Origin of the sequence: Pseudomonas sp. MWU13-3659 (genome assembly GCF_023757525.1) — a bacterium.
Lineage (GTDB): Bacteria > Pseudomonadota > Gammaproteobacteria > Pseudomonadales > Pseudomonadaceae > Aquipseudomonas > Aquipseudomonas entomophila_E.
Map to the genome: position 1 here is coordinate 57055 of NZ_JAMSHW010000017.1, position 57671 is coordinate 114725.

Genomic DNA, 57671 nt, shown 5'->3' on the forward strand with positions numbered 1-57671 from the left:
TCGGCGAGATCAGGTTCAGCTCCAGGGCCTGCGGATTGCTGTTGCCGGTCAGGCGCACCTCGACTTCGCCGGTCAGTTCGTCCAGGTGCACGCTGGCCTTGAGGTTGAGGGTCTGGGCCAGCAGCTCGCGATCCAGCGAGCGGTTGATGCCCTTGCCGGCCTCGTAGTAGTTGTCGTTGACCAGGTTGTCCGGGTTGCGCACGGCGATGCTGACCATGGTCAGGCTCAGGCACACCGAGGTGGCCAGGATCCCGATGATAATCCAGGGCCAGAGGTGCTTGTACCAGGGGCTGGCGGCGGTGGCGGCAGGCATTGTTCGTCTTCTCTCTCAGCGGATCTGTGGGCCGATGAAACGGCTCTTGGCTTCAACCTGGCTGGCGCTGTCGTCGGCGTCCTTGAGGATGAAGGTGATTTCGTTGGTGGTCGAGGGCAGTTTTTCCGGGGCGACCGACAACTGCACCGGCAGGTTGACGATGTCGCCGGCGGCGACGCGGATCTCGCGATGGCCTTCGAGCTGCAGGTCGGGCAGGCCAGCGGCGTCAAGCACGTAGACGTGGTCGCGCTGGTCCTTGTTCATCACTTTCAGGCTGTAGACGTTCTCGATCCGCCCCTGGGCGTTCTCGCGGTACAGCACGCGGTCCTTGGCCACGTCGAAGCCCACCAGCGAACGGGTGGCGAAGGCGGTTGCCAGGGCGCCGATCATCACCAGCAGCACCAGGGCGTAGCCGATCAGGCGCGGGCGCAGCATGTGGGTCTTCTGCCCGGACAGGTTGTGCTCGGTGGTATAGCTGATCAGCCCTTTGGGGTAGTTCATCTTGTCCATGATGCTGTCGCAGGCGTCGATGCAGGCGGCGCAGCCGATGCACTCGATCTGCAGGCCGTCGCGGATGTCGATGCCGGTGGGGCAGACCTGCACGCACATGGTGCAGTCGATGCAGTCGCCCAGGCCCTTGGCCTTGTAGTCGATGTCTTTCTTGCGCGGGCCGCGGGCTTCGCCACGGCGCGGGTCGTAAGAGACGATCAGGGTATCCTTGTCGAACATCACGCTCTGGAAGCGCGCATACGGGCACATGTAGATGCACACCTGCTCGCGCAGCCAGCCGGCATTGCCGTAGGTGGCGAGGGTGAAGAAACCGACCCAGAAGTAGGCCCAGCCGTCGGCCTGGCCTGTGAAGAACTCGATGGCCAGCTCGCGGATCGGCGAGAAATAACCGACGAAGGTCATGCCGGTGACGAAGCCGATCAGCAGCCACAGGCTGTGCTTGGCCAGCTTGCGCAGGAACTTGTTCGCGCTCATGGGCGCCTTGTCCAGCTTCATGCGTTGGTTGCGGTCACCCTCGGTGACTTTCTCGCACCACATGAACACCCAGGTCCACACGCTCTGCGGGCAGGTGTAGCCGCACCAGACCCGGCCGGCGTACACGGTGATGAAGAACAGGCCGAAGGCGGCGACGATCAGGATGCCCGAAAGCAGGATGAAGTCCTGAGGCCAGATGGTGGCGCCGAAGATGTAGAACTTGCGCTCGGGCAGGTTCCACCAGACGGCCTGGTGGCCGCCCCAGTTCAGCCAGACGGTGCCGAAGTACAGCAGGAACAGCACCGCCCCGCCGACCATCCGCAACCTGCGGAAGATGCCGGTGAAGGCGCGGGTGTAGATTTTTTCACGCGAGGCGTAGAGGTCGACGGAATCCTTTCCCTTGTTGGCAGGCGGGGTGACGTCATGTACCGGAATTTGCTTGCTCATCATCAAGTCCCACGGCAGTGGAAAAACGCCGTAGCCAGTGCGTGCCGGCTGCGGTCTCGCGCATGCTGCTAGCGCTCTGCGGCCCATGATACGCCTGTCGCGGCGCGCCGGGGTCGCACTGCGACCTTTAGTCGCGTTGGGTTCGTGGTGTGAATCGTGATATGGCGGGTGTCAATTGATTCAGGTCAGCTTGTGCTGAGTTTGCTGGCCTCATCGCGGATGAATCCGCTCCTACAGGTTCAGCGCGATACCTGTAGGAGCGGATTCATCCGCGAGAGGCCTGGCCTGCCTTACTCGGCCTTGGCCGGCTCCGCCTGATGCGACAGGCTGTACACATAAGCGGCCAGCAAGTGCACCTTGTCGTTGCCCTGCATCTGCGCCTGGGCCGGCATCTGCCCCTGGCGGCCGTAGCGGATGGTCTGTTGCAGCTGGGCGAAGCTCGAGCCGTAGATGAACGCCTGCGGGTGCGTGAGGTTAGGCGCGCCCATGGCTGGGGTGCCCTTGCCTTCAGGCCCGTGGCAGGCCACGCAGTTGGTGGCGAAGATCTGCTGGCCCTTGACCGGGTCGGCCTTGGCGTCCTCGGGCAGCTTGCGGCCGTCGAGGTTGGTCAGCACGAAGGCCGCCACGTCCGCCACGCCCTGCTCGCCGATCACCGTGGCCCAGCCCGGCATCACGCCGTGGCGACCGTTCATGATGGTGGTCTTGATGGTCTCCGGCTCGCCGCCCCAGCGCCAGTCGTTGTCGGTCAGGTTGGGGAAGCCGTAGGCACCGCGGGCGTCGGAGCCGTGGCACACCGAGCAGTTGGAGGCGAACAGGCGCGCGCCCATCTTCAGTGCCTGCGGGTCCTTGGCCACCTCCTCGACGGGCATGGCGGCGAACTTGGCGAAGATCGGTCCGAAGCGGGCATCGGCCTTGGCCATTTCCTTCTCCCACTCATGCACGCCGGTCCAGCCGGCCTGGCCGTTGGAAAACTCGGTCTTCTTGTCGTTGTCCACGTACGCGTAACCGGGGAGCACGCCTTTCCAGTTGCCCAGGCCCGGGTACAGCACCAGGTAGCCGAGGGCGAAGACGACGGTGCCGACGAACAACCAGAACCACCACTTCGGTAGTGGGTTGTCGTATTCCTCGATGCCGTCGAAGGCGTGGCCGACGACTTCGTCGGTGATCTCTTCGCGCTGGCCCTTGCGGGTCGACAGCAGCAGCCAGGTCAAGGCGAAGATGGTGCCCAGGGTCAGGACGGTGACGTACAGACTCCAGAAGGTTGTCATTGTTGTTTGCTCCTAGACGCTTGTGCTTGCTCGACGTGTCGGGTGGCCTCGGGGTCGTCGGCGAACGGCAACTGCGTCGCCTCGTCGAATTCCTGCTTGCGCCGCGGGCTGAACACCCACAGCGCCAGGCCCACGAAGGCCACCAGCACCACGACGGTGCCCAGGCCGCGAATCGTGCCGATATCCATCAGGGTCACCGTTTGCTCTTGATGAGGGTGCCAAGGCCTTGCAGGTACGCGACGAGGGCGTCCATCTCGGTCTTGCCCTTGACCGCGTCGCGGGCGCCGGCGATGTCTTCGTCGGTGTACGGCGTGCCCAGGGTGCGCAGGACTTCCATCTTCTTGGCGGTGTCCTTGCCGTCGAGCTTGTTCTCGACCAGCCACGGGTAGGACGGCATCTTCGACTCGGGCACCACGTTGCGCGGGTTGTACAGGTGCGCGCGGTGCCAGTCATCGGAGTAGCGACCGCCGACGCGGGCCAGGTCCGGACCGGTACGCTTGGAGCCCCACAGGAACGGGTGGTCCCACACGCTCTCGCCGGCCACCGAGTAGTGGCCGTAGCGTTCGGTTTCGGCGCGGAACGGGCGGATCATCTGCGAGTGGCAACCCACGCAGCCTTCGCGGATGTAGATGTCGCGCCCTTCGAGCTCCAGCGCGGTGCGCGGCTTCATGCCCTCGACCGGCTTGTTGGTGACGTCCTGGAAGAACAGCGGGACGATCTGCGTGAGGCCACCGACGCTGACGGCGATGACCATGAAGAAGGCCATCAGGCCGATATTCTTCTCGACTGCTTCATGCTTCATCAGTGGGCTCCCACGACGACGATCTTGGCGGCTTCCTCAGCCTGTACCGGGTTGGCGGCACGCACGGTGCGGAACACGTTGTAGGCCATCAGCAGCATGCCGGAGGCGAAGAACGCACCGCCCAAAGCGCGGACGATGAAGCCCGGGTGGCTGGCCTGCAGCGCTTCGACGAAGGAGTAGGTGAGGGTGCCGTCGTCGTTGATGGCGCGCCACATCAGGCCCTGGGTGATGCCGTTGACCCACATCGAGGCGATGTACAGCACGGTGCCGATGGTGGCCAGCCAGAAGTGCGCGTTGATCAGCCCGACGCTGTGCATCTGCTCGCGGCCGTAGAGCTTCGGGATCATGTGGTACACCGCGCCGATGGAGATCATCGCCACCCAGCCCAGGGCGCCGGCGTGGACGTGGCCGATGGTCCAGTCGGTGTAGTGCGACAGCGAGTTGACCGTCTTGATGGCCATCATCGGGCCTTCGAAGGTGGACATGCCGTAGAACGCCAGCGACACCACCAGGAAGCGCAGGATCGGGTCGGTGCGCAGCTTATGCCAGGCGCCCGACAGGGTCATCATGCCGTTGATCATGCCGCCCCAGCTCGGGGCCAGGAGGATGATCGACATCACCATGCCCAGCGACTGCGCCCAGTCCGGCAGGGCGGTGTAGTGCAGGTGGTGCGGGCCGGCCCAGATGTACAGGGTGATCAGCGCCCAGAAGTGCACGATCGACAGGCGATACGAGTAGATCGGGCGTTCGGCCTGCTTGGGTACGAAGTAGTACATCATCCCCAGGAAGCCGGTGGTGAGGAAAAAGCCCACGGCGTTGTGGCCGTACCACCACTGGATCATCGCGTCGGTGGCGCCGGCGTAGGCCGAGTACGACTTGAACAGGCTGACCGGCAGCGAGATGTGGTTGACGATGTGCAGCATCGCGGTGACCACGATGAACGCACCGTAGAACCAGTTGCCGACGTAGATGTGCTTGGTCTTGCGCTTGACGATGGTGCCGAAGAACACCAGGGCGTAGGTGACCCAGACGATGGCCAGCAGGATCGCCAGCGGCCACTCGAGCTCGGCGTACTCCTTGGTGGTGGTGAAGCCCATCGGTAGCGTCACCAGCGCGCCGACGATCACCGCCTGCCAGCCCCAGAAGGTGAAGGCGGCCATGCTGTCGGAGATCAGGCGGGTCTGGCAGGTGCGCTGCACCACGTAGTAGCTGGTGCCGAACAGGGCGCAGCCACCGAAGGCGAAGATCACCAGGTTGGTGTGCAGCGGGCGCAGGCGGCCAAAGCTCGTCCATGGCAGGTCCAGGTTGAGCTGGGGCCAGACCAGTTGCGAGGCGATGAAGACGCCGAGCCCCATGCCAAGGATCCCCCAGACCACCGTCATGATGGCGAACTGGCGGACGACCTTATAGTTATAAGCAGTCGGACTGATTGCAGTGCTCATTCTAAGGTTCCACGGTTTGGGTGTTCTTGTTGGTTGGTAAATCGGCGCCAGTATCGATAACCACCAGGGTTATGGCAACGCAAGGAAACTTGCGCCGACCCGTGTCCAGGCCCTTTCCACCACCGTCCCGTGGCGTGGGGGTTGAACGATTGTACACAAATAAATATTTGTAATGTGTACCATTTTCCATATTTTTCTGATCGATCGGTCAAGCTTTTTAATCGAGGGACGGGCACGCAAGGCGTCATCCCAAAGCCGCAGGCTCGTGAGCGTGGAGTCGATGCGTGATGTCAGGCTGTGCACCACGTCTGTTCCGGTCGCTGCGAGCGGAGCCACTGTGGCAACAAGCTTAGTTGCGTTCGGAGGGGGTGCAAGGAAGGGGGGAGAGTGGGCTGCTTTGCAGCCCTTTCGCCGGCAAGCCGGCTCCTACCTGAACGGCGCTGGGCCTGTAGGAGCCGGCTTGCCGGCGAAGAGGGTGGTTACTTGGCGGTCAGGCCTTCACTTTCGACGGGTACATCCTGCGACAGGCTATACACATAGGCCGCCAGCAGGTGGACCTTGTCGTTGCCCTGGATGTCATGCTGCGCAGGCATCTGGCCCTGACGGCCATAACGGATGGTCTGCTGCAACTGGGCGAAGCTCGAACCGTAGATGAACGCCTGCGGGTGGGTCAGGTTAGGCGCGCCCATGGCCGGGGTGCCCTTGCCTTCAGGCCCGTGGCAAGCCACGCAGTTGGTGGCGAACAGTTCCTTGCCCTTGGCCGGGTCGGCCTTGGCGTCAGCCGGCAGGGTGCGGCCGTCGAGGTTGGTCAGCACGAATGCCGCCACATCGGCTACGCCCTGCTCGCCGATCACCGTGGCCCAGCCCGGCATGATGCCGTGGCGGCCGTTCATGATCGACGCCTTGATGGTCTCCGGCTCGCCGCCCCAGCGCCAGTCCTTGTCGGTCAGGTTGGGGAAGCCGTAGGAGCCTTTGGCGTCCGAGCCATGGCATACCGAGCAGTTGGAGGCGAACAGGCGGCTGCCCATCTTCAGGGCCTGCGGATCCTTGGCCACGTCCTCCACCGGCATGGCGGCGTACTTGGCGAAGATCGGCCCGAACTTGGCATCGGCCTTGTCCATCTCTTTCTGCCACTCGTCCACCTGGGTCCAGCCATTCTCGTAGCCGGGCAGGATGCCTTTCCAGTTGCCCAGGCCCGGGTAGAGGATCAGGTAGCCCACCGAGAACACCAGGGTGCCGACGAACAGCCAGAACCACCATTTCGGCAGCGGGTTGTCGTATTCCTCGATGCCATCGAAGCTGTGGCCCATGGTCTGGTCGGTGGTATCGCTGCTCTGGCCCTTGCGGGTGGCGAGCAGCAGCCAGGTCAGGCCGATCAGGCTGCCGAGGGTCAGTACGCTGATATACGTACTCCAGAAGGTGGTCATTGCCGGGTACTCCTCATGGCAGCAGGTTCCTGCCCGGCAGGGGGCAGGCGGTCGTCGACGAAGGGCAGCAGGCGCGCTTCGGCGAAATCACGGTCGCGGCGACGGTTGAACACCCAGAGCGAGAGGCCGATGAAGGCGATCATCACCACCAGGGTGCCCAGGCCGCGGATCATGCCGATGTCGATGTCCATCGCACTCACCTCTTGTTCTTGATCGCGGTGCCGAGCACCTGCAGGTAGGCAACCAGCGCGTCCATCTCGGTCTTGCCTTTGACCGCGTCCTTGGCACCGGCGATGTCGTCGTCGGTGTAGGGCACGCCCAGGGTGCGCAGGGCGCGCATCTTGACGTCGGTGTGGCTGTTGTCGACCTGGCTGGCCACCAGCCACGGGTAGGACGGCATCTTCGACTCGGGCACCACGTTGCGCGGGTTGTACAGGTGCGCGCGGTGCCAGTCGTCCGAGTAGCGGCCACCGACACGGGCCAGGTCCGGTCCGGTGCGCTTGGAGCCCCACAGGAACGGGTGGTCCCACACGCTCTCGCCCGCTACCGAGTAGTGGCCGTAGCGTTCGGTCTCGGCGCGGAACGGCCGGACCATCTGCGAGTGGCAACCCACGCAACCTTCGCGGATGTAGATGTCGCGGCCTTCGAGTTGCAGGGCGGTGTAGGGCTTCATGCCTTCGACCGGCTTGTTGGTGACGTCCTGGAAGAACAGCGGGACAATCTGCGTCAGGCCGCCGATGCTGACGGCGAACACCATCAGCAGGGCCATCAGGCCTATGTTTTTCTCAACGACTTCATGGTTCATCAGGCTCTACTCCTCAAGCCAGCTGGGCGTTGGCGGTGGCTTGCTCGGCGGCGGGGGCACGCACGGTGCGCCAGGTGTTCCAGGCCATCAGGAACATGCCGCTGAGGAAGATCGCGCCGCCGACGAAGCGCACGACGAAGCCGGGGTGGCTGGCCACCAGGGTTTCGACGAACGAGTAGGTCAGCGTGCCGTCGCTGTTGACCGCGCGCCACATCAGGCCCTGGGCGATGCCGTTGACCCACATCGAGGCGATGTAGAGCACGGTGCCGATGGTGGCCAGCCAGAAGTGCGCGTTGATCAGCCCGAGGCTGTACATGCGCTCCTTGCCGAACACTTTCGGGATGGTGTGGTACAGCGCGCCGATCGAGATCATCGCCACCCAGCCGAGGGCGCCGGCGTGGACGTGGCCGATGGTCCAGTCGGTGTAGTGGGACAGGGCATTGACGGTCTTGATGGCCATCATCGGGCCTTCGAAGGTGGACATGCCGTAGAACGCCAGCGACACCACCAGGAAGCGCAGGATCGGGTCGCTGCGCAGTTTGTGCCACGCACCCGACAGGGTCATCATGCCGTTGATCATGCCGCCCCAGCTCGGGGCCAGCAGCACCAGCGACATGATCATGCCCAGCGACTGCGCCCAGTCCGGCAGGGCGGTGTAGTGCAGGTGGTGAGGGCCGGCCCAAATGTACAGGGTGATCAGCGCCCAGAAGTGCACGATCGACAGGCGATACGAATACACCGGGCGTTCGGCCTGTTTCGGTACGTAGTAGTACATCATCCCCAGGAAGCCGGCGGTGAGGAAGAAGCCCACGGCGTTATGCCCGTACCACCACTGCACCATGGCGTCGGTGGCGCCGGCGTAGATCGAGTAGGACTTGGTCAGGCTGACCGGTATCTCCAGGTTGTTGACGATATGCAGGATCGCCACGGTCAGGATGAAGGCGCCAAAGAACCAGTTGCCCACGTAGATGTGCTTGGTGTTGCGCTTCATCAGCGTACCGAAGAACACCACGGCATAGGCGACCCAGACGATGGTGATCAGGATGTCGATCGGCCATTCCAGTTCGGCGTATTCCTTGGTGCTGGTGTAGCCCAGCGGCAGGCTGATCGCCGCCAGCAGGATCACCAGTTGCCAGCCCCAGAAGGTGAACGCGGCCAGGCGTGGCGCGAACAGGGTGGTCTGGCAGGTACGTTGCACCGAATAATACGAGGTGGCGAACAGGGCACAGCCGCCGAAGGCGAAGATCACCGCGTTGGTGTGCAAGGGTCGCAGGCGGCCGAAGCTGGTCCACGGCAGGTCGAGGTTGAGGGCGGGCCAGGCGAGCTGGGCGGCAATGAAGACGCCGAGCCCCATCCCGACGATGCCCCACACCACCGTCATGATGGCGAATTGGCGGACCACCTGGTAGTTGTAGGCGGTACTGCTGGTTGTGTTCATGTATGGGTTCCCATCCACGGTTATAGGCAGGCTAAACAGCGAGGCAAGCATGAGTAATGGGCAAAGTGCCGGTATTGACGGGGATCAATGGGCGAAGATCGGAAATGTCCCAGGCTTGCGCTGCGATCCTCCACGAATCTCGGCCGATCGCAGTTATCGCGGTTGCCTGATCCTGGCCCATGGCGCGGGTGCGCCGATGGACAGCGGGTTCATGGAGGACATGGCGCAAAGGCTGGCGGGGCAAGGGGTAGGGGTGGTGCGCTTCGAGTTTCCGTACATGGCCCAGCGCCGTGTCGACGGCGGCAAGCGGCCGCCCAATCCGCAGAAGGTGTTGCTGGAATGCTGGCGTAATGTATACGACCAGGTGCGACCATTAGCCGCAGGGCCTGTGGCCGTTGGCGGCAAGTCCATGGGCGGGCGCATGGCCAGTCTTCTGGCCGATGAGCTGGAGGCAGACGCACTGGTATGCCTGGGGTATCCGTTCTATGCGGCGGGCAAACCGGAGAAGCCGCGGGTCGAGCACCTGGCGGGGTTGCGCACGCGCACGCTGATCGTCCAGGGGGAGCGCGATGCCCTGGGCAACCGTGAAGCGGTGGAGGGGTATGTGTTATCGCCGGCGATCGAGGTGAGCTGGCTGGCGGCGGGGGATCATGACCTGAAGCCGCTGAAGGTTTCCGGGTTCAGCCATGAGCAGCATTTGCAGGCGGCGGCTGAGCGGGTGGCGGGATTTCTCTCATGAAGAGCACCGTACTGGCGCCCCCCCTGTAGGAGCGGCTTCAGCCGCGATCACCCGCATAGCGGGTGCCAGGCATCGTGTTGCCTGCTTCGCGGCTAAAGCCGCTCCTACCCGGAAAGGGCGTAGGCGCCGGCGTGCTTAGTCGCGGTACTCGCACAGGTAGGCGGTGTCTACAGCCACCTTCAGCTGGAACTTGCTGTCGGCCGGCACGTTGAACTGGCTGCCTGCCGCGAACTTCTCCCAGTTGTCGCTGCCCGGCAGCTTGACGGTCAGGGCGCCGGAGACCACGTGCATGATCTCGCGCTTGGCGGTGCCGAACTCGTATTCCCCCGGGGCCATCACGCCCACGGTGGCCGGACCTTCCTGGCCTTCGAAGGCGATCGACTTGACGGTGCCATCGAAGTATTCATTGACCTTGAACATGGGGCGACTCCTGGAAAAGGGCTGAAAAAAAGGGCTGGCCAGTATGCCCAAGGCCTGCCCTTGCGTCATCTGTTTCAGGCGCCGCCAACCGGCAGGCTCAGCGGCAGCAGGCGTGCCGTGTTGCGGGCATCCTCCAGGGCCCGATGCTGCTGCCCGGAGAACTGCAAGCCGGCCAGTTGCAGGGCGCTGTTCAGCCCCGCCGGGCGCTGCAGGTGGCGGGCCTTGGCGAAGCGCTGCTTGAGGTTGATGTGTGGCAGTTGCAGCAACAGGCTGTCGACATGATGCAACTGCCACTCCTGCAGCAGCTGCTTGCGATCGTAGTCGCCCCAGCTCACCCAGGCCTGCAGTTGCGCCTGGTGGTTCACCAGCCAGCGTTCGAACTGCCCCCAGACCTCGCTGAACGGCGCGGCGTTGTCGACATCGGCCTGGCTGATATGGGTCAGCTCGCGGCAGAACGGCGTCAACTGCGGCCGCCGCCGGGGCCGCACGAAGCGCTGGAAGTGGTCGACCTCGCGGCCTTCGCGGGTGGCCAGGCTTGCGCCGATTTCTATGATTTCCATCTCCGTGACCGGCCAGCCGCCGTCATCGGTGGTTGCTTCCAGGTCGATCACCAACCAGTGGCCCATGCCAGGCTCCCTCTCAATGCACAGTAGCCTGCGGCGTCTCCCAAGGACCCTTCACGCAGGCCCGTAGAGCGTAGCCAAAGTCGCGGCGAACGGCATCCCCTGGCACTTTGGCATATCCGGCGGTTGTGCCCGCCCGGGAAAACGCCTAGCTTAGGTGGATTAAGGCCTTAACCCGTGATGAGTGTCTCGACTTGATCCCACTGCCCCGCCTCAAGGTGTCGTCCTCCCTGCTGCTGTTCGCCGCATTGTTGCTCAGTGCCGTGGCCCGGGCCGACGAGGCGGTCGAGGTGAAGATCGGCGCGGCGCATTTCCCACCCTATACCGTACGCCCGGAGCAGGGCGCCGACACGGGTCTGCTGCCGCAACTGGTCGAGGCACTGAACAAGCTGCAACCTGGGTACCGTTTCGTGCTGGTGCCGACGTCAATTCCGCGGCGCTTCGGTGACTTCCAGCAAGGACGCACCGACATGGCGATCTTCGAGAACCCGCAGTGGGGGTGGCAGGGGATCGCGCACAAGGCGGTGGACATGGGGCTCGAAGACGCCGAGATCTTTGTCGCCCGGCCGCAGGCAGGTCGCGACCAGCACTATTTCGAAGACCTGGAAGGCAAGCGCCTGGCGCTGTTCAACGGCTACCACTATGCCTTCGCCGACTTCAACGCCGACCCCGCGTATCTGAAGGAGCGCTACCGGGCGGCACTGACCTATTCCCACGACAGCAACCTGTCGATGGTCGAGCGTGGGCGTGCCGACATCGCCCTGGTCACCCGTTCATACCTGAGCGATTTCCTCAAGCGCAACCCGCAGAGCGCCGGCCAACTGATGGCGTCGCAGCGTGTCGACCAGGTCTACCATCACTACGCCTTGCTGCGCCCCGACGCGCCGATCAGTCCCGAAGCATTTGCCGCGCTGATGCGTCGTCTGCGCGAGAACGGTGAGTTGCTGCGCATCTTCCAGCCTTACCAGATCACCGTGGAAAAGCCCCACGACTAAATTCCACGGGTGTGGCCACGTATTCACGGGTGAGCCTTTATTTCATTCCCGTGAGCCATGACCATGCCGTTCGATGCCGCTTCGCAGCCTTCTTGTGCACCCCGCTGGCACAGCCTGCAGGCCGACGAGGGCGATTGCCGCCTGAGCCTGACCCTTGAAGGCCGCCCGTTGATCCAGGTGCGCCTGGTGGCGGCAGCCCGCCTTGAAGTCCATCTCGAGCAGCTCTGCCCGGAACGCCCGGAGCAGGCGTTGTGGGCGGCCTGCTACTGGTTGCTGTCCCGTGACCCGGCGTGCCAGCGACTGGCCTGGCTACTGCCGCAACCGATACCGCAGGCGCTGGCCAGCGGCCTGTTGGTGGTCGGTGAGCGGCCGGGCGAGTACTTCTGTGAGCGCACCCTGTTCTGGCAATTGCCGCAGCCTTGGCTGGGAGCCTCCGTTGCCGGGGCTTATCCCCAGCAGATGCAGCTCAGCAACGGCAAGCGTCACCCTCGACGCGGGCCCAAGCCACGGGGTGAGGTGTACCGGCGTTTCGATGCACGCCTTGGGGTCTGGGTGTCACTGCGCACCTTGGAAATCGACCAGGACCTCGAACGTTTCAACCGCTGGCAGAACAACCCGCGGGTCGTGCACTTCTGGCAGGAAGGCGGCTCGCTGGCACAGCACCGCGAGTACCTGGCCAAGCTGGAAACCGATCCGCATACCCTGACCCTGATCGGCTGCTTCGATGACGAGCCCTTTGCCTACTTCGAGGCCTACTGGGCCAAGGAGGACCGCATCGCGCCGTTCTATCCGGCCGACGATTACGACCGTGGCATCCACATGCTGGTGGGGGAGGAGGTGCACCGCGGCCCGCACAAGGTGGCCAGCTGGTTGTCGGCGCTGGTTCACTACCTGTTCCTCGACGATCCGCGTACCCAGCGCGTGGTGGCCGAGCCGCGGGCCGACAACGGCAAGATGATCGGCTACATGCACGACCAGTGCTTCCACTGCGAGAAGGAGTTCGATTTCCCGCACAAGCGGGCGGCGCTGATGATTTTGGGGCGGGAGCGGTTCTTCGAACGCTGCAAGCTGGTGTGATGCAGCAGGGGCCGCTTCGCGCCCCATCGCGGCTCAAGGCCGCTCCTACAGAACAACGCGATCCCTGTAGGAGCGGCCTTGAGCCGCGATGGGGCGCGAAGCGGCCCCTTGGGGTTTCAGCCCAGGCGACTGCTCTTGCGGCAATGGATCAGTGCATCACGGATCATGAAGTTGACCAGCGTCGGTGACACCCCCAGCTCCTTGGCGATGTCCTTCTGCGGCACCCCGTGCAGGCGATACATCTCGAAGGCGTAGCGGGTGCGCTGGGGCAGTTCGTTGAGGGCGTCGGCGATGTGTTCGAGGGTGGCGAGGTTGATGTGGGTGGCTTCGGGCGAGGCGTTCTGGATGACCACGTTAAGCCCTTCCTCTTCGCTGCCCGAATATTTCAGCTCCATGGCCTGCTTGCGGTAGTGATCGATGGCCAGGTTGCGCACGATCTGGAACAGGTAGCTGAGCTGGGCCTTGAACGACGAGGTGATTTGCGGGGCGGCACTGAGCCGGAAGAAGGCGTCCTGCACCACGTCCTCGGCGCGGGAGCGGCAACCGGTGATGCGCGCGGCGATCTTGACCAGGATACTGCGGTTGTCGACGAACGCCTGGAGCAGTGGTGAATCGCACTTACTTGTGGATAGTTGTTCCGCCATGGAAATCACCTTGTCTCTGTGGAAAAAGGGAGCACACCAAGCTAGGAGGCTTCCTACGACGTGCGACAAGCTATTCAGAATGATAATGATTGTCAAATACGAAAGTTAATGATTTTGCATTGCGTTTGGTTCTAAGCCACGGGCTGTGACGGCCTTCAACTTTTCCCGCCGGCCGCGTCCTGGCCTTCGGGCCGGCCAAGCTAATTTCTTCCCCTGTCCATCCGTTCCCCTGTGTACATCCGGCTGCCGAGCGCCGCCTGCCCTGATGGGCGGGGCGCCGCTTTGGCACGACTTACCCAGACACTGGCAGGAACATTCCATGACGGACGCCTTCGAACTCCCGCACTCGCTGGTCCAGGCCCTGGCGCAACGCGCCGCCCAGACCCCGGACCGGATCGCCTTGCGCTTCCTGGCCGACGCGCCCGGCGAGCAGGCCGTGCTCAGCTACCGGGACCTCGACCAACGCGCCCGTGCCATCGCGGCCGCGTTGCAGGCCAGGGTCGGTTTCGGCGACCGTGCGGTGCTGCTGTTCCCCAGTGGGCCGGACTATGTCGCGGCGTTCTTCGGCTGCCTCTACGCCGGGGTCATCGCCGTGCCGGCCTATCCGCCGGAGTCCTCGCGCCAGTACCATCAGGAGCGGCTGCTGTCGATCATCGCCGACGCCGAACCGCGCCTGCTGCTGACGGTAGAAGCGCTGTGTGACAGTTTGCAGGGCCTGGAAGCGCTCGCCGGCAGCCAAGCCCCAGGTCTGCTGGCGGTGGACCGGCTGGACCCGGTGCTCGCCGACCAATGGCGCGAACCGGCGCTGGCCGGGCACGACATCGCCTTCCTGCAGTACACCTCCGGCTCCACCGCATTGCCCAAGGGCGTGCAGGTCAGCCACGGCAACCTGGTGGCCAACGAGCAGTTGATCCGCCACGGTTTCGGCATCGATGTGAACCCCGACGACGTGATCGTCAGCTGGTTGCCGCTGTACCACGACATGGGCCTGATCGGCGGCCTGCTGCAGCCGATCTTCAGCGGCGTGCCGTGTGTATTGATGTCGCCGGGCTACTTCCTCGCCCGGCCGCTGCGCTGGTTGCAGGCGATCAGCGAGTACGGCGGCACTATCAGTGGCGGCCCGGACTTCGCCTATCGCTTGTGCAGCGAACGGGTCAGCGAGGCCGCGCTGGCCGAGCTCGACCTGAGCCGCTGGCGCGTGGCCTATTCCGGCTCCGAGCCGATCCGCCAGGACAGCCTCGATACCTTCGCCGAGAAATTCGCCGCCTGTGGCTTCGCCGCCAGCAGCTTCTTCGCCAGCTACGGCCTGGCCGAGGCGACCCTGTTCGTCAGCGGCAGCCGCCGTGGCCAGGGCATCGGTGCACTGGAACTGGACGCCGAGGCGTTCGCCGCCAATCGTGCCGAGCCGGGCCAGGGCAGTGTGCTGATGAGTTGCGGCTACCCGCAGCCGGGGCACGCAGTGCGCATCGTCGAGCCCCAGCACCTGGAGGTGCTGGGCGACAACCGCGTCGGCGAGATCTGGGCCGGCGGCCCGAGCATCGCCCTTGGCTACTGGCGCAATCCCGAAGCCAGCGCCCGTACCTTCGTCGAGGTGGACGGCCAGACCTGGCTGCGCACCGGCGACCTGGGCTTCATGCGTGATGGTGAAGTGTTCGTTACCGGGCGCTTGAAGGACATGCTTATCGTCCGTGGCCAGAACCTCTACCCGCAGGACCTGGAAAAGACCCTGGAGTGTGAGGTCGAGGTGCTGCGCAAGGGCCGTGTCGCGGTGTTCGCCGTCGACGACCAGGGCGAGGAGGGCATCGGCGTGGCGGTGGAGATCAGCCGCAACGTGCAGAAGTCGACACCGCCCGAGACATTGATCAACACCCTGCGCCGGGTCATCGCCGATGCCTGCCGCCAGGCGCCGGCGGTGGTGCTGCTGCTCAACCCGGGCGCGTTGCCCAAGACCTCCAGCGGCAAGCTGCAGCGTTCGGCCTGCCGCCTGCGCATGAACGACGGCAGCCTGGATTGCTACGCGCGCTTCCCGGCGCAATCCCAGGCATCGGCCGGTGAAGTCGGTGGTGACGACCTGCAGGCACGCATCGCCGAAGTGTGGCGTGACCTGCTCAAGGTCGAGGCCGTGGCGGCGGACGATCACTTCCTGCTGCTGGGCGGCAACTCCATCGCCGCGACCCAGGTGACCGCGCGCCTGGCCGACGAGTTGGGCGTGGCATTGAGCCTGCGCACGCTGTTCGAGGCGCCGACCCTGGCCGAGTACTCGGCGGCGGTGGCGGCGATCCTCGCCGAAGGCGGCGAGGGGGCCGGGCGCATCGTCCTGCAGGGCCGCGACCAGGCCTTGGCACAATCGCTGGCGCAGAATCGCCTGTGGCTGATGTGGCAACTGGAACCGCAATCGGCCGCCTACAACATTCCTGCCGGCCTGCACCTGCGTGGCGAGCTGGACGAAGCCGCGCTCGAGGCGAGCTTCCAGGCCCTGGTCGCACGCCACGAATCCCTGCGCACGGTGTTCGACGAGGCCGATGGCCAGGCGCTGCAGCGTATCCTGCCGAGCCTGCCGTTCGCCGTGCAACGGCTCGACCTCGAAGGGCTGGACGCCGATGAAGTGACGGCGCGTCGCGAGCGCGAAGCGCAGCAGCCGTTCGACCTGCGTGTCGGCCCGCTGCTGCGGGTCACCCTGGCGCGGCTGGACGACGAAACCCATCAACTGTGGGTGACCCTGCACCACATCGTCGCCGATGGCTGGTCGCTGAACATCCTCCTCGACGAGTTCGCCCGCCTGTATGCCGCGCAAGGCCAGGCCACGAACCTGGCCGGGCTGCCCCTGGGCTACGCCGACTACGGCAACTGGCAGCGCCAGTGGCTGGCCGAGGGCGAGGCCGCCCGGCAACTGGCGTACTGGACCGACACGCTGGGTGATGAACTGCCGGTGCTCGACCTGAGCACCGACCAGCCACGCGGCAACCAACGCAAGCACAGCGCGGCGCGCCTGAGCCTGAAGGTACCGGCCAAGCTCGGCGGCGCCCTTAAAGACCTGGCCCGCGACCAGCAGGCCAGCCTGTTCATGGTGCTGCTGGCCGGCTGGCAGGCGTTGCTGCACCGCTACACCGGCCAAGGCGATATCCGTGTCGGTGTGCCCAACGCCAACCGCCCGCGCCTGGAAACCCAGGGCATGGTCGGCTTCTTCATCAACACCCAGGTGCTGCGCGCCGAACTTGAGGGGCGCCTGCCGTTCGAGCAGTTGCTGGCCCAGGTGCGCCGAACCACTCTCGAGGCCCAGGCCCACCAGGACCTGCCGTTCGAGCAACTGGTCGAAGCCTTGCCCCAAGCCCGCGAGCAGGGCCTGTTCCAGGTCATGTTCAACCACCAGCAGCGCGATCTTTCGGCCCTGCGCCGCCTGCCCGGCCTGCTCGCCGAAGAGCTGCCGTGGTACAGCCGCGAGGCCAAGTTCGACCTGCAGCTGCACAGCGAGGAAGACCACCAGGGCCGCCTGAGTCTGGCCTTCGACTACGCCGACGAACTGTTCGATGCCGGCACCATCAAGCGCCTGGCCAATCACCTGCTGGCGCTGCTGGAGCAAGTCTGCGCCCAGCCGGGGTTGGCCCTGGGCGACGTGCGCCTGATTGACGAGGCGGGCCGCGCGCAGCTGCTGGCCTGGGGACAGGCGCCGATGGCGGCCGCGCCGCGCTTGCTGGTCGAGCAGCTCAACGAGCAGGCTCGCCTGACCCCTGAACGTACCGCGCTGGTGTGGGCGGGCGGCCAGCTTGACTACGCCGAACTGCATCAGCAGGCCAACCGCCTGGCCCATTATCTGCGCGACAAGGGCGTCGGCCCCGACACTTGCGTGGCCATCGCCATCGAGCGTTCGCCGCAACTGCTGGTTGGCCTGCTGGCCATTCTCAAGGCTGGTGGCGCATACGTGCCGCTGGATGTCGACTACCCGGCCGAGCGCCTGGCGTACATGCTGGGCGACTGCCAGGCCAGCCTGCTGCTCAGCCACAGCGGCCTGCTCGAGCGCCTGCCGCAGGTCGATGGCGTCAGCGCCATTGCCCTCGACCAGCTTCATCTGGACAGCTGGCCAAGCCAGGCCCCCGGCCTGCACCTGCACGGCGACAACCTCGCCTACGTGATCTACACCTCCGGCTCCACCGGCCAACCCAAGGGCGTCGGCAACACCCACGCTGCATTGGCCGAGCGCCTGCACTGGATGCAGGCAACCTACGCACTGGACGCCACCGATGTGCTCATGCAGAAGGCGCCGATCAGCTTCGACGTCTCGGTGTGGGAATGCTTCTGGCCGCTGATCACCGGTTGCCAGCTGGTGCTGGCCGGCCCCGGCGAGCACCGCGACCCGCAGCGCATCGCCCAGTTGATCCAGCAGCACCAGGTGACCACGCTGCACTTCGTGCCGCCGCTGTTGCAGGTGTTCGTCCAGGAACCGCTGGCTGCCGGCTGCACCAGCCTGCGCCGGCTGTTCTCTGGTGGCGAGGCACTGTCCGCCGCGCTGCGTGACCGTGTGCTGCAATGGCTGCCACAAGTTCAACTGCACAACCGCTATGGCCCGACCGAAACCGCGATCAACGTCACCCACTGGCATTGCCAGGGCAGCGATGGCGAGCGCTCGCCGATCGGTCGCCCGCTGGGCAATGTGCTTTGCCGGGTGTTGGATGACGAGTTCGAACTCACCGCCCCTGGCGTGCCGGGTGAGCTATGCCTGGGAGGCGTTGGCCTGGCCCGTGGTTACCTGGGTCGTCCGGGCCTGACCGCCGAACGTTTCGTGCCCCAGCCTGATGGTGACGGCACGCGTCTGTACCGCAGCGGCGACCGTGTCCGCTGGCATGTGCAAGGTGAAGCCCTGGACTACCTCGGTCGTCTCGACCAGCAGGTCAAGGTGCGTGGCTTCCGCGTCGAGCCGGAGGAAGTGCAGGCTGTGCTGCTGGCCCAACCGGGGGTCGAACAGGCACTGGTGCTGATCCACAAGGACGCCGTTGGCGCCCAGTTGGTGGGCTACTACAGCGGTGGCGCACGGCACGAAGGATTGCTGGCTGCCCTGGCCGAGCGTCTGCCGGCGTACATGGTGCCAGCACAATTGATCCACCTGGCGCGGATGCCGCTGGGCCCAAGCGGCAAGGTCGACCGCAAGGCATTGCCGGCGCCGGTGTGGCAACAGCGCGAGCATGTCGCGCCGCAAAGCGAATTGCAGCGGCAGGTCGCGGCCATCTGGCGCGAGGTGCTGAACCTGCCGCAGATCGGTTTGCAGGATGACTTCTTCGCCCTCGGCGGCCACTCGCTGCTGGCCACCCAGATCGTGTCGCGCACCCGCCAGGCGCTGGATGTCGAGCTGCCGCTCAAGGTGCTGTTCGAAGCCAGTGAACTGGGTGCGTTCTGCACCGAGATCGCTCGCCTGCGTGACAGCGGCGAACGCAACCTGCAAGGCGAAATCGTTCGGGTCGATCGCCGCCAGGCCGTGCCGCTGTCGTACTCGCAGCAGCGCATGTGGTTCCTCTGGCAGATGGAACCGGACAGCCCGGCCTACAACGTCGGCGGCATGGCACGCTTCAAGGGCGTGCTGCATGTGGACGCCTTCGAGCGGGCCCTGCAGGCCTTGATCGTGCGCCATGAAACCTTGCGCACCACCTTCCCGAGCATCGACGGCAAGCCTTACCAATGCGTGGCGGGCGACAGCAACCTGCAGCTGCACTGGCACGACTTCAGCAGCGACGCCGCCGAGGTTCGCCAGCAACGCCTGCAACAGTTGGCCGACGACCAGGCGCACCAAGCCTTCGACCTGGAGCGCGGCCCGCTGCTGCGTGCCTGCCTGGTCAAGGCCCACGAGCGCGAGCACTACTTCGTGCTGACCCTGCACCACATCGTCACCGAAGGCTGGGCCATGGACATCTTCGCCCGCGAGCTGGGCGAGCTGTACGAGGCCTTCGTCGACGAGCGCGAGTCGCCGCTGGCGCCGCTGCCGGTGCAGTACCTCGACTACAGCGTGTGGCAGCGCCAGTGGCTGGAGGGCGGCGAGGGCGCGCGTCAGCTGGCCTTCTGGAAAGACCGCCTGGGCGACGAGCACCCCGTGCTGGCCTTGCCGGCCGACCGCCCGCGCCCGGCGGTACAAAGCCACCGTGGCGAGCTGTACCGGTTCGACCTGGCGCCGGCGCTGGTCGAGCGCGTGCACGCGTTCAACAGCCAGCGTGGCCTGACCCTGTTCATGACCATGACCGCCACCCTGGCGGCGCTGTTGCACCGCTACAGCGGCCAGCGCGACCTGCGCATCGGCGCGCCGGTGGCCAACCGCATCCGCCCGGAAAGCGAAGGGCTGATCGGCGCCTTCCTCAACACCCAGGTACTGCGTTGCGACGTGGATGGGCAGATGAGCGCTGACGCGCTGCTCGAGCAGGTGCGCCAGGCCATCATCGACGGCCAGTCGCACCAGGACCTGCCGTTCGAGCAACTGGTCGAAGCGCTGCAACCGCCGCGCTCGAGCGCCTACAACCCGTTGTTCCAGGTGATGTGCAACGTGCAGCGCTGGGCGTTCCAGCAGAGCCGTGAGCTGGTGGGCATGCAGGTGGACTACCTGGTCAACGACGCCAGCGCCACCAAGTTCGACCTGTACCTGGAAGTCACTGACCTCGACGGCCGCCTGGGCTGCTGCTTCACCTACAGCCGCGACCTGTTCGACGAGCCGCGCATCGCGCGCATGGCCGAGCACTGGCAGCACTTGCTGGTGGCCATGCTCGACAACCCTCGGCAGCGCCTGTGCGAACTGCCGATGCTGGCCGATACCGAGCAGCAGGTACTGGTCGGCCAGCTCCAGGGCGAGCAGGACTTCGAGCTCACCCAGACGCTCCACGGCCTGTTCGCCGCCCAGGCCGAGCGCACGCCGCAGGCGCTGGCGCTGACCTTCGCCGGCACCCACCTGAGCTATGCCGAGCTCGACCAGCAGGCCAACCGCCTTGCCCGCGCCCTGCGCGAGCGCGGTGTCGGCCCGCAGGTGCGGGTGGGCCTGGCGCTGGAGCGCTCGCTGGAGATGGTGGTCGGCCTGCTGGCCGTCCTCAAGGCCGGTGGCGCCTATGTGCCGCTGGACCCTGAATACCCACTCGACCGCCTGCGCTACATGATCGAAGACAGCCGCATCGGCCTGCTGATCGGCCAGCGCGCGCTGCTCGACACCCTGGGCAAGCTGCCCGAGGGCGTCGTCCGCTGGAGCCTGGAGGACGATGCCGCCAGCCTGGCTGCCTACAGCGACGCACCGCTGGACAACCTCAACCTGCCGCAGCACCAGGCCTACCTGATCTACACCTCCGGCTCCACCGGCAAGCCCAAGGGCGTGGTGGTCAGCCATGGCGAGATCGCCATGCACTGCCAGGCGGTCATCGCCGAGTTCGGCATGCGCAGCGACGACTGCGAGCTGCACTTCTATTCGATCAACTTCGACGCCGCCAGCGAGCGCCTGCTGACACCGTTGCTGTGCGGCGCCCGCGTGGTGCTGCGGGCCCAGGGCCAGTGGGGCGCGGAAGAGATCTGCCAGCTGGTGCGCGAGCAGCAGGTGAGCATCCTCGGCTTCACCCCGAGCTACGGCAGCCAGCTGGCCCAGTACCTGGCCGGGCAGGGCGAGCAACTGCCGGTGCGCCTGGTGATCACCGGGGGCGAGGCACTGACCGGCGAGCATCTGCAACGTATCCGCCAGGCCTTCGTACCCCAACAGTTCTTCAATGCCTACGGCCCGACCGAGACCGTTGTCATGCCGCTGGCGTGCCTGGCGCCGGACACATTGCCCGCCGATGCCGGCAGTGTGCCGATCGGTCGGGTGATCGGTGCCCGCACCGCCTACATCCTCGACGAGGACCTGGCCCTGCTGCCACAAGGTGGCATCGGTGAGTTGTATGTAGGCGGCGCGGGCCTGGCCCAGGGCTACCACGACCGCCCAGGGCTGAGCGCCGAGCGCTTCGTCGCCGACCCGTTCAGCCACGACGGTGGCCGCCTGTACCGCACCGGCGATCTGGTGCGCCTGCGCACGGATGGGCTGGTGGAGTATGTCGGCCGTGCCGATCAGCAGGTGAAGATCCGCGGCTTCCGCATTGAGCTGGGCGAGATCGAAAGCCGCCTTCAGGAGCATGTCGATGTCGAGGAGGCCGTAGTGCTGGCCCTCGACCTGCCGGGTGGCAAGCAACTGGTGGGTTACCTGGTCTGCCCGCAGGCCAACGGCAATCCGCAGGCACAGGCCGCGCTGCGTGAAGCGGTCAAGGCCGACGCCCGCCTGCACCTGCCGGACTACATGGTGCCGGCACACCTGGTGTTGCTTGCACGCCTGCCGCTGATGGGCAACGGCAAGCTCGACCGCCGCGCGCTACCGGCCCCGGACCTGGAGCAGGCGCGCCAGCATTACCAGGCCCCGGCCAACGAACTGGAAGCCCAGCTGGCGCAGGTCTGGCGCGAAGTGCTCAACGTCTCGCGCATCGGTGTGCAAGACAACTTCTTCGAACTGGGCGGCGACTCGATCCTGTCGATCCAGGTGGTCAGCCGTGCCCGTCAGTTGGGGCTGCAGTTCACCCCACGTGATCTGTTCCAGCACCAGACCATCCAGACCCTGGCCGCCGTGGTCACTCGCAGTGAGGCGCCTGGCGATATCGAACAAGGCCAGCGCCAGGGGCGCACCGGCCTGACACCGATCCAGCACTGGTTCTTCGACAGCGAAGTGCCGCAGCCGCAGCACTGGAACCAGGCTGTCCTTCTACAGGTGCTTCAGCCCTTGCAAACCGAGGCGCTGGAGCAGGCTTTGAACGTGCTGGTGGCGCATCACGACAGCCTGCGCCTGCACTTCGAGCAACACAATGGACGTTGGCAGGGCAGCTATGGCCAGCCAGCGGCCCAGCCGCTGCTGTGGACGGCCACGGTCGCCGACTTCGATGAGTGCCAGGCGCTCTACACCGATGTACAACGCAGCCTCGACCTGGCACAGGGGCCGCTGCTGCGTGCGCTGCTGGTGACCGACGGGCAGGGCGCGCAACGGCTGTTGCTGGCGATCCACCACCTGGTGGTCGACGGTGTGTCCTGGCGTGTGTTGCTGGAAGACTTGCAGGCGCTGTATCGCGGCGAAACCCTCGCGGCCAAGACCCACGCCATGGGCGACTGGGCCGCACGCCTGGCCAGCTATGCCGGCAGCGACTCGCTGCGTGACGAGTTGGCTTGGTGGGAAGGCCAGCTGGGCAGCGCCCGCCATGAACTGCCGTGCGATCACCCGCAAGGCGAGAACCTGAATCGCCATGCGCGCAGCGTGGCGATCGAACTGGATGTGGAGCAGACCCGTCAGTTGCTGCAACAGGCCCCGGCGGCCTATCACACCCAGGTCAACGACCTGCTGCTGACCGCCCTGGCCCGTACACTGTGCCGCTGGAGCGGCGGTGAACAGGTGCTGGTGCAGTTGGAAGGCCACGGCCGTGACGGGCTGTTCGAGGACATGGATCTGACCCGCAGCGTCGGCTGGTTCACCAATGCCTACCCGCTGAGCCTGAACCCCGCCGTGGGCGAGGACGAGGCCGCTCGCGCGGCGTCGATCAAACGCATCAAGGAGCAACTGCGCCAGGTGCCGCATAAAGGGCAGGGTTATGGCGTGCTGCGCTACCTGGCCGATGACGCCGACCGTGAGCGCATGGCCGCGCTGCCCCAGGCGCGCATCACCTTCAACTACCTCGGTCAGTTCGACCAGCAGTTCGACGCGGCCGCGCTGTTCCAGCCGCTCGACGCGCCGGCCGGCCTGGCCCATGACCTGGATGCGCCGCTGCCCAACTGGCTCAGCGTCGACGGCCAGGTATACGGCGGCGCCCTGCAACTGCGCTGGAGCTTCAGCGCCGAGCGCTACGATGAGGCGACCATCGCCCAGTTGGCGGAGGCCTACCGTCAGGAACTGTTGGCCCTGGTCGCCCACTGCCTGGCGGATGGCAACGGCAGCTTCACGCCGTCGGACTTCCCGCTGGCACAACTGACCCAGGAGCAGATCGACACGCTGCCGGTGCCGGCTGCCGAGATCGAGGACGTCTACCCGCTGACGCCGATGCAGGAAGGCCTGCTGCTGCACACCTTGCTGGAGCCGGGCACCGGCCTGTACTACATGCAGGATCGCTACCGCATCAACAGCGCCCTGGACCCGGAGCGCTTCGCCCAGGCCTGGCAGGCGGTGGTGGCGCGCCACGAAGCCTTGCGCGCCTCATTCAGCTGGAACGCCGGCGAAGCGATGCTGCAGATCATCCACAAGCCGGGCCACACACCGGTGGACTACCAGGACTGGCGCGGCCTCGACGAGGCGAACCAGGAGGCGCGCCTGCAAGCCCTGCACAAGCAGGAACGCGAGGCCGGTTTCGAGCTGCTGCGCGAGGCGCCGTTCCACTTGCGCCTGGTGCGGGTGGACGATGCCCGCTACTGGTTCATGATGAGCAACCACCACATCCTTATCGATGCCTGGTGCCGTTCGCTGCTGATGAACGACTTCTTCGAGCTCTATCAGGCCCTCGGCGAAGGCCGCCAGGCGCAATTGCCGGTACCGCCGCGCTACCGCGACTACATCGGTTGGCTGCAACGCCAGGACCTGGCCGAGGCGCGCCAGTGGTGGCAGGACAACCTGGCCGGCTTCGAACGCGCCACGGCGATCCCCAGCGATCGCCCGTTGCGCCATGACCATGCCGGCGACAGCATGGTGGTCGGCGACTGCTACACCCGCCTCGACGTCGCCGAGGGTGCCCGCCTGCGCGAACTGGCCCAGGCTCACCAGCTGACCGTCAACACCTTCGCCCAGGCGGCCTGGGCCCTGACCCTGGCACGCTACAGCGGCGAGCGCGACGTGGTGTTCGGCGTCACCGTGGCCGGGCGCCCGGTGAGCCTGCCGCAGATGCAGCGCACGGTCGGCCTGTTCATCAACAGCATCGCCCTGCGCGTGCAGTTGCCACAGCCCGGCGAGCGCGCCAGCGTGCGCCAGTGGCTGCAAGGCCTGCTGGACCGCAACATGCAACTGCGCGAATACGAGTACCTGCCGCTGGTGGCCATCCAGGAATGCAGCGAGCTGCCCAAGGGGCAGCCGCTGTTCGACAGCCTGTTCGTGTTCGAGAACGCCCCGGTGGAAACCGCCGTGCTCGACCACGCCCAGCACCTGAACGCCAGCTCCGACTCGGGCCGCACCCACACCAATTTCCCGCTGACCGCGGTGTGCTACCCGGGCGACGACCTGGGCCTGCACCTGTCGTTCGACCAGCGCTACTTCGACTACCCGACCGTCGAACGCCTGCTGGCCGAGTTCAAGCGCCTGCTGCTGGCGCTGGTCGAGGGCTTCGAAGGGGAGGTGGGCGAGTTGCCGCTGTTGGGCACCGACGAGCAGCGTTTCCTGCTCGATGATTGCAACCGCACCGAGCATGCCTATGCGCTGGAGCAGAGCTACGTCGAGCTGTTCGAGGCGCGGGTGGCCGCCCATCCGCAACGCACCGTCGCCCGTTGCCTGGACGGTGCGTTCGACTATGCCGGGCTGAACCTGGCCGCCAACCGCCTGGGCCATGCCCTGGTTGCGGCAGGCGTGGCCGTCGACCAGCCGGTGGCGCTGCTGGCCGAGCGCGGCCTGGCGTTGCTGGGCATGATCGTCGGCAGCTTCAAGGCCGGCGCCGGTTACCTGCCGCTGGATCCGGACCTGCCGTCGGCGCGCCTGCAACGCATCGTCGAGCTCAGCCGCACGCCGGTGCTGGTGTGCAGCGCCGCCTGCGCCGAGCAGGCACGTCTGCTGCTCGATGAAGTGGCGGGGGCCGTGCGGCCCAGGTTGCTGGTGTGGGAGGAAGTGCAGGCGAGCAACGTCGCCAGCCACAACCCAGGCATTCACAGCGGGCCGGACAACCTCGCCTACGTGATCTACACCTCAGGTTCCACCGGCTTGCCCAAAGGTGTGATGGTCGAACAACGCGGCATGCTCAACAACCAGCTGAGCAAGGTGCCGTACCTGGCGCTGGATGAGCAGGATGTGATTGCCCAGACTGCCTCGCAGAGCTTCGACATCTCGGTGTGGCAGTTCCTCGCCGCGCCGCTGTTCGGGGCCAAGGTGGAGATCGTGCCGAACGCCATCGCCCATGACCCGCAGGGCTTGCTGGCCCACGTGCAGGCCACCGGCATCACCGTGCTGGAAAGCGTGCCGTCGCTGATCCAGGGCATGCTGGCCAACGACCACCAGGCCCTCGACGGCCTGCGCTGGATGCTGCCGACCGGCGAGGCGATGCCACCGGAGCTTGCCGCGCAATGGCTGCAGCGTTATCCGGCCATCGGCCTGGTCAACGCCTATGGCCCGGCGGAGTGTTCGGACGACGTGGCGTTCTTCCGCGTGGACCTTGAGTCGACCCAGGGCAGCTACCTGCCGATAGGGACGCCGACCGACAACAATCGCCTTTACCTGCTGGGCGAGGACCAGACCCTGGTGCCGTTGGGTGCGGTGGGTGAGTTGTGTGTTGCCGGCACCGGCGTGGGCCGAGGCTATGTCGGTGATCCGGTACGCACGGCGCAGGCCTTCATCCCGCATCCTTATGGAGCACCGGGTGAGCGTCTGTACCGCACCGGCGACCTGGCTCGCCGCCGCGCGGATGGCGTGTTGGAGTATGTCGGCCGCATCGACCACCAGGTGAAGATCCGCGGCTACCGCATCGAGCTGGGCGAGATCGAGGCACGCCTGCACGAGCAACCGGAGCTGCGCGATGCCGCCGTGGGCGTGCAGGAGGGCAGCAACGGCAAGCACCTGGTCGGCTACCTGGTGGCGCACCAGGGTGTCGCAACCGACGCCGCGCTGCTCGACCAGCTCAAGCAACGCCTGCGTGCCGAACTGCCGGAATACATGGTGCCGCTGCACTGGGGCTGGTTCGACAGCCTGCCGCACAACGCCAACGGCAAGCTCGACCGCAAGGCGTTGCCGGCCATCGACATCGGTGGCCAGCACAGCCAGGATTACCTGGCGCCGCGCAACGAGCTGGAGGAGACCCTCGCCGGGATCTGGGCCGATGTGCTCAAGGCCGAGCGGGTGGGGGTGCGCGACAACTTCTTCGAACTGGGCGGGCATTCGCTGCTGGCCACGCAGATCGCCTCGCGGGTGCAGAAGACGCTGCAGCTGAACGTGCCGCTGCGGGCGATGTTCGAGTGCAGCACGGTGGAGGAGTTGGCGACGTACGTGCAGGGGCTGCAGGGCAGTGTGCTGGACGATGACAAGGTTGATCGATTGAGTGACCTGATGGCGGAGCTGGAGGCGCTCTGACGGGTTCGCCGGCAAGCCGGCTCCTACGGGTATCGCATCCCCTGTAGGAGCCGGCTTGCCGGCGAAAGGGCCCGAACAGGTTCAGCGCTTGCCGAGAATCTTCCCGAGCATCTCCGGCCGCGGCGCCCCTTGCTGGCTCTGCAATTGGCCCTTCTCATCCTGGTAGAAGATCGCCGGCGTCGCCGCCAGCCCCAGCTCTTCCATCAGCGCCATGTTGCCTTCGAGTTTCTTCTGCACCGCCTCGGGCACGTTCTCCAGTGCTTTGAGCGTACTGGCCTTGCCGGCTTTCTCATGCACCTGCAACGCCTTGGCCGGGTCCTTGGCGGCCAGCAGGGCGGCGGACTTGCCCGGGCTGTCCTCGCGGATGATGCCGACCATGATGTGGCGCAATTGCACCTTGCCCGACTCCACCCACGGCCGCGCCTGTTCCCAGAACATGTTGCAGTACGGGCAGTTGGGGTCGCTGAACAGGTAGACGATGCGCGGCGCGTCGGCCTTGCCGTCCTGGATCCAGGCGGTCTTTTCCATCTTCGCCCAGATCGCCTTGCTCATGGGCGCGTACACCAGCTTCTCCAGTGGCTCGGCGCTGAGGTCCTTGCCCTGCTCGTCGAACAGGCTGCCCACCAGTACATGCTTGCCGTCGGGTGTCAGGTACAGGGCGATGCCGTTGTTGTGGTACTCGGCGGCATAGCCGCGCAGGCCGTTGGGGGCGTCGAAGCCGCCCTTGATCACGGCGCCCTTGGCCTGCAGTTGCTGGATCGGCTTGGGCAGCTCTTCTGCGTGCAGCGCGGGGGCGGCGAGCAGGGCGAGGGTCAGGGGCAGCAGCGCATTCAATCGCATGTCAGTTTCCTTGTGGGGCGGGCGCGTCGGCGCGCTCGAAGGGTTCCAGGGCGTGGCGCAGGCTGGCGCGCGACAGTTCGCCCAGGTGGCTGCCGACCAGCCGGCCATCGGCGTTGTAGAACAGGGTGGTGGGCAGGGCCATGGAGCCGACCCGGCGGGCCAGCTCGCCGGTGCCGTCGAACAGCACATGGGACAGCATCAGGCCGGTGGTGGCCATGAAGGTGCTGACGTTTTCCGGGGTCTCGCCCTGGTTGACGAACAGGAAGGTCACGTGGGGGTAGTCGTCCTCGGCCTGTTGCAGCACCGGCATCTCGCGGCGGCAGGGGGGGCACCAGGTGGCCCAGATGTTGATCACCAGCGGCTTGCCACGGTAGTCGTGCAGGGCCACGGCCTGGCCGCGGCTGTCGTGCAGGGTCATCTGCGGCAGCTCGGTGCCCTTGCTGTAGAGGTGGCTGGCCAGGCTGCCGAGCCCCCAGAACAGCGCGCCGCTGAACAACGCCCAGCCCAGTGGCCGGCGCAGGCCTGGGCGTCGCCAGCCTTGCCATACCGTGCCCAGCGCCACGCCCAGCAGGCCGCCCCAGAGCAGGAAGCCGCCATCGCGGATATCGATGACCTGCAGCGGGTCGTCGCGGTACATCGGCCAGTAGGCCAGGACGAAACCCAGGCGGGCGAACAGCAGGCCCAGCAGGAACAGGTTGAACAGCGCCGACTCGGGGTTTTCGCCGCCGCGCCGGGCCACGCGCCAGCCCACCAGGCTGGCGATCCCCAGGGCCGCGAGCAGCAGCAGGTGGTTCAGGGCCATGGTCAATGGCCCGAGGGTGACGGTCAGCATCAGCCTTGGCTCCTGGTCTGGGCCCAGTGCTTCAGGAAACCGGCGGCGTCGACTTCGCCGGTGATGCGCTGGGCACGGCGCTCATCGCCCTCGGGGCCGATCCAGATCAGGCTGGGCGGGCCGGGGACCTGGTAGCGTTGCAGCAGTTCGCGGCTGGCCGGTGTATCGGCGGTCACGTCCAGGCGCACCAGGTGAACGCCGGCCAGGCTGGCGAGTACGTCAGGGCGGGCGAATACCTGCTTTTCCATCACCTTGCACGACACGCACCAGTCGGCATAGTAGTCCAGCATCACCCACTGGCCACGGGCCTTGGCGGCATCGAGCTCGCGTTGCAGGTCGGCGGGCGCGTTGACGGTGACGAAGGCATCGTGGGCATCGACCCTTGCCGGGCTGCCAGCTTGGCCGGTGAATGGCTGCAGCGGCTGCCACAGGTCATTGCCACCGGCCGCGGCGCCGACCAGCAGCAGGCCCCCCCACAATGCACCCAGCAGCGGCACCGCGCGCAGGGCCGGCAATGCGTGCAGGGCCGGCCAGGTCGCCCAGCCCAGGGCGATCAGCCAGCCCCCGGCCAGGGCCAGCAGCAGCGGTTCGGGCAGCAGGGTGCGCACCGTGTACAGGGCCATGGCCAGGAACACGAAGCCGAACACCCCCTTGACCCGGTTCATCCAGGCGCCTGGGCGTGGCAGGTAACGGTTGCCCAGGGTGACCAGCAACAGCAGTGGCACGCCCATGCCCAGCCCCAGGCTGAACAGCACCAGTGCGCCTTGCAGCATGTCGCCGCTCTGGGCGATGTAGAGCAGGGCGCCGGCCAGCGGGGCGGTCATGCAGGGGCCGAGCAGCAGGCCCGACAGGGCGCCGAGCAGCGCCGCGCCATACAGGTTGCCGCCGCGGGTGCCTTGCCCGGCGCGGTCCAGGCGGTCACGCAGGGCGGCGGGCAGTTGCAGTTCGAAGGCACCGAACATCGGCAGGGCGAGCAGCACGAACAGCGCCGCCAGGCTGCCCAGCAGCCAGGGTTGCTGCAACCAGGCCTGCAGGCTGGCGCCCAGCAGTGCGGCGACCACCCCCAGGGCGGCGTATACCAGGGCCATGCTCAGTACGTAGACCCCGGCCAGCAGCCAGCCGCGCCGGGCGCTGGCGCCGTTGCCCAAGACCAGCCCGGCGAGGATCGGCAACATGGGCAGCGAGCAGGGGGTGAAGGCCAGCAGCAGGCCCAGGCCAAAGAACGCCAGCAGGCTCCAGGCCAGGGTGGACTGTTGCAGGCCGCTGGCCAGGGCCTGGTCGCTGGCCTGAGCCGTGCCCGCTGCCTGCGCCGCGCCGCCAAGCGGGATGGCTGTGGTCTGCGGGGGGTAGCACAGGCCGGCATCGGCGCAGCCCTGCCAGCCCAGGCGCAGCTCGCCACTGGCGCTGGCTGGCAGCAGCAGTTCGAGCTGCTCGCGGTAGACCGCGCTGTCGCCGAAGAACTCGTCATGGTGGTTGAGGGCCGGAGGCAGCGCGGGGTGCTGGTCGGTAGGCAGGCCATCGAACTTAAGGCGTTTTTGATAGAGGTAGTAGCCGTCCTTGATCTGGAAGTGCAGGCGCATCTGGCCGTCGGGCAGGCGGTCGTGGGTGAGCACGAAGGCCTGGTCGACCGGCAGGAAGTCCGGCTTGACGGCGAAGGGATTGGCCTGGAGCGGGCCGGCGAGCAGGAATGTCAGGAACAGCAGGAGCACACGCATGTCGAGGCCTTGGCAGCGCTTTGAAGGGGACCATGCTGGATGTGGTTCATTAACCCAAGGTTAACCCGGTCCTACGGAACGGTGTTTTCTGGGGCTTTGGGTGCCCGGTAATGGACCGCGGGGGGCGGACAGGTGCCTGTCCCGGGATTTGCAGTGTTCTCGAGATCGAGCGCCGCCTGCGCGGCGCATCGCGGATAAATCCGCTCCTACAGTTTGTTGCAACGTGCCTATGCCTGATAGGCCATGGTTGTTCGCTTTGTTGGCACGACGCGATTTTTCGGGCCGCTGCACCTGTGTAGGAGCGGATTCATCCGCGATGCGCCGCTCGGTCTCATGGGCACTGCAACTCCAACGACGAACAACTCGAAAGCGCAACCCCCACTTGATACCGTCACAAAGCAGGCGTACCGTTCCTCACATGTGAGAAAAGGATACCCTCGATGGCAGGCAAGAAAAGCTCCACCGACTATATGCGAGACATGCGCGCCCGGCTCAAGGCCGCAGGCTACGTCAAGCGCGAGTTGTGGATCCTGCCCGAGCACGCCGCCGCCCTGCGCGGCATCGAGAAGGCATTACGCCAGCCCCACGGGGGCAAACAGGTCAGAACGGAGGATTTCATGACCGAGCACAGCAACTGGACGATCGATACGCTGCACAGCGCCCTGCGCGAGTTGGACGAAGTGCGTACAGGCGCGATCGGCCTGTCCCTGCAGCAGGGTGCCGAGCCCAGCCTGAAACTGGAGATACACGAGCTGGATGGCCTGCCGCTCTACATCGCCGTGGCCGGTGAGCAGATCCTGGTCGACACGCTGCTGGTAGCGGCGAGCCAGGTCAAGGACCGCGCCGCGTTCAACGACGCCGTGCTGCGTACCCGAGACGTGTTCCCGCTGTCGTCGATCGGGCTGCACACGCTGCCTTCGGGCGAGTCGGTGTACACCATGTTCGGCGCCCTGAGCGCGGCCTCGTCGCTGGACAACATCGTCCAGGAAATCCAGACCCTGGCGGAAAACGTCATCACCGCCGCTGACGATTTCGACGTTTACTTCACCCACTGATTTTCCGGAGATTTCCCATGAGCCTGTTGAAAAAGATCGTCACCGCCCTGCGTGGTGGCGCTTCGGAAGTCGGTGAGGCAATCGTCGACTCCCAAGCCCTGCGCATCCTCGACCAGGAGATCCGCGACGCCGACAACAACCTGATCGACGCACGCAACCAGCTGGTCAAGATCATGGCCAAGCACAAGACCGCGCAGCAGCGCATCGAAGAGTTCAACAAGACCATCGGCGACTGGGAGCAGAAAGCCATCGCCGCCCTGGACAAGGGCGAAGAGGGCCTGGCCCACGAATGCGCCGCGCGCATCGCCGACCTGACCAACCAGCGCGACTCCGAACAGGCGCTGGCCGACCAGTTCGGCGCTTCGGTGAAAACCCTGTCCGACACGGTCAACAAGACCGAAGGCCAGATCAAGGGCCTTAAGCAGCAGGTCGACCTGATCAAGGCCCGCGAAAGCGTGCAGCGCGCCCAGGTCAGCGCGGCCTCGGCCACCGGTGGTGCCAACGGCAGCCTGGAAACGGCGGTGGGTTCGCTGGATCGCATCAAGAAGCGCCAGAGCGAGCGCGCCGCCGAACTGGAAGCCGCGGCAGAGTTGGCGGGCAAGGCCGATGGCAGCGACCTGGAGGCGCGCCTGAAGGCCGCTGGCATTGGTGGCAGCAACAGTGGTGCCGACGATGTGCTGGCGCGTTTGAAGGCCAAGGCGGCGAAGCCGGAGTGATCAAGGGTGAGTGAGGCCAGCAGTGTTGTGCTGGCTGCACTGGCCTGTTCGCCGGCAAAGCCGGCTCCTACAGGTACCGCGCCGATCTTTGGGACAGCGCTGCACCTGTAGGAGCCGGCTTGCCGGCGAACAGCAGGCCACACCATTGGCGCGGCCAATGAAAACCAGTATCGTGGCGCCCCCGCCAAAGGACTGCCGCGACCCCCAAGGGATGCTTCATGTCGCCCTCACCCCACAGGCCCTGCCTGTTCGCGTCACCTCTGGCCTGCGTCCACGCTCCGTCACAACCTCACCAAGGAGACACCCCGTGGGTTGGTTGAAACGCTTCATGGGCTTCGAGGCGCCCAAGCCCGCAGCCACTTCCGCCAAAGCCTCCGGCAACCTGCCGTTCGGCCTGGCCAGCGGCCGCCTGATCAAGCTCGACAGCTCGCTCAAGCTGCTGCTCGACGGCCACAGCGAACTGCAAGTCCCCGACCAGGAAGTGGTCTGGGCCGTCGGTGAGGTCGACCTCGGCCAATCGATGCGCCTGGCGCGCTTCTACATGGAAGACGAGGACTACTGGCTGCAGGTGGTGATGAACGGCGCGTCGGCCGACGATGTACGCGACATCATCCTGTTCGGCTACTACAGCGCGGTGCCCATCAATAGCGACGCGGAACTCAAGCGCCTGGTCGGCCCGGAATCGAGCATCGGCCTGCCGTACTACGAGCACGAAGGCTACGAATTCGTTCGCCAGTGGGGCAGCGAGGAAGGGCAGACCGAACTGACGCCGATCAGCGAGTGGGTCACCAGCCCCGAAACCAGCTATCGCATCCAGCACTTGTCCATGCTGTATGCCCGCGAGACCGGCCTGACCGATCGCCGCGAATTCCTCCTGCTGTCGGTGGAGGAAGACGAAGAAGGAAATGTCAGCCTCACCACCTCGGTGGGCGTCACCCTGCAATCAACGGACTTTCACGTCATCTGACAAGGATTCACCATGCTCGAAGCACTTCGCATGTCGCTCAACGCCGAGGCGGTAATCGGCTTCATTCTCTACATCAGCGTGGCGCTGGTGCTGTTCTGGGTGTTCCAGTTCATCTACACCCACCTCACCCCGCACCGCGAGTTCGCCCTGATTCGCGACAACAACAGTGCCGCGGCCATCGCCCTGGGTGGCGCGTTGATCGGCTTCTCGCTGCCGGCCAGCAACATCATCGCCTACAGCGTCAGCCTGCTCGACTTCGTGGTCTGGGTGGTGATCGCCGCAGCAGTCCAACTGCTGGCCTTCGGCATCACCAGCCTGGTGCTCAAGGGCCTGGCCAACCGTATCGCCAAAGGCGAGATGGCCGCCGCGATCTACGCCGCCACCGTGGCGATCAGCGTGGGCTTCCTCAACTCGGCCTGCATGACCCCGTCGGTCTGACTCGTTCGCGCGCAAGGAGCCCTTCATGAGACGCAGTTCCGTCAAGCTGGTATTGGCCAGCTCCCTGCCGCTGGCGCTCAGCGCATGCAGCGCGCCAGAGGAAACCTACACGGTCAGCAAGCGCACCAACTACACCACCGTGCAGGCTTGTGTCGACGACAAGGTAGCGGTGGATGTGTGTTCCGACGCCTACATGCAGGCGCTGGCCGACCACCGCCGTATCGCCCCCACCTATGGCGACAAGGCAGCCTGCGAGGCCGATTTCGTGCCGGACTATTGCCAAGTGACCAGCGATGGCCGCTACATGCCGCGCCTGGGTGGCTTCGAGTTGGCGGTGTCGGGCGAAGTCAGTCAATCGCAGGTCGACGCGGCTCGCGCCCAGATCGAGAACAGTGGCCAGGGTGGCAGCGGTGGCAGCAATGTCAACGGCCTGCTCACTGGCCTGCTGCTGGGGCAGGTGCTCAGCGGCGGCAACCGCCAGTACTACTCGCAGCCGGTCTACCAGTACCGTGACAGCCGTGGCGACTACCGTAACTCGACGCTGGGGCAGCAGGTTGACCAGGGCAAGCGTTTCGAGCGCTCCGACCAGGCCCAGAGCAGTGGCACCGGCAGCTACACCTACTCAGGTGGTTCTTCCAACCGCAACTACACCTCGAAGTCTTCCACCCGCTCCAGCGTCTCTTCGTCGACCTCCCGTGGCGGCTTCGGCAGCCAGGCCACCGCGCGCAGCGGCTGGGGCGGCAAGAGCAGCGGCGGCTTCAGTTTCGGCGGTTGACCATGCGCAGGATCAGCATCGAAGAGCGCCCGGACTGGCGCGCCACCGCCGAACGCGAGGGCTTCGCCTTCCATACCATCGACGGCGAGCGCTACTGGGACGAGCGCGGCTACTACCAGTTCAGTGAAGCCCAGGTCAGCCGCGACCTGGAAGCGCCGACCCAGGAGCTGCACGCCATGTGCCTGGACGCGGTCGAGCGGATCGTCGACAGCGAGGCATTGATGACGCGCCTGGCCATCCCGCCGGCGTTCTTCGACCTGGTGCGCCGTTCGTGGAAGGAAGGCCAGCGCCACCTGTATGGTCGCTTCGACTTCAGCTATGACGGCAGCGGCCCGGCCAAGCTGATCGAGGCCAACTACGACACGCCGACCTCGCTCTACGAGGCGGCGGCGTTCCAGTTGATCTGGCTGGAAGAGCAGATCCAGCGCGGTGTGCTGCCGCCGCACGCCAGCCAGTTCAACACCCTGGCCGAGGACCTGGTGAAAGCGTTCGCGGCATTCGAGCGCGAAAGCCTGTTCTATTTCTCTGCCATTGGCGGCTCGGCGGAAGACCGTGGCACCACCGACTTCCTGCGCAAGATGGCCGGGCATGTAGGTATCAGTACCCGGCACATCGATCTGGAAGATATCGGCCTGGACGGTGCGGGGCGCTTCGTCGACCTGGAAGGCCAGCCGATCCCGCGGTTGTTCAAGCTGCATGCCTGGGAGCACATCTTCCATGAGGACTTCGGCCGCGCCATCGCCGGGAGTGGCACCCAGTTCATCGAGCCGGCCTGGAAGTCGCTGATCTCCAACAAGGGCATCCTGCCGTTGTTGTGGGAGTGGCATGAGGGGCATCCGAACCTGCTGCCGGCGTACCTCGATCAGAATCCGCGCAGCCCGGTACCCAAGGGCTGGGTGCGCAAGCCGTACTTCTCCCGCGAGGGGGCCAACGTCGACATCCGCACGCCCGACGACCAGCGGGTGTTCGAGGATGGGCCCTACGACGACGCACCCTACATCCTCCAGGCGTTCGCGCCACTGCCGAAGTTCGGCGACAGCTACACCCTGATCGGTTCGTGGGTGATCGGCGACCTGGCCTCGGGCATCGGCATTCGCGAGGACGATTCGTTGATCACCAAGGACAGCTCGCGTTTCCTGCCCCACGTGGTGCTGGACTGAGGGCGTGGCAGACGTTGGCGGCAATCGCTGGTAGCATCTGGCTACCATTGCTTTGCAGTATTGCCTCACACAAGGAGTGTTGGATGTTCAAGCAACTCGCGATTGCATGTTTTGCCCTGGCCGTGGCCACTGGCGCCTCGGCCCAGGCCCAGCCGAAACTGTTCAAGGACTATGCCTACGATTCGCCCCAGAGCGCCTACACCCAGGCTCAGGGTTTCGAGGATTGCAGCGACTGGGTGGGCAAGCCGGCGTTGTGCCGGGACGGCGCGAGCTTCCTGGGCGAGGATTTCAGCGAGGCGCTGATCTTCACCGATGGCAAGCTGCGCATGGTGACGTTGTACACGCCTGAAACCGATGGTTTGGTGGACAAGGTCGTCACGGCGATGGGCAAGTCGTTCGTCATGACCATCTTCGCCGATGGCAAGACCGAAATGGACCTGATCAAGCTGTCCCGCAGCGCGAAGAACCGTGAAGAGGTGGTCAACACCCTGACGAGTTTCCAGTCCGAGGCCGTTGCCAGTGGCAACTACTCGGCGACCTTCATCGAAAGCTTCGAGTTGCCGAAGAAGAAGCCGACTGATGTCATCCAGCTGATGATGGCCGCTCCGGAGAACGTGCGGATCGCCCAGTTGCAGGTGATGGCTGATGCAGATGATGAGTCCACGGTGATGGTGCGGTTCGCCTATCCGAAGCTGGACAGCAAGGCTGCGGCCAAGCAGGTCAAGGCGGCCGACGAGGCGTTCTGAGCGTCGGCAAGATCACTCCTGGTTCATTGATCCGGAACTACCTTTGCGGGAGCGGGCTTGACCCGTGATGGTGCTCAACCAGCCTACACATGAACCAGATCTTCAGATCCAACCTGCAGGAGCCGGCTTGAACTGGCGAAGGCCGGCCTCCGCAGGAAGGCAGCTACCCCCTGTTTGCCTGAGGAAGCGCTCTGGGCGCCTTCGCAGCTGTCCGACATTTCTACTTCGTTAGCGCCCACCCATAGGGCGTTGCTCCTGGGCTGCGCCCCAAGTGGATGCCAGATAAAAAAAATGACAGTTCTTGGTATCACGCACCCTATGAATAAGGGAGGCTGGTTTTATTGAAACCACCGAGGCCTGATCATGTTTAACCCCATTCGCAGCAACGCCAGCAGCACCACCGCCCTCTGTTTCAACGATTTGAAAAGCGCCTTCGCTTCAATCGAAGCCCTCAGTCGCGATTTCGAGCATATCGCGGATTTCGACGAAGAACCTGAGAAGGCGCTGGTCTACTTGGATAAAAAGGCTGCCGAGCTATCCAAGGATACATGGATTCAGAAAATAATAAATTGCGTGACGTCTCAACAAAGCAAGAGCGGATTTATCAAGGCTGTATTGATCGCATTGGTGCTTAGCAAGCGGGAACAACTTTTGGGAGGAGAGCGGGAAGCGCTTCTAGGTAGCATGAAGACGATCTTGGAGAACGTGCCAAAAGACACGCTGAAGGACATCGAAATCCATTGTGCTGATAACGGAAAGATGCTCCGGATTAATGTTGGCAAGCATAATCTCGAATTTGGAAGCCAAGTGCTTGATCTGTCGGATTGTGTGGCTCCAGAGTTCGCAGAGCTTTACAAGAGCTTTAAAGATACTGTTGAGGAGATTGAATATGGTGTGCCAGTTGTCAATCATCGTTCGAGCGCCTCAGCCCCGCCTTCGCGCCTCTCTGTGATTCTGGAGGAAGTATCTGAAGGCTCCCGTGCCCAGGCTGAGGGAAAAGATGTACCTACGAAAAGAATGCCGCCCACAGTTCGTACTGAAACATCAATCGATTCTGAACATCCAAATGAATTGCCGAGCATACATGATTCTCAGGATGGCTTGAAACGCCAAAAAATAGAGTTCGCTCAGGATATGGCAGGTCTTAGAATCTTTAAACAAGAAATTACTGAGGAAGCCCTGCGATCCCTGCGAGCTCTGAAGCCTTCCGATTCGACTGTGAGCATGGAGAGTGAAAATAGCACCGCGACGTCACCGGGCGGTGTAGTGAGAACATCTGTTCAGCCAGCAACGCCCCCAGCAGCCAGCAAAAGTACCAATGCCCAAGAGGCCTTCGTAGAGATAAAACACGCACTGCCGGGGGTTACATTTGGGCGTGTCTCATCGGACCAAGCTGAGTATTTGAAGGTCATTGGAAATGAGGGGGACTGGAAGTCCATGTACAAGGCGCTCGGTACAAATCTGACTAGCAGAAAAGATTTTACGCCGGACAGAGAACTTGAGGGCCTAATCAAAAGGATTAGCGTCAAAAAAACAAGTGCACCGAAAGCTGAAAGCTATGAAGTATTGCTTTCAATGCACCCGGACATTAAGGGTGTGTACATAAAAATCACTAAAGAGGCTGCGGAGAGTCTATTAATTTCCGCTGGGAGAAAATAGATTCTTCACGAAGCCCTGTAAAAACAGAAGCAAGCGTGCTGTTTTGTGGGCTGATGCTCGTACGCGCCAATAAGTGCCCCAAGCGCTTAATGGCGCGGCCGAAGCCAACCCCGCTGCTCGTGCCGGCATATAGCTACGTAGACGCAACCGGCCCGATTTCGCAGGCCGGTCACTTCGTCCACTTGGTCATCGCGCCATGCATGCAGGCCAAGAGCCCATGACCAGCGACGAGTAGCCTGCCATGGTGAAGAAGCGTCGCGCCGGGGCTACTTCGCAAGCACTCCGTAAACCCCCCGCCTTTTCAAAGATGGAGCGTAAGCGATACACGGGGCACGCGGCTCCACGGCAGAAGGGCTTCGTAGTCAACTGCGGGTCTGCTGTTCCTGCAGTGGAACTGTTTGCTCATGTTGGTTTTTTATTTCTTTCGGGTTGTGATTTTGGACACAAGCAGGCAAGGGTCGGTTTCAGGACGCGCCGGGTCGCCCGCGCACATCCAACCCGCGCCAGACCTGCCATGCTTTCAGGATGCCCACGGACCGAGTGCGCCAAGACACACGGCCACGGACAAGGAGGGTGCCCGGCCCACGCCACCGTGACGTGGCCGGTGCGCCGCAGCTGAACACCGCCGGACACCTGCCCGCCACTCGGGCCGCTCCGGGCTGACGAGGTTTGCTGTATGCCTGACGACTCGAACCACCTGCCCCTGATCCAGCGCGTCCTGGCGCGCGAGAAGCACACCCCCGGCGCTTTGTTGCCGATCCTCCACGCTGTCCAGGCCGGCATCGGCCATATCCCGGACGCCGCCGTCGGCGAAATCGCCCATGCCCTCAACCTCAGCCTGGCCGAGGTGCGCGGGGTGATCAGCTTCTACCACGATTTTCGCACCACGCCACCGGCCCGCCACACCCTGCGCCTGTGCCGCGCTGAGTCGTGCCAGAGCCGCGGCGCCGAGGCGCTGGCCGCGCAGTTGCGCGAGCAGTTGGGGCTGGATGATCACGGCACCAGCGAAGACGGCGCGTTGAGCCTGAAGCCGGTGTATTGCCTGGGAGCCTGCGCCTGCTCACCCGCCCTGGAGCTCGATGGCCAGTTGCACGCCCGGGTCACGCCGGAGCGCCTGCGGGCACTGGTCGCCGGCTGCCGCGAGGAGGTGAAGGCATGCTGAGCTTGTACATTCCCTGTGATTCGGTGGCGCGTGCGGTCGGTGCGGACGCAGTGGCCGACGCCCTGGTGCTTGAGGCCGAACGCCGTCAGGTACCGTTGCGCATCAAGCGCACCAGTGCCCGTGGCCTGTACTGGCTGGAGCCGTTGCTGGAGCAGGAAACCGAAGCGGGTCGCCTGGGCTTCGGGCCGGTCACCGTCGAGGACATTCCAGGCTTGCTGGACGCGTTGGCCAGCAATCCCGGCAGCCATGCGCTGGCACTGGGGCCGGTTGAGCAGATCCCTTACCTCAAGACCCAGCAACGCTTGCTGTTCGCCCGTGCCGGCATCACCCGGCCGTTGTCGCTGGACGACTACCACGCCAACGGCGGCTTCGAGGGGCTGCGCCAGGCCACACTGATGGAGGGCGACGAGGTGGTCGCCGCCGTGCTCGATTCGGGCCTGCGCGGGCGCGGCGGCGCGGCGTTTCCGGCAGGCATCAAGTGGCGCACCGTGCGCCAGGCCCAGGCCGCGCGCAAGTACGTGGTGTGCAATGCCGACGAAGGCGATTCCGGCACCTTCGCCGACCGCATGCTGATGGAGGGCGACCCGTTCCTGCTGATAGAAGGCATGATCATCGCCGGGCTGGCGGTGGGCGCCAGCCATGGCTACATCTATGTGCGCTCGGAATACCCGGACGCCATCCGCGTGCTGAACGAAGCGATCCTGCTGGCCCGTGAAGCCGGTTACCTGGATGTTGCCGGCAACGGCCTGGCTTTCCACCTGGAGGTGCGGGTGGGGGCGGGGGCCTACATCTGCGGCGAGGAAACCGCGCTGCTCGAGTCGATCGAAGGCAAGCGCGGCATCGTCCGGGCCAAGCCACCGCTGCCCGCGCTGGAGGGGCTGTTCGGCCAGCCGACCCTGGTGCACAACGTGCTTACCCTGGCCTCGGTGCCGATCATCCTGGCCAAGGGGGCTGCCTTCTACCGTGACTTCGGCATGGGGCGTTCGCTGGGGACCTTGCCATTCCAGCTGGCGGGCAATGTCCTTCGCGGTGGGCTGGTGGAGCGCGCCTTTGGCCTCACCTTGCGCGAGTTGGTGGAGGGTTACGGCGGTGGTACCGCCAGCGGCCGGCCGATCAAGGCGGCGCAGGTTGGCGGCCCACTGGGCGCCTGGGTGCCACCCGCGAATTTCGACACGCCGTTGGACTACGAGGCGTTCGCCGCCATGGGCGCGATGCTGGGCCACGGCGGCGTGGTGGTGGCCGACGACACCCTGGACATGGCCGGCATGGCCCGCTTCGCCTTGCAATTCTGTGCCGAGGAGTCTTGCGGCAAGTGTACCCCGTGCCGGATCGGCTCCACCCGTGGCGTGGAGGTGATCGACAGGTTGATCGCCAGCACCGATCCGTCGTATCGACAGCACCAGGCCGGGCTGCTTCGCGACCTGTGCGACACCCTGCAGTACGGCTCGCTGTGCGCCATGGGTGGGATGACCCCGTATCCGGTGGTCAGCGCCCTCGAACACTTCCCCGCCGATTTTGGTTTGGCCACCGCGGAGGCTGAGCAATGATCCATTACTTCGACCCCAGCAACGACATCGACCTCGGCACACCCGCACGTACCAGCGAGACGCAGATAAGCCTGTCCATCGACGGCCGAGCGATCAGCGTGCCGGCCGGTACCTCGGTGATGCGCGCCGCTGCGCTGCTCGGTACCACCATCCCGAAACTGTGTGCCACCGACAGCCTCGAAGCCTTCGGCTCTTGCCGCATGTGCATGGTCGAGATCGACGGCATGCGTGGCTACCCGGCGTCCTGCACCACGCCGGTCACGCAAGGCATGGTGGTGCGCACGCAGACCCCGCGCCTGGCCGATCTGCGGCGCAATGTGATGGAGTTGTACATCTCCGACCACCCGCTGGACTGCCTGACCTGTTCGGCCAACGGCAACTGCGAGTTGCAGACCGTCGCCGGCCAGGTCGGCCTGCGCGAGGTGCGCTATGGCTACGAGGGCGCCAACCACCTGGCCGAACAGAAGGACGTGTCCAACCCGTACTTCGACTACGAGCCCAGCAAGTGCATCGTCTGCAACCGCTGCGTGCGTGCCTGCGAGGATATCCAGGGCACCTTCGCCCTGACCATCACCGGGCGCGGCTTCGATTCGCGGGTGGCGGCGGCCGGCGGCGACAACTTCCTGAACTCCGAATGTGTGTCGTGCGGTGCCTGTGTGCAGGCCTGTCCGACCGCCACCTTGAGCGAGAAGAGTCTTGTGCAGTTGGGCCAGCCCGAACGGGCGGTGATCACCACCTGCGCCTACTGCGGCGTGGGTTGCTCGTTCCGTGCCGAGATGAAAGGCGACCAACTGGTGCGCATGGTCCCGGACAAGCAGGGCGGCGCCAACCACGGCCACGCTTGCGTCAAGGGTCGCTTCGCCTGGGGCTACGCGACTCACCCGGACCGTATCACCAAACCCATGATCCGCAAGCGCCTGCAAGACCCTTGGCAGGAGGTCAGCTGGGAGGAGGCGGTAACCTACGCCGCCAGCGAGTTCCGTCGCATCCAGCTCAAGTACGGGCGCGATTCCATCGGTGGTATCACTTCCAGCCGTTGCACCAACGAAGAGGCGTACCTGGTCCAGAAACTGGTACGCACGGCCTTCCGCAACAACAACGTCGACACCTGCGCGCGGGTTTGCCATTCCCCCACCGGCTATGGCCTGAAACAGACCTTGGGCGAGTCCGCCGGCACCCAGAGTTTCGATTCGGTGATGCAGGCCGACGTGGTGCTGGTGATCGGCGCCAACCCCACCGACGCCCACCCGGTGTTCGGCTCCCAGCTCAAGCGCCGCCTGCGCCAGGGCGCGCGGCTGATCGTCATCGACCCGCGGCGCATCGACCTGGTCGATTCGCCCCATGCCCGCGCCGAGCTGCACCTGCAACTGCGCCCAGGCACCAACGTGGCCATGCTCAACGCCCTGGCCCATGTGATTGTCACCGAAGGCCTGCTCGACCAGCGCTTCATCGATGCCCGCTGCGAAACCGAAGACTTCGCCCGCTGGCGTGACTTCGTTGCCCACCCCGACAACGCCCCGGAAGTGCTTGGCCCAGTGTGCGGCGTGCCCGCCGAGCAGATCCGCGCCGCCGCCTGGCTGTACGCCACCGGCGGCAACGCGGCGATCTACTACGGCCTGGGCGTCACCGAGCACAGCCAGGGCAGCACGGCGGTGATGGGCATCGCCAACCTGGCCATGGCCACCGGCAACATTGGCCGCGAAGGGGTAGGGGTGAACCCCCTGCGCGGGCAGAACAACGTGCAAGGCTCGTGCGACATGGGCTCGTTCCCCCACGAGCTGCCCGGCTACCGGCATATTTCCAACGAAAGCGTGCGCGCCGAGTTCGAGCAGGCCTGGGGCGTGACCTTGCAACCCGACCCGGGCCTGCGCATCCCCAACATGTTCGAGGCGGCGCTGGACGGCAGTTTCAAGGCGCTGTACTGCCAGGGCGAGGACATTGCCCAGAGCGACCCCAACACCCAGCACGTTACCGCCGCGTTGCTGGCCATGGAGTGCGTGGTGGTGCAGGACATCTTCCTCAACGAGACGGCCAAGTTCGCCCATGTGTTCCTGCCGGGCAGCTCGTTCCTGGAGAAGGACGGCACCTTCACCAATGCCGAGCGGCGCATCTCGCGGGTGCGCAAGGTGATGGAGCCGCTGGCCGGCAAGGCCGACTGGGAGGCGACCATGGCCCTGGCCGGCGCCCTGGGTTACACCATGGACTACCAGCACCCTTCGCAGATCATGGACGAGATCGCCCGCCTGACCCCGACCTTCCGCCGGGTCAGCTACGCCGAGCTCGACCGCCACGGCAGCCTGCAATGGCCGTGCAACGACGCCGCGCCCGATGGCACGCCGACCATGCACATCGACCAGTTCGTGCGCGGCAAGGGGCGCTTCATGCTCACTGGCTACGTGCCCACCGACGAGAAGGTCAACACCCGCTATCCGCTGCTGCTGACCACCGGGCGCATTCTCAGCCAGTACAACGTCGGTGCGCAGACGCGGCGTACCGGCAATGTCGCCTGGCACGACGAGGACCGCCTGGAAATCCACCCCACCGACGCCGAAAGCCGGGGCATCAGCGAGGGTGACTGGGTGGGTATCGGCAGCCGCTCGGGGCAAAGCGTGTTGCGCGCCAAGGTCAGTGGCCGGGTGGCGCCGGGGGTGGTGTACACCACCTTCCACTTCCCTGAGTCTGGCGCCAACGTGATCACCACCGACAACTCCGACTGGGCGACCAACTGCCCGGAATACAAGGTCACCGCGGTGGAGGTGGTGAAGGTGTTCCAGCCCTCGGAATGGCAGAAGCGCTACCAGAGCTTCAGTGACGAACAGCGGCGTTTGCTCAAGGAAAGACGCCACGCCGAGGCGAAGGAGGAGGTGCGCCGATGAGCAGCGACAACCTGGTGAAGATGGCCAACCAGATCGCCCATTACTTCGACAGCGAGCCGGATCATGCAAAGGCGGTGCAGGGTGTTAGGCAGCACCTGCAGAGCTTCTGGACACCGGCGATGCGCCGGCATTTGGGTGAGCGGTTGCAGGCCGAGGGAGGCGAGGGGCTGGATGCGTTGGTGCGTGAGGCGCTTCAGCCGGTGGTTTGATTGTCGTGCAGAGTGTTCGGAATTCACGCCTGCCCCTGTAGGAGCGGCCTTGAGCCGCGAAAGGGCTGCGTAGCGGCCCCAGGATTTCAGGGTCGGGCAAAGATCGCCGGGGCCGCTGTGCGGCCCTTTCGCGGCTCAAGGCCGCTCCTACAGGGGCCGCTGTGCGGCCCTTTCGCGGCTCAAGGCCGCTCCTACAGGGGGCGCGTAAGGCTGAGGGGCTGGGGCTTGCCCCGCGACAGGGCGCTAAAATTCCGGCTCAATCGCATCGCCAGAAATAAACCTGCTCCGGATCCCCTTCGTCGAGGTGCTCGACCACCCCGCTCTCGACAAACCCCTGGCGCTCCAGCAGCCGGCGCATCGGCGCATTGGAACGGTTGGTAGAGGTGAACAGCTTCTTCTCCCGGCATTCGGCCTGAATGTGAGCCACCAGCGCTAACCCCCAGCCCGCTGCGTCGATGGCTTTCGCCAACCATCAGCATCTCGATGAACGTACAGCCGAAAAAATGCCGGTGCATCACCGCATACGCGGCTACCGCGCCGCCAACCTCGGCTATCAGGCAAAGGTACTGCCCGAGCCAGGCGGCGATCTGTCCAGCGCGTCGCGGGTCGTGTCGGGCGACGCTGTCGATGGCAATCAGGGCAGGGAGGTCCTCTGGTTCAGCAAGGCGAATATGCATGGTTCGGCTCTAGGTTGGAGATTTTGCAAATATGGGTGTGCAAGGCTCATGGTTATATCTGCCGCCGGCGATGTTGGTGGCATTACGCCCGTAGGAGCCGGCTTGCCGGCGAAGAGGCCGGAACAGGCAAAGATGAAATGTCCGTCATGAATGCAAGGGTGATTCTGTGCCAATGCTACGCTCGCGGAAACACCTCGACGGACATCCACCATGGACATGAACTGGCACCAGGCCCTGCAAGAGAGCCTGAGCTGGCTGGCAATCGCCTCTTTGATCACCCTCGTCGGCTTCACTGCCGCTGCCGTACTGGCCATACGCTGTACCCGTTGGGGCAGCCAGTTCTGGCAGCTGGCCGGGCCCTATTTCAGTTTCAGGCGCAGTTGGCGACCCTTGCTGGCCTTCGCCTTGCTGCTGGTGCTGACGCTGTTCTCGGTGCGCCTGAACGTGCTGTTCTCGTTCTGGTACAACGGTTTCTACAGCGCCCTGCAAGGCCTTGACCAGGCCGCCTTCTGGTACCTGCTCGGGGTGTTCGCGGTGCTGGCCACCATCCATGTGCTGCGTTCGCTGTTCACCTTCTACGTGACCCAGGCGTTCAACATCCACTGGCGGGTCTGGCTCACCGAGCGCCTGAGCGCCGACTGGATGCGCGGTGACGCCTATTACCGTGGGCAGTTCCTCGCGGAACCGGTGGACAACCCCGATCAGCGTATCGAGTTGGACATCAATGCCTTCGTTTCCGGCTCGGTGTCGCTGGCGCTGGGAGCGGTGAGCGCGCTGGTTTCGCTGGTGGCCTTCACCGGCATTCTCTGGGGCCTGTCGGCGCCGCTGACGGTGGCTGGCATCGAAGTGCCACGGGCGATGGTGTTCGCCGTGTACGTCTATGTGCTGATCGCCACCTGGATTGCCTTCCGCCTGGGCAAGCCGCTGATCCGCCTGAATTTCCTCAACGAAAAACTCACCGCCAACTTCCGTTACGCGCTGATGCGCCTGCGCGAGAACGCCGAGAACATCGCCTTCTATCAAGGTGGGCAGGTCGAGCGCGGCACCTTGCTGACGCGCTTCTTCGCCCTGATCGGCAATGCCTGGGCGCTGGTGTTCCGGAACCTGAAGTTCAGCGGCTTCAACCTGGGCATCAGCCAGGTCGCGGTGGTATTCCCGTTCATTCTCCAGGCGCCGCGGTTCTTCAGTGGCGCGATCAAGCTCGGCGACGTGATGCAGACCTCCCAGGCGTTCGGCCAGGTGCAGGATTCGCTGTCGTTCTTCCGTGAGTCCTACGACACCTTCGCCCAGTACCGCGCCACCCTCGACCGTCTGACCGGTTTCCTCGACGCCAACCAGCAGGCCAGCGCCTTGCCCCGGGTGTTCAGCGAGGACCAGCCGCGTGCCTTGGATATCAGCGGGCTGCAGGTGATGCGCCCCGATGGCCATGCCTTGATCGCCGACCTCGACCTGAGCCTGCAGGCTGGCCAGGCCCTGCTGATCAGGGGGCCGTCGGGCAGTGGCAAGACCACATTGCTGCGTGCCCTGGCGGGGCTGTGGCCCTATGCCGAGGGTGAGGTAAGGCGACCCATGGGCAAGCAGGCGCTGTTCCTGTCCCAGCGCCCGTACTTGCCGCTGGGGGACCTGCGCACCGCCATCGCCTATCCGGCGGACGCCACGCCCGCAGACGATGCGCGCATGCAGCAGGCCCTGCGCCAGGTCAACCTGGCGCACCTGGCCGAGCGCCTGGACACCCCCAATGACTGGGCGCATATCCTCTCGGTGGGGGAACAGCAGCGCCTGGCGTTCGCCCGGGTGCTGTTCAACCAGCCGCAGGTGGTGTTCCTCGACGAGTCCACCTCGGCGATGGATGAGGGCTTGGAGCACGCGCTGTATTCACTGCTGCGCACGGAGATGCCGGCGACATTGCTGGTCAGTGTCGGGCATCGCAGTACGTTGTCCGGGTTCCATACGCACCGCCTGGAGGTGGACGGGCAGGGGGGCTGGTCCCTGCTGGAGCAGCAACCTGCGGTCGGGACGCCTGCCTGATACCGCACACCGGCCCCCTGGGCTGCGCTATCGCGCCCAGGGCGGCCCCCTGTAGGAGCGGCTTCAGCCGCGATCACCCGCGAAGCGGGTGCCACACACCGCGATGCCTGCATCGCGGCTAAAGCCGCTCCTGCAGCCAGGCGTATTGCCGCTGGCAAGGAAGCACTTCCCGATACCCCATTCCCCCCAAGGTCAGCACACTGACCCTCATCGATGTTTAATTGACGTCAAGATGATGGCAAATTAATATCGCGCGCTTTATCGATTTTGCTGTTGCGATTTTCGAAGGATCGAGGATGCATCTCTCTACTGCTGGTGCACGCCTACGTGTCGTGCTGACCAGCTTTTGCCTTTTGGCGGCGTTCAACACGGCGGCCGCACCGTTCGACAACCCTGGCGACCAGGACCTGATCCGCGATCGGCAGAACCGCCTGCTGGAAGAGCAGCAGCGGCGCCTCGAAGAGCTCAAGAACCTGCCCGGCGAGCGTGCCGCGGCGCAGGCCCCCTCGGCCCCTGGTGAGGGGCGCTGCTTCCCGATCGAGACCCTCGACCTCAAGGGCGCCGACAGCCTGTCGGCGGGCGACCGCGCCCGCCTTGTCGCACCCTACAGCGGCCAGTGCCTGGGCGCGGCCCAGCTCAACGAGCTGCTCAAGGTCATCACCGATCGCTACATCGCCAAGGGCCTGGTGACCAGTCGCGCCTACCTGCCCCAGCAGGACCTGTCGAGCGGCCATTTGCAGGTGCTGGTGGTCGAGGGCCGCCTTGAAGGCCTGAAGGCCGCCGACGGCAGCCAGCTCAGCCCCCGTGAACTGGCCATGAGCTTTCCTGGCCGGGATGGCGAGCTGCTCAACCTGCGGGAAGTGGAGCAACTGGTCGACCAGCTCAATCGGCTGCCGTCCAACCAGGCCAAGATGCAACTGACGCCCGGCCAGGCCGTCGGTGGCAGTGTCGTGCAGGTCGCGAATACCCCACAGAAACCCTGGCGTGCCGGCCTGTCGCGCAGCAACGACGGGCAGAAGAGCACCGGTGAACAGCAGTGGGGGGCTTCCCTGGAATGGGACAGCCCGCTGGGGTTGGCCGACCAGTTGGTCGTGCGCGGCGGCCATGATGCCATCAACGACCACCAGAAGACCTCCGGCAACGCCATGCTCTACTACAACCTGCCGTTCGGCTGGTGGAACCTCAGCTACAGCTACAGCCAGAGCGACTACCGTTCGCTGGCGCGCGCCGATGGCTACCCCTTCAAGTGGAGCGGCGACAGCCAGAACCACCAGTTGCGCCTGGAACGGGTGATCCACCGCGACGCGGTCAGCAAGACTTCGCTGAGCGCCGGCCTGGCCCACCTGCGCACCCACAACTACATCGAAGACAGCAAGCTCGCCGCCAGCAGCAACCGCCTGAGCGAAGCGCAGTTCGGCATCAACCACGGCCGGCGCATCGGCGGTGCCTTCGTCAACCTCGACCTCGGCCTGCAGGACGGTGTCGGGGCGCTGGGGGCCCAGGAGCAGGACGAGCGCGACAAGCACGGCAACCGCCAGCCCAACGCCCGTTACCGCAAGTACAGCGCCACCGTCAGCTACCTGCAGCCGTTCAAGCTGGGCGGCGAGTCGCTGGTGTTCAGCAGCCTGGTCACGGCGCAGCGCAGCGAGGACATCCTGTTCAGCCCGCAGCGCATGAGCCTGGGCAGCCAGTCCTCGATCCGCGGCTACAAGGACCAGAGCCTGGCCGGCGACAGCGGCTACTACTGGCGCAACGACCTGCGCTGGAGCCGCCAGGTGGGCTGGGACTGGCTGCGTCCGGTGCTGGCCGAGTACGGCGTCGGCCTGGGCTACGACCTGGGCGCCATCGCCAACGGCCGCTACAACGCCGCCCAGCATGGGCGGATGTCCAGCGACGCCATCGAGCTGTTCACCCGTGGGCGCCACGTTGCCGCCAGCGTGACCTTCGCCCATTCCCTCGAGCGCCCGGACGTGGTGAGGGACGCTGAAGCCCCGGTCTACTTCCGCCTCGATTTCTTCCTTTGATACCGTTTTGACACCGAGATGCCCGACATGGACGTTCGTCAGTTCACTTTCCTGGCTCGCCAGCCTTCCGCCGCCCTGAAACCGCGCGACACCTTCTGGGGCCTGTCCAAGCGTGGCCTGGCGTTCATGCTGGCGAACATGATGTTCTGGCAGCCGCTGGTGGCCATGGCCGACGGCATCGTGGTCAACGGCAGTGCCACCAGCGTCGGCCAGGCCGGCAACGGCGTGCCGCTGGTCAACATCGCCACGCCCAATGCCGCCGGCCTGTCCCACAACCGCTTCAGCGACTACAACGTCGGCCAGCAGGGGGTGATCCTCAACAACGCCACCGAGCGTACCCAGGCCACCCAGCTGGGTGGTCTGGTCGTCGGCAACGACCAGCTCCACGGCCGCGCCGCCAATGTGATCCTCAATGAGGTCAACGGCACCCGCCCCAGCCAGCTCAACGGCTACACCGAAGTAGCGGGGCAGTCGGCCCATGTCATCGTCGCCAACCCCTATGGCATCACCTGCAACGGTTGCGGCTTCCTCAACACCCCACGCGCCACCCTCACCACCGGCCAGCCGGTGATCGAGAACGGCCAGGTGCAGCGCTACCAGGTCGAGCAGGGCAGCGTCGCCATCGAGGGCGCGGGGCTCAATGCCAGCAATGTCGACCAGTTCGAGATCATCACCCGCAGCGCCAGGGTCAATGCCCAGCTCCAGGCCCGCCACCTGGCGGTGATCGCCGGCGCCAACGACGTTGACGCCCAGAGCCTCAAGGCCACGGCACGGGCCGCCAATCCGGCGGACGCGCCGCAACTGGCCATCGACTCGTCGGCCCTGGGGGGGATGTACGCCGGGGCCATCACCCTGGTCGGCACCGAAGCCGGTGTGGGGGTCAAGCTCGACGGCCAGTTGATCGCCAGCGGTGGCGATATCCAGCTCGATGCCAATGGCCAGTTGCGCCTGGCCGAGGCCAAGGCGGAACAAGGCGCGGTGAATATTGCCGCCGGCCAGCTCGATGCCCGGGGCGCGGTGTACGCCGGCACCGATCTGCGGGTCAAGACCCAAGGCGACCTGGACAACCGCCAGACCCTCGCCGCCGCCGGGCGCGTCAACCTCGACAGCGGCGGCCGCCTGAGCAACCACGGCATCGTCGAAGCCGGTGTCAACCCCGACAGCAGCCGCAACACCACGGGTGACGTGCAGTTGCGCGCCCAACACCTGGACAACCGCGGCCAGAGCGTGGTGGCCAGCCGCGACATGCACATCAGCGCAGGCCAGGCCCTCGACAACCAGGGCGGCACCTTGAGCGCCCAGCGCCAATTGACGGCCAGCGCCGAGACACTGGACAACCGCGGCGGCGGTCGGCTGCTCAGCGCCGGCCAGAGCGACCTGCAAGCCGCCCGCCTGCACAACGGCCAGGGCGGCCTGATCAAGGCCGACGGCGCCATCGGAGCCAAGGTCGGCCACCTGGACAACAACGCGGGCGAGCTGTCCAGCCAGGGCACGCTGAGTGCCCAGGTGGCCAACCTGGACAACCAGGCCGGCACGCTGACGGCCGGCCAGCACCTGAACCTGGCGGCCAGCGGTGCGCTGAATAACCAGGGTGGGCGGATCTCCAGCCAGCAGACCCTGGGCCTGACAGCCGGGCAGGTGGACAACAGCAGCGCCGGGCGCATCACGGCGGGCAAGGCACTGACGGCCCGTGTCAGCGGCCTGGATCAGCACGCCGGCGGTCATCTGACCAGCGCCGAATCGTTGAGCCTGGACCTCGGTCGCGGTCACCTGGACAACCAGGGCGGCCTGATCCGCGCGCCCGCCGCGTTGCAGTTGCTCAACCTCGCCAGCGTCGACAACCGCGGCGGGGAAATCGCCAGCGCCGCCGCGTTCACCCTGCAGGCCGACAACCTGGACAACGGCCAGGGCAAGGTTCTCGGCGAGCAGGCGTTGACGCTGCGCATCGCGCGTGCGCTGGACACCCGCGGCGGCCTGCTTTCGGCCATGGCATTGGACATTGGCGCCGGCAGCCTGGACAACCAGGGTGGTCGCATCAGCGCCACACAAGGCCTGATGTTGCAACTGGGCGGGGCACTGGACAACCGTCACGGTGAAATCCTCGGCGCCACCGCGACCCTGAACAGCGCGTCGCTGGACAACCGCCACGGCCTGGTCCAGGGCGAGCGGCAGCTGACCCTTGAACAGACCGGCGCGCTGGTCAACCGCGAGGGCCGCCTGCTCACCGCCCAGGCGCTGACGCTCGGCGCTGCCAGCCTCGACAACAGCCAAGGCACGCTCACCAGCGATGGCGTGTTGCACGCCGTGATCCAGGGGCAGTTGCTCAACCAGGCCGGGTTGCTGGCCGGCAACACCCGCCTGCACCTGAATGCCGCGAGCCTGGACAACCAGGCCAAGGGCAGGATCACCGGCAAGCAGGCGCTGGACCTCAGCATCGGCCAGTTCGACAACCGTGGCGGTATCGTCTCGGCCGAGGGCGCGCTGCATGTCGGCGGCACCCGGCTGGACAACCGTGAGGGGGGCCTGGTCAGTTCGGGCCAGGCCATGACCCTGGCTGTGCAAGCCCTGGACAACCGTGCCGGTGAAGTCTCCAGCGCCACCGACCTCACAGTGGCTGGCAATGAACTCGACAACAGCAGCGGCGGCCGCCTGCTCGCCAGCGGCGACATGCACTTGACCTTGCAGCGCCTGGACAACCACCTCAAAGGCCTGGTGTCTGGCCAGCAGGCGGTCGAGCTGCACGCGGCGCAGTTGGACAATAGCGAGCAGGGCAGCCTGTATGCCAAGCGCGCGCTGTCGATGCAACTGAGCGCTGGGCTGAACAACCGCCAAGGCACGTTGCGCAGCGATGCAGGCCTGACCCTGCAGGCCGCCAGCGCCGACAATGACGGTGGCCGTGCCAGCAGTGCCGCGCCTCTGGTGCTGAGCACCACGGGGGCGTTCAGCAACCAGAAGGGCGAACTGCTGGGCGCGGGCACTGTGACCCTGAACAGCGCCAGCCTCGACAACCGCGGAGGGACCCTGCGCGGCGATGGCAGCGTGCAAGTGGCCACCGGTGCCCTGGACAACCGGCAAGGGCAATTGACCAGCGCCGAGCGGCTGACGTTGGTGGCGACACAGGTGGACAACCGCCAGGCTGGCCACATCGCCAGCACCCAGGCGCTGGACGCCAGCGTCAGCGGTCTCGACCAGCAGGAAGGCGGCAAGCTGTACAGCACCGAGGGGCTGACCCTCGACCTGCGCGGCGGGTACCTGAACAACGCCACCGGCCTGATCAACGCCCACGGCCCGCTGGTGTTCAAGCGACTGGCCCAGGTCGACAACCAGGGCGGCGAGATCTCCAGCCAGCAGGGGTTCACCCTGACCGCGCGGGGCCTCGACAACAGCGGCGGCAAGCTGCTCAGCGAGCAGGCCCTGAACATCCGCCTCGAGCAGGCACTGCGCAACGCCAAAGGCGAGGTGTCGGCGGCCGGGCTGAGTGCCACGGCGGCGAGCCTGGACAACAGCGACGGTGTGTTCGGCAGCCGCCAAGGGCTCGACCTGACCCTGGCGGGCGAACTGCTCAACGTCAAGGGCGAAGTCTCCACTGCCGGCGTCGGCGTGATCGACGTCGCCACCCTCAACAACCGCGATGGCCATATCGAGGCCGATACCCGCCTCGCGTTGACGAGCCATGGCGCGCTGCTCAACCAGGGCGGCACCCTGGGCGGCAAGCAACACGTGCAGGTGAACGCGGCGAGCCTGGACAACAGCCACGCCGGCAGCCTGTTCAGTGATGGCGGCCTGACCGTGAAGGTGGATGGCCTGCTGGACAACCAGGCCAAGGGCAGCCTCCAGACCCATGGCGCGAGCGACCTGCAGGCCGCGCACCTGGACAACCGCGGCGGGACCTTGCGCGCCAACCAGGGCCAGGTACTGCGTGTCGGCCAGCTGGACAACCGTGAAGGCGTGCTCAACAGCAAGCAGGGCCTGACCCTGAGCGGCCAGCACCTGCGCAACCGGCAGGGCCTGGTCAGTGCCGAGGGGCCGGTCACCCTGACCCTGGATGCCATCGACAATGACAAGGGCCGGATCTCCAGCAAGCACGACCTGCGGGCCACCGTGGGGGTGCTGGCGCAGCAGGGCGGCGAACTGGTCGCCCAAGGCGACCTGGCGCTCACCGGCAGCCACCTCGACAACCGCGATGGCGGCATGGTCGGGGCAAAAAAGGCACTGACACTCAAGGTCGAGCGCATCGACAACCGCGCCGGCGAGCTGTCCAGCCAGACCGGCACCGAACTCACCGGCCAGCACCTGGACAACAGCGCCGGCAAGCTGCTGGCCGGCACCACCCTGCAACTGACCGTCACCGAGCTGATCAACCAGGCCAAGGGGCTGGTGTTCGGCCAGGCTGTCCACCTCACCGGTGGCCGCCTGGACAATGCCGGGGGCAGCTTCGGCGCCGGGAAAACGCTGACGCTGCAACTGGCGGCGGGGCTGGACAACAGCGCTGGCAAGCTCACCAGTGAAGGCACCCTGGACCTGCACGGCCAACGCATCGACAACAGCGCGGGCCGCCTCTCCAGTGGCGGTGCGTTGAAGGTCGTCAGCGCCGGCGAGCTGATCAACCAGGGCGGCGTCGTCGAAAGCGCCCAGGCCCTCACGCTGAACAGCGCCAGCCTCGACAACCGCCGCCAGGGGCTGCTCAAGAGCGAAGGCGCCGCCACCGTGGACAGCGGCCACTTCGACAACCGCGACGGTGGGCGCCTGATTGCCGCCGGCAGCCTCGACCTCAAGGCCACGCAACTCGACAATGACGGCCGCATCGCCAGCGCCGGCCTGCTGACCGCCAACCTCGGCGGCCTCAAGCAGCAGGGTGGCGAGCTGAGCAGCAGTACCCAGCTCGACCTGGACATGAACGCTGCCGACCTGCACAACGCCGGTGTGATCAATGCACCGCTGCTGGTGCTCAAGCAACTCGGCGGCGTCGACAACCAGCACGGCGAGATCTCCAGCCAGCACGCCTTCACCCTGGCGGCCCGCAGCCTCGACAACCGCCACGGCAAGCTGGTCAGCGACCAGGCCCTGACCCTGCGCATCGAGCAGCTGTTGAGCAACCTCACAGGCCGCATCAGCGCCAACGGCCTGGACAACCGCAGCGCCAGCCTGGCCAATGCCGATGGCGTGATCAGCAGCCAGGGCGGCTTGCAGGTCACGGTCGACGACCTGCTGGACAACCAGCGCGGCACCGTGGTCGGCGATGGCGTCATGCAGGTGCACGCCAGCCACTTCGACAACCAAGGCGGCAGCCTGCACGGCAAGGGCGCGCTGAGCATCGAAGCCGCGCGCCTGGACAACCAGGACGGCAAGCTGGTCGGCACCGACACCCAGCGCATCAGTGCTGCCAACCTGGATAACCGCAACGGCCTGATCGGCGCTACAAAAGCGCTGGAACTCGACGTTGCCAGCCTCGACAACCGAGCGGGCGAACTGACCAGCAATGCCGACCTCAGCATGACCGGCCAGACCCTGGACAACAGCGACGGCGGGGTAGTGACGGCCGACCAGCACCTCAACCTGGGTGTCGCCCAACTGCTCAACGGCAACGGCGGCAAACTCAACGGCCAGCGCCTCACGCTCACCGGCACCGGGCTGGACAACCGCGGCGGCAGCCTGCGCAGCCAGCAGCCCCTGGTGCTGCGACTGGCGGGCGAATTGGACAACCGCGACGGCCTGCTGAGCAGCGAAGGCACCCTGCTGCTCAAAGCTGCCAGCCTCGACAACCGCCAGGGCCAACTGTCCAGCGCCAAGGACCTGAAGGTCGAAGTCACCGGCCAGGTGCTCAACCAGCACGGCGAGCTGGCCACTGACGGCACCCTGGCCCTGCGCAGCGCCGGCCTGGAAAACCAGGACGGGCGCCTGAGCGGCAAAGGCGCGACGACGCTGACCACCGGTACCCTGAACAACCAGGGCGGCCGCCTCGACAGCGGCGATACCCTGAACCTGACCACCGGGCAACTGAACAACGGTGGCAGCATCGGCAGCGCCAAGGCCCTGACCGCCAGCGTCAGCGGCCTCGACCAGCAGGGCGGCAAGCTGTTCAGCGATGCCGGCCTGACCCTCGACCTGCACAACGGCCAGTTGAACAACCAAGGTGGCCTGATCAACGCGCTCGGCCCGCTGCAACTCGACAACCTCGCCGGCGTCAGCAACCACGAGGGCGAGATTTCCAGCGCCCAGGCCTTCACCTTCGCCGCCCGGCACCTGGACAACACCCAGGGCAAGTTGCTGAGCAACCAGGGCCTGACCCTGCGCATCGCCCAGTTGCTGGACAACACCAAGGGTCTGATCGGCGCCGCCAGCCTTGATGCCCGCGCCGCGTCCGTGGACAACCGCGGCGGCACCTTGAGCAGCCGTGGCGACCTGCTGCTGACCAGCGACGGCCGCCTCGACAACCGCGACCAGGGCCTGATCAGCGCCAGCCAGGCCCTGACCCTGCGCACCATGGCCCTGGACAACAGCGCCAATGGCCTGGTCAACAGCCAGGGCCGCCTCGAGCTGCACAGCGCCAGCCTCGCCACCGGCAGCGGCGGCGAAGTCTCCGCCAAGGGCGCCATGGCCCTGGACCTCGGCGCGATCGCCCTGGCGGGCGGCCGCGTGGTCGGTGAGGGTGCCGTCACCCTGGACCTGAACGGCAATGACCTGGACAACCGCAAGGGCAAGATCCTCGTCCAGGGGCCGCTGACCCTGCAGCGCCTGGGCGCCATCAACAACCAGGGCGGCGAGCTCTCCAGCCAGCACGCGCTGACCCTGAACACCGGCGTACTCGACAACACCGACGGCAAGCTGATCAGCAGCCAGGTGCTGACGATCAACGCCGCCAGCCTGCTCAACCAGAACGGCCTGGTGTCCGGCTGGCAAGGCCTGGCCGTGACCGGCGCGAGCCTCGACAACCGCAACCATGGCACGCTGTCCAGCCGCAACGGCGCGCTGGATGTGCAGTTGTCCGGCACCCTGCTCAACAGCGCGGCCGGCGCCCTGGTCAGCCAGGGCCGCCTGAGCGTCGCGGCCGCCAGCCTCGACAACAGCGCAGGCATCCTCTCCAGCGGCGCCGGCCAGCGCCTGACAATCACCGGTGAGGTGAACAACAGCGCCGGCGGCCTGATCGACAGCGGCGCCGAGCTCAGCCTGCAAGCCGCCACCCTCGACAACCAGGGCGGCACCGTCAATGGCCAGCAAGCCATGACCGTCACCGCCACCGGCCTGCGCAACCAGGGCGGCACATTGGCCAGCAACGGCGGCCTCACCCTCGACCTGCTCGGCAAGCTGGAAAACGCCAACGGCAAGCTCGCCAGCGGCGGCCCGTTGCTGCTGCAACGGGCGACCCAGGTCGACAACCAGGGCGGCCAGATCGCAAGCCAGGGCCTGCTGACCCTGCTGGCCGGCAGCCTCGACAACCGCCAGCACGGCACCCTGGCGAGCAAGGGCCGCATGGTGATCACCACCACCGGCGTCCTGCGCAACGACGCCGACGGCCTCATCTACAGCGAAGGCGCCGACCTGCAGGTCACCGCGGCCGGGCTGGGCAACCGTGCCGGCCTGATGCAAGGCCAGGGCGGCCTGAACCTCGCCATTGATGACGAGCTCGACAATCAGGGCGGCAAGCTGCTGGCCAGCACCGGTGACGCCGACGTCAAGGCCAGCACCTTGAGCAACCAGGGTGGCACCCTGGCCAGCCTCAAGGGGCTGCTGCGCATCGAGGCCGACCAGACGCTGCTCAACGGCCAGGACGGCGCCGGCAAGGGCGGTGTCCTGCATGGCCAGCGCCTGGACCTGACCGCAGGCAGCATCGACAACCAGCACGGTCGTATCGCCGCCCAGCATGGCGATGCGCTGATCAAGACTGCCGCCTTCGTCAACACCAACGGCGGCCTGTACGCCAGCAACCTGGTGAAGCTCAAAGGCACGACCCTGGACAACAGCGCCGGCCAGATCGCCGCCGGGCGGGTCGAACTGGCGCTGGACGGGCAGCTCGGCAACCGTGCCGGGGTGATCGAAACCGACAGCACCCTTGCCGTGAAGGCCAGCGGCGTCGACAACCAGGGCGGCCAGTTGCGCGCTCTGGGCGCCGATGGCAAGACCGACCTGCAGATCGGCGGCGTGTTCGACAACCGCAACGGCCACCTGGAAACCCGCAACACCGATTTCACCCTGAACGTCGCCGGCCTGCGCAACCAGGGTGGCAGCCTGCTGCACGGCGGCGCCGGCACCTTCGACGTCGCCACCGCCAACCTGCTCGACGCCGGTGGCAGCGTGCTGACCCTTGGCGGCCTGACGCTGACCGCGGACACCTGGACCAACAGCAGCGTGATCCAGGCCGGGCGCCTGACCCTCAACGTCAACCAGCTGAACCAGACCGCCCAGGGCCAGTTGCTGGCCTCGGACCGCCTGGAGGGTACCGGCGGCAACTGGAACAACGACGGCCTGATCGCCAGCGATGGCTCGGCGCAGCTGACCCTGGCCGGGCGCTACAGCGGCAATGGCCGCTACAGCAGCCTGGGCAACCTCGGCCTGAGCGCCGGGCAGCTGGACCTGGGCGCCGCCGGCAGCGTGGCGAGCGGGCAGGACACCACCGTCAACGTCGCCGGCCAGCTCAACAACGCCGGCCGCCTGACCGCCGCCGACAACCTCACGTTGACGGCGGGTGGCGTCACTAACAGCGGCACGCTGGCCAGCGGTGAAGACCTGACCCTGACCACCCCAACGCTGCTCAACAGCAAGGGCCTGATCACCAGCGGCGGCGACATGCGCCTGCTGGCCGCAAGCTTCACCAACAGCTACGCCGACGTCTATGGCCTGGGCAACGTCTTGATCGCCCGCGACCCGAGCCAGGCCAAGGCCGACCTGCTGGACAACCGCTCGGGTACGATCGAAAGCGGTCGCAACCTGACGATCAACGCCACCACCGTCAACAACGTGCGTGACGTGTTCGACCATACGGAGCCGGAAAAGAAGTCGATCAAGATCACCGAGCTCGATTGCAACCTGATCCCTGGCCCCGGCTGCGATTTCCGCAAGAAAGGCCGGCGCAACGGCCTCTGGCAGATCGACGAGGTCGACAGCCTGACCGTCACCCGCAGCAGTGCCGCCGCCAACCTCAACAGCGGCGCCGACCTGCTGATCAACGCCCAGGTGCTGAACAACCGCAGCAGCGCGATCAGCGCCACCGGCAACCTCACCGCCAATGCCGTCACCATCAACAACAAAGGCCTGCAGGCCCAGGAAACCAAGACCACCCGCAAGTTCGTCAGCCACGTCAAACAGATCCACGGCGCGATTCCGGCCGCGGCCGCTTTCAACGCCAGGAACGCCACCAAACCGTCGGCGACGGTCGAGGCCGACCTCAGCAACTTCCTGAGCCTGATGGGCGGCGGCATGATTGCCAAGGAGGTCACCACACTCAACGGTGATGGCCAGGCCTACGACGCGGTGATCCAGGCGGGCGGCAACGTAGCGTTGAATGCCGCGCAGAACCTCAACAACAGCGTGATCCGCCCGTACTACGCCTATGTCGC

At 65.7% G+C, this 57671-nt stretch carries 37 protein-coding genes (2 of these 37 only partly in view); 20 read left to right on the top strand and 17 right to left on the bottom strand.

The features are described 5' to 3' along the window. From NGM28_RS19845 to ccoN (NGM28_RS19890), 10 genes are all read right to left on the bottom strand, one after another. Positions 1–313: the 5' portion of a FixH family protein gene (locus tag NGM28_RS19845; protein WP_252091189.1), read on the bottom strand. The gene continues 215 nt to the left of window position 1, outside the view; 313 of the gene's 528 nt are visible here — the first part of the coding sequence; its start codon is at positions 311–313; the stop codon falls past the left edge of the window. Positions 314–328: 15 nt separating this feature from the next. Then, positions 329–1744, bottom strand: coding sequence for a cytochrome c oxidase accessory protein CcoG (gene ccoG / locus NGM28_RS19850; RefSeq protein ID WP_240065683.1), 1416 nt, complete (start codon positions 1742–1744; stop codon positions 329–331). A 290-nt stretch (positions 1745–2034) separates the two neighbouring features. Continuing rightward, a complete protein-coding gene (gene ccoP / locus NGM28_RS19855) occupies positions 2035–3012 on the bottom strand; it encodes a cytochrome-c oxidase, cbb3-type subunit III (RefSeq protein ID WP_240065684.1) in 978 nt (325 codons plus the stop codon). After that, a complete protein-coding gene (locus NGM28_RS19860) occupies positions 3009–3200 on the bottom strand; it encodes a CcoQ/FixQ family Cbb3-type cytochrome c oxidase assembly chaperone (RefSeq protein WP_011533052.1) in 192 nt (63 codons plus the stop codon). The genes ccoP (NGM28_RS19855) and NGM28_RS19860 overlap by 4 nt, the downstream gene beginning before the upstream one ends. 5 nt (positions 3201–3205) lie before the next feature. Beyond that, positions 3206–3814, bottom strand: coding sequence for a cytochrome-c oxidase, cbb3-type subunit II (gene ccoO, locus NGM28_RS19865; RefSeq protein ID WP_011533053.1), 609 nt, complete (start codon positions 3812–3814; stop codon positions 3206–3208). Further along, a complete protein-coding gene (gene ccoN / locus NGM28_RS19870) occupies positions 3814–5256 on the bottom strand; it encodes a cytochrome-c oxidase, cbb3-type subunit I (RefSeq protein WP_240065685.1) in 1443 nt (480 codons plus the stop codon). The genes ccoO (NGM28_RS19865) and ccoN (NGM28_RS19870) overlap by 1 nt, the downstream gene beginning before the upstream one ends. A 479-nt stretch (positions 5257–5735) precedes the next feature. Continuing rightward, the gene (gene ccoP / locus NGM28_RS19875; RefSeq protein ID WP_240065686.1) at positions 5736–6683 is read right to left on the bottom strand and encodes a cytochrome-c oxidase, cbb3-type subunit III; all 948 of its coding nucleotides are present in this window, start codon (positions 6681–6683) and stop codon (positions 5736–5738) included. Further along, complete coding sequence (locus NGM28_RS19880) at positions 6680–6874, bottom strand: cbb3-type cytochrome oxidase subunit 3 (RefSeq protein ID WP_011533056.1); 195 nt, start codon at positions 6872–6874, stop codon at positions 6680–6682. The genes ccoP (NGM28_RS19875) and NGM28_RS19880 overlap by 4 nt, the downstream gene beginning before the upstream one ends. A 5-nt stretch (positions 6875–6879) precedes the next feature. Next, positions 6880–7488, bottom strand: coding sequence for a cytochrome-c oxidase, cbb3-type subunit II (gene ccoO / locus NGM28_RS19885; RefSeq protein WP_213660303.1), 609 nt, complete (start codon positions 7486–7488; stop codon positions 6880–6882). Between the two features lie 13 nt (positions 7489–7501). After that, on the bottom strand, positions 7502–8926 hold the full coding sequence (gene ccoN, locus NGM28_RS19890) for a cytochrome-c oxidase, cbb3-type subunit I (RefSeq protein ID WP_240065687.1): 1425 nt from the start codon (positions 8924–8926) through the stop codon (positions 7502–7504). A 49-nt stretch (positions 8927–8975) separates the two neighbouring features. Between ccoN (NGM28_RS19890) and NGM28_RS19895 the strand changes: the two genes are divergently transcribed. Continuing rightward, positions 8976–9665, top strand: coding sequence for an alpha/beta family hydrolase (locus NGM28_RS19895; RefSeq protein WP_252091190.1), 690 nt, complete (start codon positions 8976–8978; stop codon positions 9663–9665). A gap of 135 nt (positions 9666–9800) precedes the next feature. Here NGM28_RS19895 and ppnP read toward each other — a convergent pair whose 3' ends face one another. After that, positions 9801–10085: a pyrimidine/purine nucleoside phosphorylase gene (gene ppnP, locus NGM28_RS19900; protein WP_011533060.1), complete on the bottom strand. Its 285-nt coding sequence runs from the start codon at positions 10083–10085 to the stop codon at positions 9801–9803. Positions 10086–10159: 74 nt separating this feature from the next. Beyond that, the gene (locus NGM28_RS19905; RefSeq protein WP_252091191.1) at positions 10160–10711 is read right to left on the bottom strand and encodes a 3'-5' exonuclease; all 552 of its coding nucleotides are present in this window, start codon (positions 10709–10711) and stop codon (positions 10160–10162) included. Positions 10712–10902: 191 nt separating this feature from the next. Here NGM28_RS19905 and NGM28_RS19910 point away from each other — a divergent pair, with 191 nt between their 5' ends. Further along, positions 10903–11703 carry a substrate-binding periplasmic protein gene (locus tag NGM28_RS19910; protein ID WP_240065690.1) on the top strand — a complete coding sequence of 267 codons (801 nt, stop codon included), beginning with the start codon at positions 10903–10905 and terminating at the stop codon, positions 11701–11703. Positions 11704–11766: 63 nt separating this feature from the next. Then, positions 11767–12780, top strand: coding sequence for a GNAT family N-acetyltransferase (locus NGM28_RS19915; RefSeq protein ID WP_252091192.1), 1014 nt, complete (start codon positions 11767–11769; stop codon positions 12778–12780). A gap of 116 nt (positions 12781–12896) precedes the next feature. Here the strand turns inward: NGM28_RS19915 and NGM28_RS19920 are convergent, their stop codons facing one another. Beyond that, entirely contained in the window at positions 12897–13424 is a 528-nt protein-coding gene (locus NGM28_RS19920) for an RNA polymerase factor sigma-70 (protein WP_011533064.1), read from the bottom strand. 319 nt (positions 13425–13743) lie between these two features. On the opposite strand from NGM28_RS19920, the gene NGM28_RS19925 reads away from it, so the two are divergent. Continuing rightward, positions 13744–26691, top strand: a complete 12948-nt coding sequence (locus tag NGM28_RS19925) for a non-ribosomal peptide synthetase (protein WP_252091193.1) — start codon at positions 13744–13746, stop codon at positions 26689–26691. Between the two features lie 81 nt (positions 26692–26772). Here the strand turns inward: NGM28_RS19925 and dsbG are convergent, their stop codons facing one another. From dsbG to dsbD, 3 genes are read right to left on the bottom strand one after another with little or no spacing between them, the layout of a single operon-like run. Next, on the bottom strand, positions 26773–27531 hold the full coding sequence (dsbG, locus tag NGM28_RS19930) for a thiol:disulfide interchange protein DsbG (protein ID WP_252091194.1): 759 nt from the start codon (positions 27529–27531) through the stop codon (positions 26773–26775). A 1-nt stretch (position 27532) separates the two neighbouring features. Continuing rightward, positions 27533–28363, bottom strand: a complete 831-nt coding sequence (locus NGM28_RS19935; RefSeq protein WP_240065694.1) for a TlpA family protein disulfide reductase — start codon at positions 28361–28363, stop codon at positions 27533–27535. Further along, positions 28363–30078: a protein-disulfide reductase DsbD gene (dsbD, locus tag NGM28_RS19940; protein WP_252091195.1), complete on the bottom strand. Its 1716-nt coding sequence runs from the start codon at positions 30076–30078 to the stop codon at positions 28363–28365. Before dsbD ends, NGM28_RS19935 begins: the two co-directional genes overlap by 1 nt. 440 nt (positions 30079–30518) lie before the next feature. Between dsbD and NGM28_RS19945 the strand changes: the two genes are divergently transcribed. The 12 genes from NGM28_RS19945 (at position 30519) to NGM28_RS20000 (ending at position 43388) form a co-directional block, all read left to right on the top strand. Continuing rightward, the gene (locus tag NGM28_RS19945) at positions 30519–31133 is read left to right on the top strand and encodes a YjfI family protein (protein ID WP_240065696.1); all 615 of its coding nucleotides are present in this window, start codon (positions 30519–30521) and stop codon (positions 31131–31133) included. Between the two features lie 17 nt (positions 31134–31150). Further along, on the top strand, positions 31151–31849 hold the full coding sequence (locus tag NGM28_RS19950; protein WP_240065697.1) for a PspA/IM30 family protein: 699 nt from the start codon (positions 31151–31153) through the stop codon (positions 31847–31849). Between the two features lie 307 nt (positions 31850–32156). Next, positions 32157–32816: a DUF2491 family protein gene (locus NGM28_RS19955; protein WP_252091196.1), complete on the top strand. Its 660-nt coding sequence runs from the start codon at positions 32157–32159 to the stop codon at positions 32814–32816. A gap of 12 nt (positions 32817–32828) precedes the next feature. Beyond that, the gene (locus NGM28_RS19960) at positions 32829–33254 is read left to right on the top strand and encodes a DUF350 domain-containing protein (RefSeq protein ID WP_252091197.1); all 426 of its coding nucleotides are present in this window, start codon (positions 32829–32831) and stop codon (positions 33252–33254) included. Between the two features lie 25 nt (positions 33255–33279). After that, on the top strand, positions 33280–34029 hold the full coding sequence (locus NGM28_RS19965; protein WP_252091198.1) for a DUF1190 domain-containing protein: 750 nt from the start codon (positions 33280–33282) through the stop codon (positions 34027–34029). A gap of 2 nt (positions 34030–34031) precedes the next feature. After that, positions 34032–35189 carry a glutathionylspermidine synthase family protein gene (locus NGM28_RS19970; protein ID WP_252091199.1) on the top strand — a complete coding sequence of 386 codons (1158 nt, stop codon included), beginning with the start codon at positions 34032–34034 and terminating at the stop codon, positions 35187–35189. A gap of 83 nt (positions 35190–35272) precedes the next feature. Further along, positions 35273–35935 carry a hypothetical protein gene (locus NGM28_RS19975; protein WP_252091200.1) on the top strand — a complete coding sequence of 221 codons (663 nt, stop codon included), beginning with the start codon at positions 35273–35275 and terminating at the stop codon, positions 35933–35935. Between the two features lie 363 nt (positions 35936–36298). After that, positions 36299–37594, top strand: coding sequence for a hypothetical protein (locus tag NGM28_RS19980; protein ID WP_252091201.1), 1296 nt, complete (start codon positions 36299–36301; stop codon positions 37592–37594). 676 nt (positions 37595–38270) lie between these two features. Then, entirely contained in the window at positions 38271–38756 is a 486-nt protein-coding gene (locus NGM28_RS19985) for a formate dehydrogenase subunit gamma (protein ID WP_252091202.1), read from the top strand. Further along, positions 38750–40303: a formate dehydrogenase beta subunit gene (locus NGM28_RS19990; RefSeq protein ID WP_252091203.1), complete on the top strand. Its 1554-nt coding sequence runs from the start codon at positions 38750–38752 to the stop codon at positions 40301–40303. Before NGM28_RS19985 ends, NGM28_RS19990 begins: the two co-directional genes overlap by 7 nt. After that, positions 40300–43179, top strand: a complete 2880-nt coding sequence (gene fdhF, locus NGM28_RS19995) for a formate dehydrogenase subunit alpha (RefSeq protein WP_252091204.1) — start codon at positions 40300–40302, stop codon at positions 43177–43179. The genes NGM28_RS19990 and fdhF overlap by 4 nt, the downstream gene beginning before the upstream one ends. Further along, positions 43176–43388 (top strand): formate dehydrogenase subunit delta, encoded by a 213-nt coding sequence (locus tag NGM28_RS20000; RefSeq protein WP_240067134.1) that lies wholly within the window; start codon positions 43176–43178, stop codon positions 43386–43388. The genes fdhF and NGM28_RS20000 overlap by 4 nt, the downstream gene beginning before the upstream one ends. Before the next feature lie 191 nt (positions 43389–43579). On the opposite strand, the gene NGM28_RS20005 is transcribed toward NGM28_RS20000, so the two are convergent. Continuing rightward, complete coding sequence (locus NGM28_RS20005) at positions 43580–43906, bottom strand: hypothetical protein (RefSeq protein WP_353620528.1); 327 nt, start codon at positions 43904–43906, stop codon at positions 43580–43582. Between NGM28_RS20005 and NGM28_RS20010 the strand changes: the two genes are divergently transcribed. The 4 genes from NGM28_RS20010 to NGM28_RS20025 all read left to right on the top strand — a co-directional run. Continuing rightward, a complete protein-coding gene (locus tag NGM28_RS20010; RefSeq protein WP_252091206.1) occupies positions 43844–44215 on the top strand; it encodes a hypothetical protein in 372 nt (123 codons plus the stop codon). The genes NGM28_RS20005 and NGM28_RS20010 overlap by 63 nt on opposite strands. A 60-nt stretch (positions 44216–44275) precedes the next feature. Next, positions 44276–46093, top strand: a complete 1818-nt coding sequence (locus tag NGM28_RS20015; RefSeq protein ID WP_240067136.1) for an ABC transporter ATP-binding protein/permease — start codon at positions 44276–44278, stop codon at positions 46091–46093. A 296-nt stretch (positions 46094–46389) separates the two neighbouring features. Further along, positions 46390–48117: a ShlB/FhaC/HecB family hemolysin secretion/activation protein gene (locus tag NGM28_RS20020; RefSeq protein WP_252091207.1), complete on the top strand. Its 1728-nt coding sequence runs from the start codon at positions 46390–46392 to the stop codon at positions 48115–48117. A gap of 27 nt (positions 48118–48144) precedes the next feature. After that, the coding region annotated (locus tag NGM28_RS20025; RefSeq protein ID WP_252091208.1) for a two-partner secretion domain-containing protein crosses the window boundary (this coding region is incomplete at its 3' end): on the top strand, positions 48145–57671 show 9527 of its 12837 nt. The annotated region continues 3310 nt past the right edge of the window.

Coding starts and splice junctions, on each gene's coding strand:
- NGM28_RS19965 (WP_252091198.1), top strand. CDS start 33,280: ATGAGACGCAGTTCCGTCAAGCTGGTATTGGCCAGCTCCCTGCCGCTG.
- NGM28_RS19950 (WP_240065697.1), top strand. CDS start 31,151: ATGAGCCTGTTGAAAAAGATCGTCACCGCCCTGCGTGGTGGCGCTTCG.
- NGM28_RS19895 (WP_252091190.1), top strand. CDS start 8,976: ATGAGTAATGGGCAAAGTGCCGGTATTGACGGGGATCAATGGGCGAAG.
- NGM28_RS20010 (WP_252091206.1), top strand. CDS start 43,844: ATGGCTTTCGCCAACCATCAGCATCTCGATGAACGTACAGCCGAAAAA.
- ccoN (WP_240065687.1), bottom strand. CDS start 8,926: ATGAACACAACCAGCAGTACCGCCTACAACTACCAGGTGGTCCGCCAA.
- dsbD (WP_252091195.1), bottom strand. CDS start 30,078: ATGCGTGTGCTCCTGCTGTTCCTGACATTCCTGCTCGCCGGCCCGCTC.
- ppnP (WP_011533060.1), bottom strand. CDS start 10,085: ATGTTCAAGGTCAATGAATACTTCGATGGCACCGTCAAGTCGATCGCC.
- ccoN (WP_240065685.1), bottom strand. CDS start 5,256: ATGAGCACTGCAATCAGTCCGACTGCTTATAACTATAAGGTCGTCCGC.
- ccoP (WP_240065684.1), bottom strand. CDS start 3,012: ATGACAACCTTCTGGAGTCTGTACGTCACCGTCCTGACCCTGGGCACC.
- NGM28_RS19925 (WP_252091193.1), top strand. CDS start 13,744: ATGACGGACGCCTTCGAACTCCCGCACTCGCTGGTCCAGGCCCTGGCG.
- NGM28_RS20015 (WP_240067136.1), top strand. CDS start 44,276: ATGGACATGAACTGGCACCAGGCCCTGCAAGAGAGCCTGAGCTGGCTG.
- NGM28_RS20020 (WP_252091207.1), top strand. CDS start 46,390: ATGCATCTCTCTACTGCTGGTGCACGCCTACGTGTCGTGCTGACCAGC.
- NGM28_RS19880 (WP_011533056.1), bottom strand. CDS start 6,874: ATGGACATCGACATCGGCATGATCCGCGGCCTGGGCACCCTGGTGGTG.
- NGM28_RS19980 (WP_252091201.1), top strand. CDS start 36,299: ATGTTTAACCCCATTCGCAGCAACGCCAGCAGCACCACCGCCCTCTGT.
- ccoG (WP_240065683.1), bottom strand. CDS start 1,744: ATGAGCAAGCAAATTCCGGTACATGACGTCACCCCGCCTGCCAACAAG.
- dsbG (WP_252091194.1), bottom strand. CDS start 27,531: ATGCGATTGAATGCGCTGCTGCCCCTGACCCTCGCCCTGCTCGCCGCC.
- ccoO (WP_011533053.1), bottom strand. CDS start 3,814: ATGAAGCATGAAGCAGTCGAGAAGAATATCGGCCTGATGGCCTTCTTC.
- NGM28_RS19985 (WP_252091202.1), top strand. CDS start 38,271: ATGCCTGACGACTCGAACCACCTGCCCCTGATCCAGCGCGTCCTGGCG.
- NGM28_RS19905 (WP_252091191.1), bottom strand. CDS start 10,711: ATGGGCCACTGGTTGGTGATCGACCTGGAAGCAACCACCGATGACGGC.
- NGM28_RS20000 (WP_240067134.1), top strand. CDS start 43,176: ATGAGCAGCGACAACCTGGTGAAGATGGCCAACCAGATCGCCCATTAC.
- fdhF (WP_252091204.1), top strand. CDS start 40,300: ATGATCCATTACTTCGACCCCAGCAACGACATCGACCTCGGCACACCC.
- NGM28_RS19990 (WP_252091203.1), top strand. CDS start 38,750: ATGCTGAGCTTGTACATTCCCTGTGATTCGGTGGCGCGTGCGGTCGGT.
- NGM28_RS19970 (WP_252091199.1), top strand. CDS start 34,032: ATGCGCAGGATCAGCATCGAAGAGCGCCCGGACTGGCGCGCCACCGCC.
- NGM28_RS19920 (WP_011533064.1), bottom strand. CDS start 13,424: ATGGCGGAACAACTATCCACAAGTAAGTGCGATTCACCACTGCTCCAG.
- NGM28_RS19960 (WP_252091197.1), top strand. CDS start 32,829: ATGCTCGAAGCACTTCGCATGTCGCTCAACGCCGAGGCGGTAATCGGC.
- ccoO (WP_213660303.1), bottom strand. CDS start 7,488: ATGAACCATGAAGTCGTTGAGAAAAACATAGGCCTGATGGCCCTGCTG.
- NGM28_RS19915 (WP_252091192.1), top strand. CDS start 11,767: ATGCCGTTCGATGCCGCTTCGCAGCCTTCTTGTGCACCCCGCTGGCAC.
- NGM28_RS19945 (WP_240065696.1), top strand. CDS start 30,519: ATGGCAGGCAAGAAAAGCTCCACCGACTATATGCGAGACATGCGCGCC.
- NGM28_RS19860 (WP_011533052.1), bottom strand. CDS start 3,200: ATGGATATCGGCACGATTCGCGGCCTGGGCACCGTCGTGGTGCTGGTG.
- NGM28_RS19975 (WP_252091200.1), top strand. CDS start 35,273: ATGTTCAAGCAACTCGCGATTGCATGTTTTGCCCTGGCCGTGGCCACT.
- NGM28_RS19935 (WP_240065694.1), bottom strand. CDS start 28,363: ATGCTGACCGTCACCCTCGGGCCATTGACCATGGCCCTGAACCACCTG.
- ccoP (WP_240065686.1), bottom strand. CDS start 6,683: ATGACCACCTTCTGGAGTACGTATATCAGCGTACTGACCCTCGGCAGC.